We start from the raw sequence: 43,013 nt of genomic DNA, 5'->3' as shown, positions 1-43,013 counted from the left end.
TGGAGTGTTGGTTGCCGTTGGCAACGGTGTGCTGGTTGCGGTTGGCTCGGTGGTTGGCGTGCTGCGGCGAATGCTGAAATTGACTGCCACAGGCTCACAGCGAATCGCTAATGATTCACCAAACAAACCAACATAGGTTGCGCTCAAGCGATAATCGCCTTCGGGCTTGGTGCTTGAATCCCAACCATTGGGCTGACTACCATTGTTGCCCATGAAATAGTAGGGCGAGTTGACATCGGTATAGTTGGTGGTTTGGGCACCAGTCAAAGCAAATTCAACTTTTTGGGGCAAAGCGCCAGTAACTTCAGCTTGAATATTCAAAACTCCAGTTACCAATTGATTGTTGCTCACGCCACTCAAGCGGCTGATTTGGCCTTGGCTACACACTTCTTCAACTGGTGGAGCACAAAGGGTTGTGTTGGGGAAGCGCGTTGAAAGCAAGCGTTCGCCATAGCGCTGACCAACCAACGAGTGCAAGACTGGCCCACGGAAGATATCCAGTTGGGCTTTGCAATCAGGAATTTTTACATTCAAGTTAATGGTTTGACGGGGAGCCACGGTATACATGGTGTAGTCAAACAATTGTTGGTTGCCAATTCGATCATCAAACATGCTGTATGCGGCAATCCCTACCTCAAATGCACATGTGTATGAGCTATTGTAAACCGAGCCAGTCGTGTTCGAGGTGAACCAGCCATATAACGAGCGGGTGGTCAGCGGATCGCAGGTAACCGCAGTTGCCGTTACTGCCACCGCCGGAGCCACCACGGGAACCGATTCCACAACTCGCACAGTAGCTTGAACGGCCAGCGGTGCTTTGGTCGGAGTTTGACGCGGGGTTGCAGCCCAAACGCTAAAAGGCACGCCAAGCACGGCCACCAGCAACACAGCGAACCAAACAACACGTTGCTTCATAAAAGCATCCTCAATAATAGATACAAGTACTACAAAAACAATGACCTATGTATCATAATATAGCCGTATCGTTAATCAAGGTGGAGATTTGTTTTTATTATGTGTGAATATCGCAACATCTTTTTTAGTGTGGTACTAGGACTTTCAGTTCAGGCTATTTTTATGCTGTCATGCAGTAATTCATTAAAATTTTAGATCCTACAGATCACAGTAATCTAAATATTTATTAAAATAGACATTATTTTACGTCAACTAGCAGTTTCTTTTTCCATTGACAAAAGAAAAACCCGCCATTGGCGGGTTTGGAATGGTTGGCCGTGGGAGTTATTGCGCAGCTAAGCTAGCCTGAGCCGCTTGCAAAGCAGCGGTTAAATCCAAAGCTATGGTTGGTACAAGCCGAGCTACATTGGTTTGGGCCAGCCATTGTTGCTCAGCAACACTTTGGTGCAAGTTACGTTCAACCCGAAGCTGCTCGGCGGTTGCTAAAAGTTGAGCCGCCAGTGTTGGTTGGGTTGCGACTAGGACTGCCGCACTATGCTGCAACATCGTCAGATCAAACCGGCGTAGCTCGCTGGCCAAAGCAGTTGCGAGCATTCGTTGAGCTTGGTGTTGCATCGCAGCCTGATCATCGATTGCGATTGCTAAACGAGTTGCCAAAATGATATGGCGTAATTGTAATTCTTGGCTTAGTGCCTCAATTGGCTCAACCTTATGCAAATATTCAGCAGCTTGGGCATAATTGGCAGTGGCAATTAAAAGTGCTGCTTGCTCAAGCCAACTACGCTGAACTCCTTCCAGATTGCCAACGGTATGCCACCCTCGCTCTGACTCGCGAAAATGCAACTCAGCTTGGACATAATCAGCTTGCTCAGCTGCGGATATCCCGCGTGCATAACGAATATAGGCCAAACTATCGTGATCACCGATTGCATAGGCATTGATAAACGCTTGCTCAAACCATTGCTCAGCTTCAGCATAACGCCCTTGATCAACCGCTACTAAGCCGAGATTAATTTGGGTTAGAAACATATCCCAGGTTTGATTAACCTGTTGTTTGAGCGCTAAAGCTTGCTCAAAATAGGCTTGGGCGGTCGCTAATTGATTCCGTTCTTGGGCTACTGTGCCAAGATTATGCAGCATCAAAATTTCGCGCTGTTGATTACCTACCTTGCGGGCTAAAGCCAAGGCTGCTTCAAACGCCAATTGCGAATCATGCAAACGGCCAAGCGTGCCATACAATACTGCTAAATTACCAATTGCGCTAATTTCATCGTGCGGTAAGCCAAGCTCTTGCCACAAACGACGAGCTTCAATTAAATAGCGTTCAGCTTCGGCAAAACGGAGCAAACTAATTAATAAACCACCTAATCCTGTTGCAATTCGGGCAATTGCACTTAAATCGCTGCGATTGGAATGTTGATAGGTTTGTTCGAGCCATGCCACAGCCTCGCGATAAGCACTCGTGCGATACCAATAAAAATAGAGATTGCCAGCAATTCGCTGAGCGACCAAACCATCGCTACTATCAAGCGACCAAATCATCGCTTGGCGAATATTATGAATCTCACCACGCAATTGTTCGATCCATTTAGCACCATCAGCCCCCCGGATATTCTGATGCACTGTTTCGCTCAATATTTGATAATAGATGGCATGACGTTCTTGCAAATAATATAGGCGGCCCGTTTTTTGCAATTGCTCTAAAGCATATTCATGCACCGCATCAATCATAATAAAACGGGCTTTTTGGCCTGGCAATTGTTCAGTTTGCAATAAATGGCGATCAATCAAGGCATTTAGGCTGGATTCAAAGGGCATGGTTTCAACCAAACCAACCTGTTTAATTGTTTCGACGGTTGCACCACCAGCAAAAACACCTAATTGAGCAAAAATATCTTTGGCATCAGCTGGCAGCATGCTCACACTCCAAGCCAGCACTGGCTTGATAATCGCTTGCCGCGCCGATTGTTTCGGATTCAAAGCCGCCATGGAAAGATGATTACGCACGAAAAACAGCAAATCTTGGGGGGTCAACGAAGCACTATGGGCCGCGATTAACTCAATCGCCAAGGGCAAGCCCTGCACCAAACGACAAATATCGACCAAAGCTCCAGCATTATCAGCGCTCAAGCGAAACCGTGGCTGACGTGTGCGCATGCGATCAACAAATAAGCCAATTGCGCTATGTTGCTCTAAATCTTCAAGCTGATAGTCTTCACCAAGCTCAGGATATTGCAAGGCTGGAACCATAATCGCGGTTTCGCCAGCAACTTCGAGCGCTTGACGACTCGTGATTAAACATGTTAGGTTCGGTGCACGTCGGATTAACTCCAATAGTTCGCTGGCGGCTCCAGCAACTTGCTCAAAATTATCAAGAATTAATAAAATTTGCTTATCGGCCAAGGCCAATATTAACGAATCTAAAATTGCTTCGTGCTGAGATTCTTCAACGCCTAACGTTGCGGCAATTGTTGGCAGCACAAACTGGGCTTGCGAAACAGGAGCGAGCGCTACAAAATAGCGGCCATCACGAAAAATTTCGCCCACCTGCTCGGCAACTTCCAAACTTAGGCGCGTTTTGCCAGCACCACTTTGGCCATATAATGTTACCAACCGCGCTTGAGCATCAAGCAACAGGTCGATTACCAACGTGCGGGCACGGGTGCGACCAATCAGGCGCGTGGCATATTGGGGGAGTTGTGATGGTAATAATGGCATAACAAAACCTCATCACCGCGAAAAGTGCAGTAAAGCTTTACTGTAATGATTCATTCGCGTGTTAGCAAGGTTGATTCATGTCCCTCAATCGGGCTATTTTTTAAATGGTGTGCTTTGCCAAATCACCCATGAAATTCCCCCAAATGGAGCAGCAAATATGCTATGCTAGGGTGGGATAGGGTAAAATAGGTTAGCCTATGTCAGTGATAACAAAGACCATGGTACTTATACCACATTCATACACAACCCGCAGTTCAATTATCACCCTTGAGGGTGATGGGATCATTGTGATCAAAATTCGGCCTGGCATTCAAGAAACAGTTGAAGATGCCGAGGAGAATCTAGCGGCAGTCGATATGTTGGCGAACGGCATTCGGCGGCCCCGCTTGCTCGATTTACGCGAAGCCTTGCCAATCTCGCGTGAGGTGCGGCGCTTTTATATGCAACCAGCCACGCGCAACAGCGCCACAATTGTAGCGCTGTTGGTCGATTCAACCTTAAGTCGAGTGATTGCCAATTTGATTATTGGCTTAACTGGGAATAGCCAAGCAGTCCAAGTCTTCAGCGATGAGCAAGCCGCTCGTCAATGGCTGCGCCAAGCCAATGCTAATTAATCTTGGCTGCGTTCGAGTTTGGCCACAAAATCCTCAAACGAATCGCGGCCAGAAATCGTGATCCGATTCCAAATCAAGGGATCATCGTTGGCAGTATCGGTAGTTTGGCGGGTAGTCGTAGCACTACGATAGCCCGCCTCGCGCACTAGCTCCATGGTCAGGGCATTGTAGCGGCCATAGGGGTAGCAAAAATGCTCAATCGCAATCCCCAAATGTGCTTCCAACTCACGTTTACTATCAGCAATTTCAATCCACTGCGACTCACGATCAAGCGTGCCCAAATCGGCGTGTATGCGGGTATGCGAGCCAATTGTGACTAACGGCGATTGGCTTAGCTCTTGCAATTGCTGCCAACTAACATAGGCTGGCTCACCCACCAAGGCCGACGGAATATAAGCAGTGATCGGTAGATTCAGGCTTTGGGCAATCGGAAAAGCCTGCTCGTACAAATCGCGATAGCCATCATCAAGCGTTATGACAACTGGATGTTCGGGCAAACTCAACTCACCGCGTTGCGCCGCCAACACCTGATCCAAACTTACCACATGAAAATTATGGTTTTGTAGATATTCGAGCTGGCGTTTAAATTCGGCTGGTGCTACCGATAAACTTTCGCGCAAGCGATCAGCCGGATTGGGATTTGCCGAAATGTAGTGGTAGGTCAACATGGTCACATGCAATGGTTGATAATCCCATGGTCGCAAGTCATAGCGCCATTCCAAGGCATGTTGGCCAACATTACCCATCTCAACTTGCCAGCCAAGCGGATTACTCGGCGTGTAGGTCAAGGTGCGACGCTCAAACAATTGCACCAGCACTTCGCGCTCAATCCCATCAACCAAGGTTTGGGTCCAAAACGCTGGGCTGATAGGCCGCCCAAAGACATATAACGCTTCGCGGGCTTGGGCTTGCACATACTCCCACAACACGGCTGGCACAGTTTGACCAGTCACTTCATCGCGATGATTGCCACTGGTTTCGGGGTAGCGCTCAGCCAAACTTGGATCAGACCAAACTTGCAGGCCTTCAGCTTCGTGAGTTAGCCAATTGGTTACGGGCTGACCACGCAAATCGGCTCCAGTTTGGCCATTCAAGGTCAAAAATTCAGCCCAATCGCGGTAGCGTGGCGCACGATTAGCCGCCACTGCATCGCCTGCCACTGCTTGCTCCGAGCCGCAAATGCCATCTGTGCATTGCTCACGCCAAGCCGCATTGCCAATTTGCAAGCGACCAGTCACCAACTCAACCACCAACAAACCATTGGTAATGTACCACGGCGATTTGGCTGAAAGCTTGGGATCACTAATTTCCATGCGAGCTTTGGCATAGTAGCGCACCCAACGCAATTCACGCGGGCTTTCCGCATAGCGCTCTTGGGTTTGCCACAAACGCTGCGGCCCCCACAGCCACGATTGCTCATCGCCACGCTGACCATCGGTATTTTGCCAAAGCTGATCAAAGGCCCGATCTTCGGCTAAAATAATCCGTGCCGCTGTGCTTTGAGGCAGCAACAACGGCACAAAAACCATCAACAAACCCAACAAAACTCTTAGGGTTTTTGCCAATCTAAAGCCCATGCAACCTCTCGATCAATGTGGTCGCGCCAAAAGGCCCAAGCATGGCCTTGCGGATATTCAGCATAGTTGAGTTGCACTCCAGCCCCAACCAGAATATCGCGCAAAGTTCGATTGCCCTCAAGGAAATTGCATTCATCGCCAGTCACTGGCCCGCCAATACATGTCTCATATGTGCCGACCACGGTCACAATCCGCGCATTAACTGGCGGCTGAATTGACATGAGCGTCAGCAGACGGCCATTTTGGCGTGAAACAAAGCCCGATTGATTGACCACACCGCCAAATACCTCAGGATATTGTAAGGCCAAATAGAGCGAAATCAAGCCACCATATGAATCGCCAACCACCACCCGTTGCTTAGGATCGTTGATCGTGCTGTATTTGCTGTCGATCAGGCTGACCAATTCGGTGGCGAAAAATTCGCTATAGGCATCGTTGAGATCATAATCGCGTTGGCGGCCTTGCTCACGGCTGGGCTTGACGAAAATCGCAATCAACGGCGGCAAAATCTGATCAGCAATCGCATTATCTAAAATTGTTGGCGTAAAAGCATAGTTTTGGTAATCATCGCCATCTTGAAAATAAACACTCGGATATTGCTTTGCTGGATCGTAATTGGCCGGCAGATAGACATGCAAGCGGTGGGTGGTTTTGCTAATGTCAGTGTAGTAATCACCCAAATCTTCTAGCGTACCCTTGGGCACGTCGCTACGCGAAATAATTTCGGTTGGCGTGAGATATTCGGGCATGCGCAACTCTGAATTCATGCCCATGCTGCTTGGCACCAAGGTTGGATTACGCGGGTCATTCATCAGACCGCCACCACCGCCAACCCCAAAGCGATAATCGATTCGTGCGGTTGAGCTGATCGTTTGTACCAAGCCCCACCAGTTGGTTGAGCCAAGTCGTTGCATCGAAGTCGTCTGAAACCAATTAGTCAGATCACTGGATAATTCCATACGTGGAGCATCTTTTTCGACCATAAACAAGGCCTGATCGCCTTGGGTCAAGGGGCTGGTTGGAAACACCGCATTAAAATCGTTGATTAATTTGAGTTGCTCGGCTTGATCATTGGTTTTCGCCAATTGCTCGCGCAACAAATTAAAACTAGTGATCGGCTGGGTTGGATCATAGCTGACCGCCGCCCCACCGCAACTTGCCAAAAGCGCACAAATCAAGAATAAACTCATAAATCGCTGCATACATTTAATCCTTTGGTTGATTGGAAGATTGGATGAGTTGGCGAACTTTAGCCCAAGCCCAAGTGCGCCGACGTAATTCAGTTTGATCGATCGTCTGTTTTTGCCATTGCCAAACTGCTGCCAAGCTGCGTTGCAGGCCCGCAAAAACCATTAAGCGTCGATGCCAACGATTGAAACGCTGACTATAGGCCAAGCCAAAAAATTGTGATCGGGCTTGTTGCAAAGCCAAAAACGAGCGTACTCGAAATTGGCTGGAACTAGCCCCACCATGATGAATGACGGTTGCCTGTGGTTCTTGCCAAATCGCCCAGCCTGCTTGGCGAATGCGCCAACATAGCTCAACTTCTTCGGCATACAGCCAAAAATCCTCATTCAAAAGTCCAACTTCGGCCAAGGTTTCGACTCGCAGCAACATTGCCGCCCCCAAGGGATGGTCAATTGCAAACGCTTCGTGGCCGCCATCTTGTGGATAACGCCCGTTGAGCGGGTGATTATAGAGCCGCCCAAAACCCCGCCCACGCGGCGGATACAGATCAAACAGATTCATCAGCAAGGTTGGGAAGCGAAAGGCCGCCGCTTGAAACGAGCCATCGGGGTACAACAAGCGTGGCGCAACCATGCCCACTCGCGAATGTTGCTCCAAGAAGGCGACAAGTATTTCCAAGGCTCCACTGGTGAGTTGGGCATCGGGGTTGAGCAACAACAAATAGCGTGGTTGCTCAAGCAAGGCCTGGCGAATACCAAGATTATTGGCCTTAGCAAAGCCCAAATTGGCCCCAGCCTCGATCACATGGGCTTGAGGAAACTCGGTTTGAATCATGGCAACGCTGCCATCATGCGAAGCGTTATCAACCACAATCGCTTGGGTTGGCAGGCTACTCAAGGCCAAGCTTGCCAAACATTCGCGCAACAAATCGCGGGTATTGTAAGAAACAATAATGACTGGAATTGAATGCATGGCCTACTCCCGCCCAGCCCTGAGCAAGGCCAAAATGCCTGCCAAATCATCAGCCACCAAATCGATTGCTGGTTGCCAGGCTTGGGCTTGTTGCATGCTATGTACGCCGCTGCCCACAAAGGCCGTGGCAATGCCAACCCGCTGCGCTCCTGCAATATCGGTATCCAACCGATCGCCGACCATCAAGGTTTGTTCGGCGGTTACTCCAAACAACTGCAAGGCCGCTTCGAACATGGCTGGTTCAGGTTTGCCAATCACTTCGGGCGTGCAATCGCTAGCGGCTGCCAAGGCTGCTACAATCGAGCCAGCCCCAGGAATCAAGCCTTCAGGTGCAGGAAATGTACGGTCGCTGTTGGTAGCAATAAACGCTGCGCCTGCGCGTAACGCCAAGGTTGCAGTTTTCAAGCGGGCATAGGTCAGGTTAAAATCAACCCCAACCACCACTGCTGCTACATCGGTTTCGGCTGATACAAAATAGCGATCAGCAAATAACGACGACTGAATCCCATCCATGCCGATTGCCAGCAAGCGCGTGCCTTGCGGGTAGCGCGTGCGCAACAGCGTAGCCGTAGCAGTTGACGAGGTAATCACATGCTCAGGCGCAATCGCAACCCCTAAATCTTGCAGATGACGGGCGAAGGTGGCAGGCAATTGCGATGAATTATTGGTCAAACAGGCATAGCCTAAGCCTAAGCGATCAAGCACAGTCGTCAACTCTGCCGCACCTGGTAAAATCTCCCCGCCGCGATGCAGCACCCCATCCATATCGAGCAAAACAAGCTTGAGCTGCTTGAGATTGAGCATGCCGAAAAATCCCCATAAAAAACAACTTCTCCCGATTGTACCACTGCCACGGATTGCCAACACGTTCATACTGCGATCTAAAGATTATGAAATATGACATGGAACCAATTTGATCGGAGCGGTGTAGAACCTAGTGAAGCCACTCAATCAGGAGCTGCCGTGGAGCAAGCGCCGCACGCTGATCTCGCCCAAGCATGGGCAACCCACATTCTCGCCCATCAAACGGCGATCTTTCGCTTGGCCTATCTTATGGTCGGCGATGCGATGATTGCCGAAGATTTAGCGCAGGAAACGCTTATGCGAGCACTCCGCATGCAGCATCGATTTGATCAAGCGCGACCGTTGAAGCCATGGCTGTTACAAATTACCGCCAATTTGGCCCGCAATTATCGGCGTTCGCTGCGCCGCTATCTGCGAGCTTTGCAACGGTTCGCCACCCAGCAGCCAGAATTCAGCGAATTCAGCGAAACCAGCGGCCCAGCCTGGGAAGCAACCCAACTTTGGCAGGCGATCAGTCGGCTAGCCCAACGCGAACAAGAGGTGATTTACTTACGCTATTTTTTGGAATTAAGCGAGCAAGAAACCGCCCAAGCGCTTGGTATTGCCCAAGGCACAGTCAAATCGCGATTGCACCGAGCATTGGTGCGGCTACGCGGTGTTATTGATGGCGAATTTCCTGAGTTGCGGACGGAGCGTTGCGCATGAACCAGCCACCAGAGCCATATCCAGCAGAAACCTTGCGCGAACAAGCTCAGGCCTTTCCCTATCCGCCAACGCCCAATTTGCAAATCAAGCAGGTGCGGCGAACGGTTTGGTCCAAACAGCTGGGCTGGGCACTAGCCCTAGGCATTATGTTAAGTCTCAGTATTCCGGCGGTGCGGGCACAGGTTGGGCGTTGGCTGCAAGTTGGCACAATCTTGATCGGCGTAGATTCGCCAAGCACCAACGTGCCTTTGCCAACGCCAGCCCAAACTGCCAGCCCGCCAATCAAGCCAAGCACATTACCAAGCAGTTCATTGCTCGGCCCGCCCGATCAAATCCTGCAATTGGAGCCATATCCGCATGTTCAGCGCTTAATTTGGTTCAGCCAAGGCCAAACGATCACGCTTGATCTATTGGATTCACAGGCATGGGCCAGCAAAACGATTCTTGCGCTGGCTAACGTCAGGCATACCCAAGTCCATGAGCAGGCAGCGATTTGGCTGCAAGGCCAGCGCGAATTAACCTTCTTCAACCCAAGCACAGGCCAAAGCTACAAAACCAGCAACTTGAGCAACACCGCTAGCCTAATTTGGGCCGATCACAATCGTACTTATCGCCTCGAAACCGCCAGCGACTTAGCCACAATGCGCGATTTAGCCGAATCGTTTAGCCAAGGAGAATAACCATGCGCCGTTTATTAATGTTCGTATGTCTGATCGGGTTGCAATTTGGGTTGATGAGCATCAGCAAAGCTGGCGGTTGGGCCACCACCCCAATCACCAAACTACCCGATACAATTATTGCAGGCCAGCCATTTCAACTCGAATTTAGCGTGTTACAACATGGCAACAAACCAACCAATGGCATCGGCGACCAGCCGATTCAGCCCTTGCTGACCGCAGAGCATGCAACAAGCAAAGAGTTTCAGCAGGTTTGGGGTCAACAAGTTGGCGATGTTGGTCATTTTCAAGCCACCTTGCAATTACCAAGTGCAGGCGAGTGGGAAATTTCAATTAAGCCAATGCCATTTGGCACAATCGAGGGCGAAATCTATCGCATCACCGTCCAACCTACTCCACCGCCTACCAACAATTGGTGGTATATGGGCGTGGCTGCGGGTGGCTTGAGCGTTGCTTTTGGCATGGGTTTATTGATCAAACGGATTAATCGCTAAATGGCAGAAGTTTGAGGCTGGCCAGCACCAGCCTCAGATTAGCGTTGTTCAGGTAAGGTAGTTTGTTCGCTTTGGAGCGCTTCCAGTGCTGCCCGCGCCGCCGCCTGTGAAGCCATAGTTTTTGAAGTTCCGACCCCAACTCCCAACAGTGCATCACCCGCCCAAACCTCAATCGTCCACGTTCGTTCATGGTCGGGGCCAGTCACATTAACTTCGCGGTAACTAGGAGTTAGGTTGATTCGGCCTTGGACATATTGTTGTAAATCGGTCTTGTAATCTTGGTTTTGCACGCCGCTGGCCTTGACCGACTTCAGCAACGGCAAGACAAAATTACGGGCAGCTTCCCAACCACCATCAAGCGCGATTGCCGCCAACAAGGCCTCAAAGGCATCGGCCAGCAAATTGTCGCGTTCGCGAGCTTTGGCACGTTCCTCGCCACGACTAATTTGCACATAACTGCCCAAATTGAAACGGCGTGCCAAACCTGCCAAGGTTCGGGTTTGCACCAACATCGCGCGAGTTTTAGTCAAATCGCCTTCACCAAGCTCAGGAAACTCGTGAAATAAGAAAGAACCACAAATAAAATTTAAAAGTGCATCGCCCAAAAATTCTAGGCGTTCGTTCGATTCTGAGCCAGCTTCAGGGTGTTCGTGCACATACGAGCGATGCAGCATTGCCGCCCGCAAAAAATTCAAGTCGTTGAATGTGTAACCAAGTTCAGCTTGTAGTTTGTTTAGATCCATAGCAGCAATGTTAAGCTAAGCAAGCTAGGCAGATCCCAAGAATCTACCTAGCTTGCGCGGTTTTTTAGGCTTCAAAAGCCTTGAACAACAGACTAACGTTATGGCCACCAAAGCCAAATGAATTGCTCATAAAGCTGGAGAATTGGGCTGGCCGTGGTGTATTCGGCACACAATCGATCTCACACTCAGGGTCGGGAGTATGATAGTTGATCGTGGCAGGGAGCAGGCCTTCGCGCATCGCGCAAATGCCGATCACGGCTTCGATTGCGCCGCCAGCCCCGAGGGTATGGCCAATTTGCGATTTGTTCGAACTAATTGGCAATTTGGCAGTGTAATCGCCGAACACTTTTTTAACCGCCAAGGTTTCAGTTCGATCATTGACTGGCGTTGAAGTGCCATGGGCATTCAAATAGCCCAATTCGTGTGGCTCTAAGCCTGCTTGGCGCAAGGCCATACGCATAGCCTTGACCGCGCCCGAACCATCTTCGGCAGGCATGGTAATGTGATAGGCATCGGTGCTAACTCCATAGCCAACCAATTCAGCCAAAATGGTTGCGCCACGGCTGACCGCATGCTCATAGTCTTCAAGCACTAAAACCCCTGAACCTTCGCCCATCACAAAGCCATCACGATCTTTATCGAAGGGACGTGAGGCGGTGGCTGGGTCATCGTTGCGGGTCGAGAGCGCTCGGGCACTCGCAAAGGCACCAATCCCAATTTCGGTAATTGATGCTTCTGTACCACCCGCTAAAATAACTTTGGCCTCGCCACGTCGAATCACATGCCAAGCTTCGCCGATAGCATTGCCCGAAGTTGCACAGGCTGAAACTGGACAAAAATTCGGGCCGCGTGCGCCAATTTCAATCGCCACAACCCCGCCTGCCATATCCACAATCATCATTGGAATCAAAAATGGTGTGATTCGGTCAGGACCCTTGGCATCCATCACCCGCAGATAGGTTGTAAAATTATCGAGACCACCAACGCCACAGCCAATAATGACCCCTACATCATCAGCATTTTCGTCGGTAATCGTAAAATCGGCGCTGCGTAAGGCTTCTTTGGCTGCTGCTACCGCAAAATGCACAAACCGCGAGTTGCGCCGTGCCTCTTTTTTATCCATATAGTTGGCAGCATCAAAGCCATGGACTTCTGCGGCAATCTGAGCACTAAACTTCGTTGGATCGAATTGGGTAATTCGTCCAACCGCCGAACGTGCTTGGACAATGCCCTCCCACAAAGATGGCACGTCGAGGCCCAATGGGCTAATCGCGCCCAATCCTGTGACGACGACACGTCGATTCATAGCAAAACCTCCTAGTGCATAGCAAAGTGCCGCACCATTATAGCAGCAACTACCTAAACATACCGAGAGGCCAACCAGCAAATTTGGTTGACCTCTCGCGTCAGTTTCAAAACCCCATGTTCAAACTAGAGTTGTTTGAGCAAATTGGCCATTTCAATCGCCGCAACTGCACACTCTGAGCCTTTGTTACCAGCTTTCGTGCCAGCTCGCTCAATCGCTTGTTCAATCGTATCAGTGGTCAGCACGCCCAACAATACTGGAATTCCGGTATCGTGCATAACTTTGGTCACGCCACTGGAAACGGCATTGACCACAACTTCATAATGCGAGGTTGCGCCACGAATAACTGCGCCAAGCGTGATAATTGCATCGTGTTGGCCACGTTCAGCAATTTTCTTGACCACCAGCGGAATCTCATACGAGCCAGGACACCATGCCACGCTAATATCATCGTCGTTAACCCCATGGCGTTTGAGTGTATTGACCGCGCCTTCGAGCAAATTTCCGCCGATAAAATCATTCCAGCGGGCAATCACAATTGCCACTCGTAGGCCTGTGCCGATCAAATTTCCTTCAATCACATTCATGCCCATTCCTCAAAACCAAATTAGCCGTTGATCTCCAGCAGGGTTTCGCCATCGAGCACCTCGACGTTTGGTCGCGATTTAGCCGATTTGCGAGCGCCATCTTGCACCTTCAACGAGGTAACGATTACGCCTTTGTGCCACTCTGGGTTATCACGCAAATCTTGATACAACTCTTGAACTTGGCCAGGTTTAAGCGATTCGCTGATGGTACAGCGCACCAACCAAAGCTCAGCGGTTTCGTTGCGTTCAAGATAGAGATCAATCACATCTTTATTGAATTTATAGTTTTTGAGTTTGAAGTTATTGTTGCGAAACAATTGGGCGACCCATGAGCCAAATTTTGGCAATGGCAACGATTCAAGGTCTTCGATACTAACAACGCGGCCTGGGCGTTCGAGTTGACCACCGCGAGCACTCATTTCATCGCGCATGGCTTGGGTACGTTCTTGGCCACGCCGCGCCATCACCGTGCCATAGGCTGGGAAGGGCAGCAAAGTCATACCAACCATCATGGCCAAGGTCAAAAAGTTGCCTTGAGCGGTTGGTACAGGCTGGTTAGGGTCATTCAAAGCTGGTTTGGCGCTTAGAGTAAAGACTAAAATCGAGCCAATTAGCAAGGCTGTAGCACTAGCAATCAGCGAAAAAATCACCCCATGCACCAACGCACGGCCCTGAATCTTACGACCCAAATAAATCCCACCGCCAATTGGAATCACCCCAGCCAAATAAATCATGTAGGAGAATGGGGCGAAAATTACCAAACACCAGACCAAGCCAGTTAGCAAGCCAGCGATCCACAACTGCCGCCAGAGCAACGGAACTGCCGGAGCTTGAGGCTTCACGTCTTTCAAATCAGTTTTGGTTTCTTGAGATACGGGAGTTGCCATTGCAGCTACTTATTCCTTTTCCATAAGTTCTTCGACAGCTTCACGCAGCTTGCCAAGATCGCTAAATGAACGATAAACCGAGGCAAAGCGGATGTAGGCTACCTCATCGAGTGAGCGTAAGCGTTCCATCACCTGTTCGCCAATCACCGAGCTAGGAACTTCCAAGGCATCGTAGGCGATCAGAGCAGCCTCGACTTCAGTGACCAACGTGTCAATTACATCGGCTGAGATAGGCCGTTTATAGGCCGCAACCCGTAAACCGCGCAATAATTTCTCGCGGTCATATGGCTCACGATCGCCATTTTTCTTAACGACCATGACATTAACAGATTCAACCCGTTCATAGGTTGTGAAGCGGCGATCACAGTGTTTGCAGCGACGGCGACGACGGATGGTTTCACCATTATCAAGTTCGCGAGTATCAATCACTGCACTTTCGCCAGTGCAATACGGGCAGCGCATAGTTCCTCTTCGGCCTAGCTTAGTAGATTCATTATACCATGGCCCCATGACGCACAGTATTGGCGCTTAGTTAATCGGCTCAACCAAATGCTGGCGATTGGCTGGGGCTGGGTAGGGTTCTGGCCAATATTCAACTTGATTAATAATTAGCCCATCACGAATCGTAAAAAAGCTAATCACCCGCGCCTCAACCTGACCATCAGTAACCGACACATCACTACACGCTTGAGTCTCGCTGGCAATTAAACGATTGATCGTAAATTGCCAAGCGCCAGCAGCAGGATATTCCTGATTCATTTGGGCAAAGGCCGCTCTACCTCGAATCCGCTCATTTGATTGTGGCCAATCTAAAATATACTCATCGTGCAATACGCTGCCAACCGCCACAAAATCATTGGTTTGCATCAATTGCCAAAATTGGGTCACAAGTGCATGGGCATTGCTCATCATTTAATCTCCGCAATTAAAGTGCCGCCAAGGTACGCTGGGCAACTTCATTCCAACGGCACTCGCGGAGCACAAACTCGCGGCCAGCAGCACCCATGGCGGCACTCAGCTCAGGCCGATCAAGCAAATAGCTCAAACTACTGGCCCACTCGCGATAGCCTTGGCATGGGATGCCACCGCCGCTGCGCAGCACAAAATCAGTCGTCACCGGACAATCGGCATTAACCAAGGCTGGGCGGCCTTGCAACCAGCTTTCCATCAACACAATCGAAAAGCTTTCAATCGTCGAAAGTTGGCAAAAAACATTGGCCGCTGCGTAGGCATCATACTTGGTTTGTGGCTCGACAAAGCCCAAATCGAGCACCCACGGCGCTAAAATACTTGGGGCATTCAATTCGCCAGCGCCGATTCGTACAAAGCGCAACGGGCGACCAGTTTCAGCCTTCCATTCGCGAAAATAGGCTAGCAGCTGGGGCACATGCTTACCCCAATCGGCCCGCCCAACATAGAGCAAGATTGGCTCAGCGCCAAGCCCATATTGTTGGCGAAACCGCGCCGCATCACCAACTCGATTCAGATCGATGCCCTCGCCCGCGACGCTGGTTTTAGCCGGATCAAGCTCATACAACCGCAAGGCTAAATCGCGCTCAGGCCGGCTATTGAAAATCGTGGCTTGCGCACGCCGCAACATTTCACGATAGGTCGAATAGTAGGCATATGGCTCATCATGCAAGCAGGGAATATGATAAGCTCGACCTTGGGCCAAAAAACTGCCCCAATACGATAAGCCCATCGGGTAGGGCATAAAAATGCAGCGCCGCTCGGGATGTGATAACAAATGTTCATATAAACCATCGCTATTCGGTAAGCTGCCCAATAAATTAATTTCATGAGCGGGATGCTCGGGCAAGCGCCGCCCTGAACGCGCCGCCAAACGCCGCACCACTGGCGGAATACCCATGGCTGGCGCGGCCATCGGCCAACGCCGAATTGGCAAACCCTTCCAATCGCTCAAGCCAGCGGGATAGTGCTCAGCCGTGCGTTCAGTAAATGAATCGCGGCCTGTCGTCGTCCAAACTTCAACATCCGCGCCTTGAGCATGGATGGCATGGGCCAAATCGCGGGCTTGATCTTCGGCTCCACCACGAGTATCGGGGCCAAACCATGGCGTTACCAGCGCTACAGGACGTTGCGATCTCATGCTTGGCGCTCACGTTCAAGTTCAACCACTCGTGCCCGTAGCAACGCAATCTCGGCCCGTTGCTCATCGATTGTGGTAACTAAGCCATGCAAAGTGCGCACAATTGCATCGTTGGCGGCATTTTGTTGCTCGGCAATCGGGTTGATGTACCAACGCAGATAGCGCCGCACAACTTTATTCAATGTCGCAATGACTTTTTGGGGCAAGGTTTCGCCATGCAACGGCCAATGCACGCTGACCACGCGAGTAGCCTCGACCTCGGCTAACAAGCGCTTGAGATCAACATCGCTTAATTGGGGTTCGTTAGCTTGGTCGATTAAACCATTTGCGCGACGTTGGCGAATTCCATCACGGATTTCGGCCAAAATCGCGCCAACATCGATTGGGGCTGGGTGCTCTGCCATTGGTCTGCCTCATGCGCTAATCATTTCTGCGGGCAGTATAGCAGCAAATTTAACCGAAGCTGGCATTATAAGGTTTCACCGCGTTCGAGCAAGGATACAAATTCTTGAATGCGTTTGCTGCGAGTTTCAGGCTTTTTGGCAGTTTGGATGCGGAACAAAAATGAGTAGCGTTGGGCTTGCTTGAGCGTGGCAAAAAAACTAGCAGCGGTTGGGCTAGCATCGAGGGCAGCTTGAAAATCCTCGGGAATCGTCGCATTCTTCTGTGAATCATAGGCAGCATCCCAACGACCATCGGCTTTGGCGCGTGCAACTTCGGCCTCGCCAGCGGATTGCATCAAGCCAGCAGCAGTTAAACGTTCGATATGGCCGCGATTAACGTTTGACCAAATGCTTTTTTTGCCACGCGGCGTAAATTTTTGCAACCAAGCTTGCTCATCAAAACTCTTTTTTTGGCCGTCGATCCAGCCATAGCACAAGGCCACATCGAGCGCTTCGGCATAATTAATTGAAGCAATGCCCGTGGCTTTTTTGGCCATTTTAAGCCAAATGCCCTTGCTGGTGGCATGTTCAGCATCGAGCCATTCGCGCCATGCCGCTTGATCAACAAAACTAAGCGTTGGTAATTCGGCTTTTGGTTGTTCGCTCATCACACACTCCGTTAAAAAAACTGACGTGTTCATGGAATCCCCAAAACCATGAACACGCCACCCAAGATACTATTAAATTTAGGGTGTAGCAATAAACCCATTCACAAACGACTCGCCCACTGCAACATCTTGTTTGAGAATATTTTGTTGGCGCAAGAAATCGTGAGTCGCTTGCCAAGTGGCCTGATCAGTAAACCCAAGGCCATATTTAGCAGTCGAATCGCTTTGCCAATAGCCAATTGTTTCAGCTAAAACTTTTTGTTGCAAGGCTTTGGTCGCATCATCAGCCGCTTGCAGCTCGGGAATTTCACGCAAACTACTATTAAAGGCCTGCGTCGGATCAGCAATCGTAGCGCTCATGCCTTTTAATGTGGCTTTGACAAAGCCCATAACCACCGTGGGTTGCTCTTTAATCAAGCTTTCACTGACAATAAGGCCATCAGAGGTCAAGGCAAACGAATCCGACACCCGAATAACATTTAATTTAACCCCAGCCTCGGCCAACTGAATTGGCTCGTTATTGCCATAGCCACTGGCAACCTGCACTTTATCTTCGCTCAGCGCTTGAACTTGGGCAAAGCCAATTTCTTGAATGTTCAAATCGCTCTCTTGCAAGGAATTTGAATACATCAACGCCAACAAACCAATATACGAAGCCCCAAAGCGGCCTGGAATCCCAACACTTTTGCCTTTGAGATCGGCTGGAGTTTTGATATTCAGCTCAGCTTTGCTATAAAAAACAATCGGCGAGCGTTGACTGATCGTTGCAACAGTCATAATAGGCAAGCCTTGCGCTCGTGCTAGCAGCACCGAATCGCCGCCAGCCATGCCAAATTGAACAGAACCATTAGCTACACGCTGCACCGAATCAGTTTCATATTGATAATCGAAGGTTACATCTAAGCCTTCAGCTTCGTAGTAGCCTTGGGTTTTGGCCAAATAAAACGGGGCAAATTGAATATTCGGCACATAGGGCATGGCAATCGTTACTTTGGTTAGCGGTTTCGCTTGATCATTGCCCGTAACGGCGGTTGGCGTAGCAGTTTGCCCACCACAAGCCGCCAAAAAGAATAACCCAACCACGGCTAAGATACGACGATAACGCATTGAAAACTCCATCCAAAAAAATTATTCCCAAGTGACCAAACGTCGTTCTAGCCACATTGCTAGCTGATAAAACCCAAATGTCAGCAAACCGAGGGTCAACAAAGCCGCAAAAATCAGCGGCGTATCAAATAAACCACGAGCAATATTAATCAACGCTCCCAGCCCTTCGCGACCACCAATAAACTCAGCGACAACCGCGCCAGTCGTAGCCAAGGCAAGGCCTGTTTTGATCCCGCCGAAAATCCCCGGTAAGGCCAAAGGCAATTCAATCTGCCACAAACTTTGCCAGCGATTGGCTCCACTGATCGCCGCCATTTCGCGAATATCGCGGGGCACGCTGCGCAAAGCCACAATCACACTGCTGAGCATCGGAAAGAAGGTAACCAAGGCGGCAACCAACAATTTAGCCCGCAAATCAGCGCCGACCCAAATCAGAATCAACGGTGCAACCGCGACGATTGGAATCGCCTGCACAATCGCCAGTTGCGGCGAGACAATTCGATCGAGCCAATGCCAATGGGCCAAGATATAGCCCAAAACCAAACTTGCACTGAAGGCCAAGCCAAAACCGCCCAGCGCTTCGATTAAGGTGCGAGAGGTGTGTTGCAGCAACGCACCTTGGGTTAATTCCTGCCACCAGCGGCTAGCAACCGCTTCAGGCGTTGGCAAAACAAAAGCTGGGTATTGTTGCCAAGCGACTAAACCGCGCCATGCCAACAGCAAGCCCAGCAACGAAAGCCCAACCCACAACCGACTCGAACCCAACCAAGCACGGCGTTGCTTGCGGCGCACTGTGGTTTGAGGATATTCAGCAACATAGGCCATGCGGCCATAATCTTGAAGCATAAGTGTGTACCTAAAAACAAAAAACCCCAAAAGAATCAATCATCTCAGGGTCAATCACGACGTAGCTGCAAGCAACCCAAGCGCCGTTGAAACCAAACAGCACGCCTGAATTACGCAAATAACCCACAGCATTGTAGGTACACATACGTTGATCGATCTTCTTCCATCCGGACTTTAACCGTCGGCTCTGGATTCGCACCAGCATCCTACCTTGCGGCTCGCGGGCTTATGTGGCTGAACCACCATCACCGCCGATAAGGAATTTCACCTAACCCTGAAGACCAAAGTATTTAGTTATCTCTACGATAGCACTGTGTTTTGTAGCTGTCAATACACTATCAGCCCGATTAGCCGAATGCGGGATCAGGGGGTTCGTGTCATTCGGGCAATTCGTGGCTAAAAAGTTCACGTTCTTCGCCAACAAAAAAGCAACTGCCACGATTGACAGTTGCTGTGCATCTAGCTGAAATCAGGCAAATCTAGAACTCGATTTTTTCTTCGATCTCGCTGAGCATAATTCGGGCAAGCGCCAAATTGGCAGTAGGTTTGTTGAGCGCTAAGTACAAGAAAATACTGGGTTTCTTTTGCAAAATCCGAATCAGGTGATACTGAGTACCCAAGGTAATCAGCATATCTTCAATCTGATCCTTCAAACCAAGCCGACTCATAACTTTCATTTTAGCACGTACTACTTCAGTGTTGCCCGCCGCAGCCAACTCTAAGTTCAAGGCGCTATTCCCGCCAGCAGTGCCAAGGGTCATACCGCTGGTGTAATCGACCAACGCAACGCCCAACGCACCATCGATGTTCATAGCCGCTTCGAGTGACTGTTTAATGTTATTCATACAACGTCCTTTTGTTCTACACTCCAGACACACATAGCTATCATAGAAGGATTAAACTGGCCCGTCAAGAGCTAGCAGCAAATTGGCTAGCTATTGATTTAGCTTGCTATTCAGATTGATCACGCAGCAGGTTGGTTAATGCTCGATATAGCCAAATCCTCATAATCCGAAAGCCCCCGGAAACTGCTTATCGTTCACCTTGGATCGAGCTGATCCACTGAGCGATAACCTGAGCAATCGCTGGTTCGCAGCCAGCATACCCATGATCAGCATGCGCAATAATCTGTGTATCGACGCGCGGGCTTGCACGACACCATTGTTTAAGCAAGGCTAATTCAGTGTCTGAGCCAGTGCCAGCTTGGGCTTCGCGTGCACCATAAAAAGCCAAAATTGGGCAAGCAAGTTGGCTAAGATACGACTGTTCATGCGCATCGCTGTAGATCAATGGCAATGTCGCATGTCTGTTTAATAGACTTGCCGCACTTAAACGATTCCAGATCGCAGCACCATGTGCTGGAGGAAGTAAATCGTCGCCCTGACCACGATCGACCATTGCTTGGGCTAGCTCAAGCTGTTCGCTTGAAACCTGAGAACGCACGCCTGGCGAGGCCAATACAAGCCCAACAACCCGTGGATCATGGCGTTGGGCTTGATAGTAGATCAGCTTGGCCGCACCCAAACTATGTCCAATCAAAACCACACGCTGAAAACCGTTTGCGCTGGCAAAATTAATCCAGCCGCCGATATCATATGGCGATTCGGTTAGCAATTCACGCGAACTACCACCAGCAACAGCTTTGCCGGCTTTCCAGATTAAATTGGTAATATCATGACCACGGGTATTGGCACTAATCATGGGATAATTAGCAAGGCCGAGATTACGCCCAATCGTAACACTAGCAATATTATAAAAACGCCCAAAGTTTCCGTGAATCCAAATACAAACCAGACCCTCGTGTGATCGTGAGCGCAGTTGAAAGATCACTCCGGCCAAGCCAACCCCATCTTCACTATGGGTAAAAATAAGTTCTTCACTCATACATTTATGCCCTTGCTCCTGACTGTTTTAGCCACATCGCCTTACTTGGCTGTTTGCGGTATCCCATGTTGCGGATTATTTGGATCAGGCTCGGGTGGATTATTTGGATCATGCTCGATCTGCAACAGCGTAGGGTTCATAAATTGGAAGAAACAATACACGCCCATTCCAACCCCTAAGAGTGCCATCATCATGCCTGGATTAAACAAGCCACCTAAAATTCCGGCTAACATCGTGCCAAGTGGCAACGTACATTGGGCAATCAACCGTCGGACTGCAAACACGCGACCCTGAATTTCCGATGGGGTTTGGGCTTGCCAAATCGACTGCGAATGGGCATTGAGAATAGGAATCGCGCCTGAGGAGATCAGGGCCGCAATCGCAGTTAGGTAAATCGAGGAAGCCAATCCAAACAAAATCTGTCCGAGACTAAAAACCACCATTGGCAACAACACCCCATAAACCCGTTTCGTTTTCAAGCCACCCCAAGAACTAATAAAAATGCCCCCAATAATTCCACCAACACTTGCCGATGTACTCAGCAACGCCAATGCGGTATCATACGAAAAACCATGCAGCGTCCAATCGGCAACCAAATTAAATTTGAGAATCAGCGGCTGAAAAATACTGCGGGTTGAAACGACAAAATTGGCAATCGTAAAGGCACTTAATAACCATAAGAACGCTGGTCGCTGCCAAATATAGGCAAACCCTTCCTTAATATCGAGCCAGAGACTTTTCTTTTTGCCTTGTGTGGTATTTAAATCAGCTCGTTGCGGTGATGGAATGGTTAGAAAACTGAGAATGATTGCAACAATTAAAAAACTCAGTGCATCAACCCCAATCGTCAAGGCTGTGCCATCTGCTAAGTTAGTAATAACGCTAGTCCAACCAGCTGATCCACCACTTTTCCGGAGCATATCCGGTAGGGCAATCAAGGCAGCAGCCACGGTCGGGGCTAAAATGGTCGAAAGCGACCACATTGTTTGCATCATGCCATTAGCCCGCGGCAGAAAACGCTTCGGAACCAGGGTCGAATAGGCGGTATCAAAGGCCGCAGCATGAAACGACCCTGATGCGGCAAGCCCAACTTGAAGCAGCATCAATGACCATAATTCGAGTGAATTAACCAGCATAAGCGCCATCAGGCCAAATGCTAACAAACTATTGATTATATTCGCAATAATCATGGTCTGCTTCCGATCATGGCGATCAACCCAAGCTCCAGCAATCGGAGCTAGCACGATTGTCGTTAGGGCACGCGCCAAGCCCAAGGTTGATAAGGCAAAAGCTAACAGTTGTTTTTGCGATTCATCGGGATATTGATGCTTGGTCAGCCAAATAATAATCGTAAAAAAGGTTAGCGAACTCCCCATCACAGAGATTGATTGGGTAAACCAAACAATCAGAAATGTACGAATGCCTTTTTTAGGGTGTTCCAAAATGCAACGCGCCTCCATACAACAACCAATCCCCTAAACATCGGCATATTCGCTTTTGTCAAGGCAATTGATGCTGCAAATTCAATCACAATATCGAGAGCAAAAAATCCTACCAGCAACGAACTTATTCAACAGATTCATCAAGGAATTGAGCCAGTAATTGATCAACCTCCTGCTCAGAAAGCTCATGAACGCGACTCAGCAGTGATCTATCGCTTTCCGGCAGCATGGCGCGATGATGGTCTGATTCATAAGCAGTGTAGCCATCGAGAACATGGGCCAGTTGCTTGATCGTGGGATATTGAAAAAAGAGGCTGACTGGAATTGTTTTATGCAATGTTTCTTGGAGCCGCGAGGCAACTCGGGTTGCCAATAATGAATGGCCGCCTAACTCAAAAAAGTTAGCATCAATGCTGATTGCTGGTTGGGCAAATAGCTCACTCCAAATACCAGCAAGGATCTGCTCAAGCGGGGTCGATGGAGCTTCCATGGGGCTTAATCGGGTTGCAGGAAATGGCGCAGGCAAAGCAGCCCAATCAAGTTTATCATTGGCCGTAAGCGGCAATCGATCAAGCAGCACAAACGCTTGTGGCTGCATCGCGAGCGGCAATTTCTGACCAATATATGTTCGTAGCGAAGCCTCAGTCAGCAACTGACCCTTGGTTGGAACAACATACGCAACGATTTGAGGATTATCAGGCTGATCATTATAAATATTAACGACCGCCTCATGCACCTGAGCATGCTGCAGCACGCATGTACGAATCTCATTAAGCTCAATCCGCATTCCTCGAATTTTGACTTGGCGATCACTCCGACCGACAAACATTAATGAACCATCAGCCAAGTACCGTCCACGATCACCACTCCGATACATACGCATCCCTGGCTCAGCACTTAATGGGTTAGGCAAAAATACCTCAGCCGTCAGATCTGGCTTGGCAATATAGCCTAGCGCCAACCCAATTCCAGCAATATAGATATCGCCAATAACTCCGGTTGGCATCGGCTGCAACTCCCGATCAAGCACATAGACTGCCATCTGCTGAATTGCCCGACCGATTGGCGTTACCCGAGCTGAATCGTTGAACGGTGGCACGCTATAGAACGTCGCACAGATTGTTGTTTCCGTTGGACCATACCCATTAATGATCGTTAATCCAGGGATCAGCTGCCCAATTATCGCTAAATTCTGCTCAGGAATTGGTTCAACCCCAACTAAAAGTCGTTTGAGCTGGAGTCGATTCCGATTCGCCATCAGCCAAAGCGCTAAATCATGGAGCATAAATGGTGGAATATAGGCACTTTCAATGGCATATTTGGCCAACCAAGCAAAAAACTGGTCGGCATCAAGCCGCATAGTCTGATCGATTAAGTATAGCGTGCCGCCTTGGGTAAGCGCACTAAATATCTCATAGACTGAAACATCAAAGCTGAGGCTTGTCCATAAACTATGGCGACATCCCTGCGGAAGTGGACGCATCTGCTGCATGGCATCCAAAAGATTGATCACTGCCTCATGACTACAGGCTACTCCTTTTGGTTGCCCAGTAGAACCCGAGGTAAATAAGCCATAGGCACACGCCTGAGCAGCTACAATCGGGTAATCTGTTACTGCTCCATGGTCGCTATCAAGCCGAATAATTGCCGCCGATGTGTTCGGCAGCAACTGTTCAAGCTGCGATTCAACCAAGATTGCTTGGAGTTGAGCTTCGTTGATGATCAAGTTGAGGCGTTGTTGAGGATGGCTCGGATCAAGTGGAACATAGGCTGCGCCCAATTTCAGCACTGCCAGAATTCCAGCAATTGTTGCAATTGAGGGCTCACTCACAATCCCCACCTCCATCCCTGGCCCAACCCCAGCTTGGCGAAGCGCACCCGCTAGCATGTCAGCCCGCTGATTCAAGCGGCTATAGCTGATAGATTCATGGTCTGTGACAATTGCAAGGGCATTTGGTTGCTCGCGAACATAATTGGCAAACAAACCATGCAGGGTCGTTGTTGGAGTTGGAACAAGCGGACCACGGGCCTGCTCAAGGCATTGGGCAGTTTCAGCACGACTGAGCATGGCTAGCTGATTAATCCGCTGATCAGGATTCTGGGTAACAGACCGCAACAGTGCTTGAAAATGCCCAATCATGGTTTGAATCGTCGCTTGGGTAAACAGATCAGTGCTATATTCCCAGATCATCGTAATCGCTTTTTGCTCAGCACTATGGCCCGCCGCCCCATGTTGTTCAGCATATGGAATCACAATCACGTTCAGGTCGGCCTTCGCCGAACCGTTATTGCGTTCGAGAATCTCGCCATGAAGCATTGGCAGATCAAGCGTTGGTACTGGCGAATCGTGAAAGCTAAACATCACTTGAAACAGTGGATTGCGGCTCAAATCGCGCGGTAAACGTAACCGTTCAACCACCTTTTCAATCAAAACATCAAGGTGTTCATACTGCTCCAGCATTAACGAACGCGTGCGAAGCAAAAGTTCTCGGAAGCTAGGATTCCCCTGGAGATCAGTGCGGAGTACGACCGTATTAACAAACATCCCCAACAATGGCTCAAGCTCACGTTGCCGCCGATTGGCAATTCCTGATCCAAGCAGAATATCGGTTTGCTCGGTATAACGGTAGAGCAACGTGCTAAATGTTGTGAGCAAGGTCATAAATAAGGTTGTCCCGACCCGACGGCTTAATTCACGGGCAGCATTTGCCAACTCAGCCGGAATTGCAATCCGCTCAGCTGAACCACGCATACTTTGCACAGGTGGTCGTTGATAATCGGTCGGAAGTTCAAGCACAACTGGACGATGCGCCAATTGCGCCTCCCAATAGCGCAAATCACGTTCGAGCAAGCCAGCGTTTAATTGCTGACGCTGCCAAACTGCAAAATCAGCATATTGAATTGGCAACGCAGGCAACGATGGGGCTAATCCAGCAAGATAATCAGTATAGAGTGTCTTTATTTCAGCCAACAGTCGCGCAATCGACCAACCATCGTGGATAAAATGATGCTCAATCTGCAATAACATCCATTGATCGTCGGCTAACCGAAAAACACTCCAGCGCACCAAGGGCAGTTGGGTAAGATCAAAGGCCTCACACATTGCAACAGCAATTGCTTGCTCAGCCAAATGACTTGCTTGCTCCAACGGATACTGTCGCAAATCGATGCTAGGAATTGTTACAGCCCACGGCGCATGAATCTGCTGATATGGCTGACCAGCTTCAGTCGGAAAGGTCGTTCGCAGAATTTCATGCCGCCGTACAATCTCACTACACGCTTGCTCAAGGATTGGCACATGCAATTGCCCAGTAAAATGAATTGTCATCTGAAAATGATAGGCACGGCTTTCAGGATTAAGTTGGGTAAGAAACCAAACGCGTTCCTGCATCGTGCTCAAGGGAATCCGTTGCTGACGATCAGCCACGGGAATCGTTGCGACGTGCTGATGATCAGGGGTTGACCGCAGTTGCGCCGCCAACTGCTCGATTGTTGGATAGTTGAAAATTGTTGCGACCGACCAATCGCGCTGGAACTGATCACGCATTCGGGCCACAAGCTGCGTTGCCAACAACGAGTGCCCGCCTAAATCGAAAAAATCATCATCAATACTAATCTGATCGAAACCAAGAAGCTCCTGCCATTGTTGCAACAAGTGCATTTCCTGGGGCGTGCGTGGCGGCACAATGACTGACGATTGGTAGGCTGATGGTGCTGGAAGCGGCAAGCTAGCCCGATCAAGTTTGCCATTGGCAAGCAGTGGCAACCGTTCCAAGATCACAAATGCGCTTGGCAGCATATAACGCGGCAGTTGGGCTTTCAAAAGCGCTCTTAATTGCTCAATTGGAATTCTAGCCTCGGGCATTGGTACCACATAGGCCACCAATTGAAGCGTCTTAGTCTGATCGAGCTGGCCTACAACAACCGATTGGCGAATCTGAGGGTGGCGTTCGAGACCGGCCTGAATCTCGCCCAACTCAATCCGATACCCACGGAGCTTAATTTGCTGATCAATCCGATCGAGAAAAAGCAGCGCACCATTGGCAAGCAAGCGAACGCGATCGCCAGTTTTATAAAGCCGCGTCCCAGGTTGTGTACTAAATGGATCGGGCACAAAGCGCTCAGCCGAGCGATCTGGTTGCCGTTGATAGCCTCGGGCTAAGCCCATTCCACCAATATAGAGTTCGCCAGATCTACCAACTGCAACTGGCTGCATCTGGGCATCGAGCACCCATGTCGTAAGATTATCAATCGGGTAGCCAATTGGGATGGTTGGATATTCGGTCGTTTGGTTGCATTCAGCCCATGTTGCATCAATGGTGGCTTCGGTTGGCCCATACAAATTAATCATCCTAGCTGGCAAAACGCGACGTACTTGGGCCACAAGCTCACTATGCAGTGGTTCACCACCAATAAACAAGTAGCGTAAGCTCCGACAATTGGCCAGCTGTGGTTCAGTTTGGAGCATGCGCAACAACGAAGGAACCACCTGAAGCACCGAAATCTGATAGCGCTGAATCATTTCCACCAGATAGTGGGCATCGTGATGACCATCAGGCTTGGCTAGAATCAACTGACCGCCACACAATAATGGGGCATAACATTCCCAAACCGACGCATCGAAACTCAATGGAGTCTTTTGCAAGAACCGATCATGGCGATTAAAGCCAAAGGTTGTTTGCATCCATTGCATATGATTGACCAACGCTCGATGCGTGATCATCACTCCTTTAGGCTGACCGCTTGAGCCTGAGGTATAGATAACATACGCCAATTGATCAGGATCAACTCGTTGATTAGGGGCACTCGTTGGTTTTTGAGCAGCAATTGCCATTAATAATTCAAGCTGGATTTCCACAGGCCTTGAAGCAAGCGCTCCTTCCAATGGAGCTGTGGTGATTACGAGCGGTGCTTGTGAGTGTTCGATCATAAAGCGTTGACGCTCATACGGGTAGTGAGGGTCTATCGGTAAATAGGCTGCACCGGCTTTTAGAATGCCAAACACGATAATCAGCATGTCGATTGAGCGCTCAAGGCAGAGAGCAACGAGGTGATCGGGCTTAATCCCCTGCTCAAGCAGGGCGTGGGCAACTTGGTTAGCCCGCTGGTCTAATTGGGCATAGGTTAATTGCGTGTCAGCGTGGATAACCGCCACAGCATCAGCCCAATAGCGTGATTGTTGGGCAACCAGCTCATGGATGCACCAGGGTTGATCGTCATCCGGGCTTGTATCGGTTGGATTGCTCTGGGTCGCTCCTTGAATACGCATCTCACAACCTCCCATGCATTCATTTGCATTCATTGCGCTCGATATCGTTCATGCGCGTAATCGAGTTCGTCTAGCTGATCCGTACAACCCTGAAGACACTCCCATAATGCGTGCCCCAACACCTCAACATAAGGACTATGAAAAATTGAGAGGTGATCACCAGGGATTTCCCACACCTTAACTCCCGTTAAAGCCAATTGATCCCAACCAAGCGTAACTTCGTCGTCGCTATAACCTGGATGTTGTTTGGTGCGGAAGAGGTTGATTGTCCCAGGGTAGGGCTGGGCGCTATAGTTGCGTCGTGCGGCTAAATTTGTGCGAATCAGCTCACCTTTACGCTTAATTTCGGCAAGCGTAATGTTTGCCGACCAAAAACCACCACTCACTGCTTGTTGCATAATATAAGGAAGCTGCTGATCTGCCGGAAGTGCTTGAATGAAGTCCAAATCGAGATTAATTCCAAAATGGCGTAAGCGTGGCACCAATAAAGAAAGATCATCAATGGCAGCTGGTTCAATTGGTAATCGCCCAGCCAAGGGCGCTCCCGTATCAACAATCGCCAGCAACGCCACTGTTTCACCAGCACGATATAATTGCTGAGCCATTTCAAAGGCAACTGGCCCACCTAATGACCATCCAGCAATACAATATGGTCCACTAGGTTGAATCAGCCGCATATGCTCAATATAATAGGCCGCCATGGCCTCAATCGAGCGATCAGGGGCTTGGTTAATATCGCGACCGCGCGATTCAATCCCATAAAATGGTTGGTCGGGTGAGATATGTTTGGGCAATACTGTGTAGGCAAAGGCGCTGCCACTAAGTGCATGGACACAAAATAGTGCAGGAAACCCCTTACGCCCTGCTTGCATCAAAACCATCGGCGACCATCGCGGCGCATAGCCCTCCTGCCGAAGCAAGCCGACCATTTGCTCGATCGTGGGGGCATCAAAGAGGATGGTAATTGGCAAGCGTTTACCAAGCCGTTCTTCGATCCGTGCCATCAATGCAATCGCAAGCAACGAATGCCCACCAAGCTCAAAAAAATTCGCTTGTGCCCCAATCGGTTCAATGCCAAGCGTCTCTTCCCAGATTGTGCGTATTTGAAACTCAAGTGGGTCAAATGAGCGAGCAGCGGGTTGGCGAGCCTCACCAGCATGAACATTCGCCGTGGGATGCGGCAACGCCTGCCGATCGATCTTGCCATTTGGGCTAAGCGGAAATGCCTCCAGTAGCACAATTTCAGCTGGAACGAGATAGGGTGGACTATGCTTTGCAAGATAGCGCCGCAACGCACCAACATCGGCTTGAGCCGGCTGGATCAGCACAACATATGCAACAAGATATTCGCCCCGCAGCGGATGCTCGTGCCGCATAACAAGCGCCTCGCGAACCGCCGGATGCTGCTGTAAGCGCTGTGCAATTTCGGTTAATTCAACCCGAAAGCCGCGAATTTTTACCTGATGATCAGTACGCCCGAGAAATTCGATTGCCCCATTCTGGTTACGCCGACCCAGATCACCGCTGCAATACATCCGCGAGCCAGGGATATAATCAAAGGGGTTAGGCCGAAAACGCTCAGCCGTCAACCCTGGCTGGCCAGTATAGCCATTGCCAACTCCAGCCCCACTAATCCAAATTTGGCCAATACATCCATCGGGAACTGGCTGTAGACCATCGTTCAGAATTAAGAGTTGGCTATTGTAAATCGGCATGCCAATTGGTATTGGCTTTTCAGCCAGTTGTGCAAGCGCATCAATCTAATAACTCGCTGCAATATCAGTACACTCAGTTGGCCCATAGGTATTAATAATGGTTGCCTGATAATGGCTCGATTGCATCCACCCATGGAATCGACTCAGATTGATCGGTTCACCGCCTAAAAAGAGCCATCTGAGCGATTTTAGCTGCACGATCGCCTGATCAGGCGTTGTTTCAACCAGCGGATAAAAAGCGCTTGGCGTACAATTAATGACGGTTATTGCATGCTGATCAATCAGTGATGTTATCGTATGCGGATCATACTGGGGCGCATCGTACAAATAGAGAGTTCCCCCGCTGATCAACGGCGCAAAAACATTTTTTTGGGTCAGATCAAAACTCAACGATGTCACTAACAAAAACCGATCGTCAGACCCTAAATTAAATTCCGTAATATACCAATTGAGCAGATTCACAAAGTTACGATGGGTTACTTCTGTGCCCTTCGGAACTCCAGTCGATCCCGATGTATAGATACTGTACAGAACCATATCAGCCGTGATGAGCGGCAGTTTGACGCGTGGGGCACAGGCAATTGCCGTCCAATCGGTATCAAGCGCAACAATTGCGAGCTTAGGCTGTTGGGCTTGCAGCGCACTTGCCAATTGATCTTGTGTTACAAGCGCAACCAAACCAGCATTCGCGACCATATAAGCTTGACGTTCAGGTGGATAGCTCGGATCAATCGGCACATAGATTGCCCCAAGCCTCAGAATACCCATCATCCCAACCACCATCATTAGAGTTCGCTCAATGCACAAACCCACCCCTGTCCCTGGTTTCACGCCGAGGGCCGCAAGATAATAGGCTAGCTGATTCGCTTGATGATCTAAAGCTTGATAGGTAAGGCTGGCGTGACCCTGAACAACAGCTAGCGCATGCGGTGTTCGCGCCACCTGCTGTTCAAATAAGGTCAGTACACAGCTTTCGCTTGGGAAGTTGCTCGCGATGCCACGAGATTGTGCAATATATCGCGCATACTCAGCAGTGGTCAACAGCGGCAAACGCGCAATTGACAGATCTGGCGCACTTAAACCAGCAAGCAATAAGCTGTTTAAATGCCCGATCATGCGCTCAATCGTTGCAGCATCAAACAGATCAGTGTTGTATTCAATGCCTCCCGCCAAGCCATTCATGGTCTCAGTAAACACAAAGCTTAAATCAAATTTAGCCGTTCCACGCTCAAATTCAATCGGCACAATCTTGGTATCAACCAGTTGGAGCGTGGCCTCAGGGCTATTTTGGATGGTAACCAGTACTTGAAACACTGGTAAATGGCTTTGGCTACGATTCGGGCCGAGCTGCTGAAGTAAGCGCTCGAAGGGCAGCGCTTGGTGCGCATATGCCGCAAGTGCAACCTCGCGAACCCGTTGCAGAAGTACACGAAAAGAAGGTTGGCCAGCAAGCGAGGTTCTTAATACAAGGGTATTAGCCAAAAATCCTACAATCGATTCTAAAGCTGTGGTTAAACGCCCCGCTACGGGCGTACCAATCAGCATATCGGTTTGATTACTATACCGATATAGCAGCAGCTTAATCGTTGTCGCTAAGATCATAAAAAGGCTAGCTTGCTCCTGATGAGCAAATGCTTTGAGGGCTTTGGTTAGCTCCTCATTAATTGAAAAATATGCAGTTTTGCCTTGAAACGTTTGCTGTACCGTCGATCGGGCGTGTGCTATTGGAAGCTGGAGGACTGGTAATGGGCCAGCTAATTGCTTCGCCCAATAGGCTAATTGAGCTTCTTGAAAGGAGTAGCTTTTTTTAATGAAAGGGCAGTACCCGAGCCAGGATTATCATCAAACGCCACAGTTGCCGTAGGGTAAGCTTGATTAATAAACGCATTAAAATCTTGAAAGCGTTGTGACGTGATAATCGTCACTGCTGATTCAGGAAAAACCTCAAGAATTGATTCCATGGTATAGGAGAACGCTGGTCGTCCCGCTATATCAAACATAAATTTGCTATCTTCGTAAGCATATGATTTTTGAAGTCCAGCGCATAAGATAATTGCCTGGGTTGCATCCATTGATTTAATCTCCTCGTGTGCAAAACGTTGCGCATTGCTAGCGCTACCAGCGTATTCACAAAATCGTCTGGTATCACGAGCCGTTAAGCTTGAACGATACTCAAATAGGCTGCATCAGCAGCTTGTTTTAAAATAACCTGTGGCACTATTTCAAAGGCATCAGGGTGATTAAGCACAAAATCCACATCACAAGCTCGACCGAGGCTTAATAGCTTAATCGTACTCGGTGATTGGCTAATATGTTCATAGCTATTGGAACCAAACTCATCAATAAATGCTTGGGTTGCAGAATCGGTCGTTTCACCTGTTACTTGCAGAAAGTATTGAGCAATCACGGCACAGCCAACTTTATCCTCTGGACGAAACTCACCGCGTGTCCCTGCGCCAATGATCGCCCATTGGTTGCCAAGTTGGGCCATTTTGTTGGCAACTGCGCGGGCATTGATCGTCGTCCCAATCAGAATATGCGCTGCGCCCATAGATTCAGCAATCAAGCGTGTCCCGGTAGAGGTCGTAATCACCATAATCCGCCCAGTTAAATCAGTTTGCTCAAGATCATAGGGCGAATTGGTATAATCAAACCCTGCTACGATCACGGCATTTCTTTCACCAACCAAAATAGCATCATGCCGTTGCTTGAGGGCAAAGGCTTCATCAACAGTCACACAGGGGATAATCTCGGCGGCCCCACGGGCTAGGCCAACAGTAATCGTTGACGAAGCCCGTAATACATCAACCGTTACAATATTAAAGCCTTGATTAACATATCGTTGAGCACTGCTTGGATCAAAATCAATAACGACCATATGCAAAACTCCTATCTCTAACTCGTTGTTTATTTGAAGGCAAGCCAAGTACCGACATTTTTTGAGATCTGAAACTCACCCTTCGCATGCAACTGTGCCTCAACCAATTGCCGAGCCTTGGTCACCACCTGCTCAGCCAACGCTTGATTGGCACGATAAATCTGCTGATAGTAATCCATGCTGGTGTAATACTTCAAAACTGCCGCAACTTCGGTGAAATACAAGGCGGCATAGCGTGGGTAAAGCGTCACCTGAGAAAAGTAGGGGCGAATAAATTGTTCGCCATTTGCCGTGTTAAAGCGGGCCGACGGCAGCTTTTCAATTTGCCATTCGGAGGCATGAGCTTCAGCACATGCAGCATTATGCAAACGCAGTGATTCTTGGCCTGCATCGTCAGCAACGGTACTAATAACCGCCCAGCCTCCCTTTTGCGTTACCCGTGCCAACTCACTCACCGCTTGATGAATATCAGGAACATGATATAAAACGTGCAAACATGTCGTTCCCGCAAAATGGTGATCCTCCCACGCCAACTGCGTAATAGTTCCACCCACGACCTCGGCTTCAGGGCAGCGTTCGCGGGTAGCAGCAACCATGGCTTCAGAGGTATCCATGGCCACAAATCGCGCTTGCGGGTAGCGATCAATCAAGGTTCTGAGGTGAACACCAGTGCCACACCCAGCATCGAGTACCAATGTATCGGGCTTGAGCGCTGGAACCAGATCAGGGCCGAATGGGCCATCAACCGCTGCATTGTGTTTCCAAACATCATGGCGAGCATCCAAAGCCTTGATCGTCGTATAATTTTCCGTCCAATCCATATCTTTAGCTACCATCGTTGTGCTTAACTCCTCATGCTTAATTCGGCTACAGCGGCTTGTTTAAGGCCACTGCCAGTCAACGGAATAACAATATCGTCGGGCGCAAGCTCGGTTAATTGGCAAATTTGGGATAATCCAGCGACCGCAGCAGCACTGGTGGCCTCGACTAATAAACCTTGGTGGGCCAACATCGCTTGAGCAGCGAGAATTTCGTGTTCCTCTACCCGAATAGCCGCACCTGCTGATTCGTAGATCGCGCGGAGAATATCGCGGCCACGAACTGGTTGGGCAATCCGAATTCCTTCGGCCAAGGTTGTCTGTTCAACACAAGCCTGGGGAAACTCCTTTCTTTCCTCCCAAGCTCGCACAATTGGGTCACAGGCACGCGCCTGAACTGCATATAATCGCGGTAGGTGTGGAATCAGCTTGGCTTTTAGCAAGGCCTTAAATCCCTGCAATAAGCCAATTAAGAGGCCACCTTGACCGGCAACACAAACAATGGCAGCGGGTACTCGCCTCCCAAGTTGTTCCCACATCTCCCAAGCACAGGTCATTTGGCCCGCCAGAAAAAAAGGACTCCAAGCATGGCTGGCATAGGTTGTATGCTGAGCTTCCTTCCAACAGGCGGTGGTCGTCGCGCTCCGTAACCCTTCAACTTCAACTAAAGTGGCATTAAACCGTTGAATTTGCTGTTTTTTATAACTACTAGCATGGGCCGGCACAAAAATCCGTGCTTGGATACCGGCATGAGCCGCATAGGCCGAGATAGAAGCACCAGCATTGCCAGAAGAGTCGTCAATCACTTGCCGAACCTGATGACTCAAGATATGACTCATCATTACCGACACACCACGATCTTTATACGAACCAGTTGGATTAAGAAATTCAAGTTTCGCAAGAAAGCTATGCCGACCAACCTTGACCTTGGTCAGTGGAGTACAACCTTCGCCTAATGAGATAATGCTTGAGACGGCTGGTAAATTTATAACGCCACAGTGACCACGTGGTCTGATCAATCAGGCTAGGGTCAAAACTAGGCATAGTATCGATCCCTAAAGTGCCTCCACACTGTTGACAACGCCAACTTAAACAATTGGCGGCGGTATAGCACACTTGGCAAGATAGGGTGGGAGCCAAATCGCTCATCGTTTCTCCTTGGAGTCAAGCCTAGAACTCTTGAAAACTGCACGATTAGCCTGCTCACCAATTACCGATACTTGGATGCCAAAAAGGTATCTGCATGCAGCCCACGCCGAATCGTCTCAATTCGGGGAATTTCATCGAATGGAATATTCGCCATATGCACATTTGGCCCAAGGAGCTGAACCATTTGAATTTGGCTGTTACGGGTGGGAGCTTCAAAAATAAGTTTGTCAAGATCATAGGATTTAAGTAGTTGGGTTACCAGATCGGCGTTTTTTGCCTGATTTGTTTTGAAAACTGAATAGCCTTCGCCAGCCTCACGTGCTTCGAGAATAACTGCATCTGCGCCTGCACGAAATGCAGAATCAATATGCCCGATACGCTCAGGGACACTCAAACTATCATCCATTTCCTGATTTTTATAGCCAATCTCCACAAGCACCCGAAGGCCGCGATCAGTCGCTTGCTTGATCAGCGTAGGCAGCTCGTGATATTCAACCGCAAAGCCTGAAGCTAATTCAATATTGATCAATTCTTTTTCAACAATATAGTCGAGCAGTTGCTGGTAATAGCCCTCAGTCGCACAGATTTCGAAGAGAGTTCCGCCTAAACAAAGGGGAATATGATAGTGTTTGGCTAGCGCAATTTTAGCATCAAGCTCGTGTTGATCGAAAAGCGCCCAGGTAGTCCAGCCTAACTTAATCATGCCAATATAGGGTGCAAAACTTTTAATATAGGCCCCAAACATTAATAACGGCATGCCTTTATCAAGAATATAGTTCTTGCCCGTATGGGTTACTCCAATCTGTGTGGTAATAATCTGCGGAAATGTTGTCGGCATTGGAACAATCCTCTCAAGTTGATGTGGAAATATTGTCTAGTCGCTTTGTGTTTTCTCGTGGCCGCAACGATCAATGAGGCCATGGTAGATGAAACGCCCAACAAGCTCCTGCTTTTATGCACACACCAAATAGTATTCACTTGCCATGCATATTAATGGTATACATAGTAGCAAATTAGCAGTGGCTTAAGATATTAAATCCAGTTAGGAAATCAGGGGATGTAGATATAGAGGTATGTAGATTTCCAGTCCATCGATCATACTATTAAGGCAGACTATACAACAAGCCAATCCTTTTTGCAAGAGGTAATTACAACAACTTATTGCTAGGCAGAAAAATCATCTAATTATCGCACTGTAAAGCTTAATTATCGGTATTATAGATATCAAACAGCCAATAATTAATAACCCCAGCAACACAAAGCCAATGACAACTTTCGACGATGAACTTGGATTTCATATCAATAAACCGATTGTTGATTAAGCCTCAAGTGTAATGATTTTTCAGGGCCAGAACAATCAGCTTACTTGTATTAATTGATGACAATATAATACAGCCAACTAACACCACTAGCAGCGATTCGCTCGAATGCACCAAACCAAATCCTACGCAAGTTGTATAGCTAGGTTAGCGACCATTCGTTAAGTGAAATTGGACATAACAGCGATTGATCTTGCATTATTTAAGCTACACCTTTGGACTAGCACACCAAAACCTACATTATGCTATCCTCAAACCCTAAGTCGTTTAAAGTTGGGAGTTGCATTAATGAGAAGTTTTATATTGAAGCTGCTTGGAAAGAAAAATAACCCAAGCAGTCCTGTTCTGCCCAAACCAATTCCAATCCCGATGCCGCCAACTCCAGCAGTCCTCGGCAAATGGCCAGTAACTTCTAATGGTGTTTTGCCAACTGATCATCGCTTTCGTTGGGATGAAACGTGGCGCTGGATTAATAGCTTGCCCAAACCGCGCCAACATATGCTCATGCAGTTAGGTGTAGGCCTGATTTTCCCAAGCTTTATGTTGCGACATGTTGCCTATACCACTCATTGGTATGAATCTCCGATGGATTGGCTGATTTATGGGCGGGGGTTGTACGCTTTTTTTCAGCAGCCTGATCGTTTGCGCAGCTATCTGTATGGAGCCACTATCAGCCCAGTTGAGCGTACCCAACTTATCGAGTTACGTTCCAGCAAGCTGTTTATTGGCCAACAAGCTGCTTGGAAGTACATCGATTCGCTCGAATGCCCAATTACCCGTGAATTGTTAGCTGCAACTCTAAGCTATGCCCTGCCATTCCTGCGCGATGACCCAGATTATCAAACTCGCTATCCAACCAACCCGCTTGATCTTTACTTATTCGTGGTCGCAGCTAGCGATGTGTTGTGGCGCATCGACAAAATTCAGCAGATTATCGATGGCGAAGTCAATTCGCTTGAAGAGTTTGATTTTTTCTAAATTCTTAACCAACGCTTAAAACCACCTCGATAAACTCGAACAAGCGTGCTTTGACAAGAGCCTAAACCATCGGCTAAACTGCACCAACGAGCTACAACGAGGCAGATCATGGATGAGTTAGAGTTAATTCCACATGTGAGCAACAATCCACTTGCGCCCGATTTTACGACGGTGATGAAGCAACGCAGCGCCGTGGCTGATCAGATTTCGGCCCAACATAGCTTTATCGAATATCGCTTGCGTCAACGCCCCCAAACGATTCGCCGCCATAACACCGATTTGAAAATTTTTGCCGATTTTTTGGCCTCAATTGGCATTGTGATTCCGGTTGATGAACAAGAAGTGCCAATTCTGGCCACTGAGCCAAATGCTTGGGCCGAGATGAGCGTCGGCATCGTCACGACGTTTCGCACTTGGATGTTGAATGAAGGCTATGCGCTTGGCTCAATTAATATTCGGCTTGGCACGGTGCGCTTGTATTGTCGCTTGGCACATCAAGCTGGCGTGTTGAGCCTTGAGGCATGGAGCCGAATTCACACGGTTGAAGGCTATCGCCGCCGCGAAGGCGATGGCATCGATGCCCAACGTGAAGCGACCGAAACGCCCACCCGCCTCTCGACCAAAAAAGCCGCACCGCATATTTTGGATCAAAGCCAAATTCGCGAGCTTAAACGGGCCGCCCGCAATAATCCGATCAACCGAACACCTGAGGTTGGTTGGCGCGATTACCTGATCGTCTGTTTGTTGGTTGATTTGGGCATGCGTTGTGGCGAGGTGGTGGTGCTCAAGTGGGAGCATATCCAAGGCAAAATTTTGCTAGTAGATCGCCCAAAAGTTGATAAAGTGCAAAAACATCGCTTGATTGGCGATACAGCCAAGGCCTTGCGTGAATACCAAAAAGTTATTGCCCAACCGCTTGAGCTTAAAACACCGTTGTTGGCAGCCTTTGATCACAAGGGCAATCATGTTGGCTTTGGTATTTCCGAGCGGGCAATTCACAAACGGATTGTGCAGCTTGGCAAATTAATTGGCATCAACAATCTTGCGCCGCATGATTTGCGCCATTCGTGGGCCACCCGCGTTGCCCAAACCAATATTCCGGTGCAAGCCCTGCGCGATGCTGGCGGCTGGACCAACCTCAACACCCCCAATCGCTACATTGCCCAACAAGCGGTTGCCAATGATGGTGTAACGCTGCACAGCGATGATCGGCTGCTTGAGGATGATGACGAAGCCTAATTGCTACTTGCAGCTTTGCCTGTTTGCGTTATGATGAACAACAATTGAGTTTGGCTTGTGGAGTACCATGCAGCGTGGATAGCTTAATTCTGGCCTCGGCCTCACCCCGACGGCATGATTTGTTAAGTAGTTTGGGGCTGTCGTTTATAATTGAGGCTAATGATGGGGAAGAGCGCCAAGATCAAGTACCCTCAGCGATTGTGGAGTTGCTCCCAGCTTTCGATTTAGGCCTTGCCAATCACCCAACTTTATTAGCGTGGCGTAAAGCGCAAGCAGCCCGCGAAACAGGTAGTTCAGCAGCGATTTTGGCCGCTGATACGATTGTGGTGATTGATTCGTTGATCTTGGGCAAGCCACGTGATCCGGCTCATGCCTATGAATTGCTGCGCCGCCTCGCCGGACGTTGGCATACTGTTTATACCGGAGTTGTGGTGCTGCCCGCCGCCTCAGACCAACCGTTATGCGAGTTGGCTGCTGCCCAAGTGCGTTTAAGTCCGCTCAGCGATGCTGAAATTTGGGACTACATTGCAACTGGCGAGCCAATGGATAAAGCCGGAGCCTATGGCGTACAAGGCATCGGCGGACGCTTGGTCGAAGAGGTTCAAGGCAGTTTTACAACCGTTGTTGGGCTACCGCTTCCAACGACTGCTAGCTTATTGACCCAAGCAGGAATCTATGTTCCCTACTCGGTCGAGCAAGCTTGGCAGCGCTGGCGTGCTACATTAGCAAAGGAACCACTATGTATGCAACAGTCAAAGTGCTGATGGTCGATGATCACCCATTGTTTCGGCAAGGGGTTCGTTGGGCGCTTTCGAGCGAACGCGATATCAAGATCATTGGAGAAGGTTCTAGTGCCGAAGAAGGCTTAGTCTTAATTTCTGAGCATGAGCCAGATGTAGTCCTCACCGATTTGAATTTACCCAACATGGATGGCTTGGAGTTTACTCGCACAATTCGCCGCCAATATCCCAACATCGGCGTGGTGATGTTGAGCGTTTACGAAAGCGATGAGCATGCCTTCAACGCCTTACGCGCTGGAGCCGCCGCCTATTATTCCAAGGAAATTAGCCCCAAAACCTTGGCAACTGTCTTGCGGCGCGTCGCTCGTGGCGAATATGTGATCAACGATGTAATGTTTGAAGATCCACGGGTCGCTGATCGGATTTTGACCCAGTTTCGTGGTTTGCAAACTGGCATCGTAGCCGAGCCAGACCTCGATATTAGTTTGTTCTCGCCGTTGAGCGACCGTGAAATTGAGGTGCTAGAGCATATTGCCAGCGGTGCAACCAACAAAGATATCGCCGATGCGCTCAAAATTAGCACCCAAACCGTCAAAAACCATATTTCATCGATTTTGCGCAAGCTTTCGCTGAATGATCGAACCCAAGCGGTGCTATACGCCCTGCGTCGTGGCTGGATCGAAACGCCAGCAACCTTGCTTGAAAGTATCGAACGTCGCGGAGCACAGGCAGCACTGAATTTTAATAATGATGATGATAACGACGACGAATGAAACGTGTAACAGTCATTCTTAATCCAAATGCCGGCAATGCCCACCAACGCCGCGCCATCGCCCAAGGCATCACTGAATGGCGCAGCAACCAAGGCTGGCAAGTGCGGTTACGCGAAACTCGCAAGGCTGGCGATGCTACCAGTTTTGCCCGCGAAGAAGCCAAACGCAACGATTTAATTGTGGCGGCTGGCGGCGATGGCACGATCAACGAGGTCATGAATGGCCTCGTTGGCACTGATACCGCGCTGGGAGCCTTGCCAGTTGGCACAGGCAATGTGTGGGTTCGCGAACTACAACAATCGCTCAATCCATTGCATGCAGCTCGCCAATTGGCTGATGGCCATGTTGAGTTGGTTGATGTTGGCCAAGCTAATGAGCGCTATTTTTTGCTGATGGCAGGCGTTGGCTTAGATGCAGCAATTACCCGCGAAGTCCATTCGGCTGATAAAAAACGCTTAGGCCGCTTGGCCTATGTGATCAAAAGCTTGCCTGTGCTTTGGCGCTTGCGAGGCACGCGCACCCGCATTAGCCTTGATGGCCAGCCGCTCAAGGGCAATGCCCTGTTTGTGTTAATTAGCAACTCACGGCTGTATGGTGGTGTGTTGAATATTGCCTATCGGGCAGCCATGCGCGATGGTATGCTCGATGTTTGTACCATGATGGGCGATAGTGCCCTTGATGCCCCTAAATTGCTAGCTGGAATTTTGTTCCGTGGCTATGGCGTGATCCAAGGCTTAGAGTATGTGCAAGCTCGTGAGATCGAGATTGCCTGCTCCAAGCCTTTGCCAATTCAAGTCGATGGCGATGCGATTGGCACAACACCCATGACCTTTCGGGTGGTTCCGCAAACGCTGCGCGTACTCTTACCGCGTACCACTGAAATCAACTAACCCTATAGCCAGATTGAGGTTCTGTGTGAGACGTTCGTTCTATTTGTTGATCCTACTGTGTTTGTTAGCCGCCTGTAGCGAAGCAGGCTCAGCCCTGCCAACCATGCAGCCACTCCCCACGAATCAAGCCCAACCAGCGGTCGATGAAACCCAAGCCACCCAAATTGTGGTCGAAAATCAAAGCAATGTGCCAGGCAAATTGCTGTTCGTGCGGGTCGAAAACGGCTCGGGTGATATTTGGGTTCACGAAGGCACTGAGGCTCGACGCATCACCACATCGCACAAAAAATACCAGCCCAGTTGGTCGCCCGATGGGAGCAAAATCGCCTATATTCAGCGCGAAGAGAGTTTCGCCGATATTTGGGTGATGAATGCCAATGGCTCCAACAAACAGCAGGTCACGAATAACGAACCAACCAATATCGCTGCCCGCTCGGAAGATCATATTCAAACCCTGCGTTGGGCGTTTTATCCGCGTTGGTCGCCTGATGGGCAGTTTCTCAGTTATGTTTCGCAAGCCCAAACACCACGCGATGTTGGCGGCGGCTACCAAGAATATCCGCTTTCGCTATACATCTATGGCACTCGCCGCATCGGCACAGGCCAATTTCCTGAGGCTAGTTTCCAACGCTTTGTCCAAGCAGATACCGATTTGAGCCACCCAACCTGGTCTGATGATGGCACGATGATTGTCTATAGCCAAGCCGAACGCTGCTTTGGCTGCGAGGCTGCTGAGATCCAGCTGGGCTACGCGGTGCTTGATCTACCTGGTGGCAACGATGAGTATGGGGTGCTGCAAGGGCCAAGCGAAGATACCTTTAAAGGTGCGATTGATCCGTCCTTCTCGCCTGATGGCAAATGGCTGACCTTCACCAAAAGCGAAAATGGCTATAGTGATGTGTTTATCGTGCCCGCCCCCGATACCAACGGCAAAGTACGCAGTGCTCCCATTAAGCTCACCAGCACCGGACGTTCGCGCCAAGCCACATGGTCGCCTGATGGCACAAAACTAGCCTTTTTCACGATTAGCGATCAAGTCACGCTCTCGATTGCCGATCTCACGATTGAGGGCAGCACGCCCAGCCTCAGCCAACCAGTCGATATTCGGCGCGACTTGTTTGATGTCGATTCAGGGATGTCGTGGGCCAAATAAGGCCCACCCCACCAAGGAGCAACGAAGCCCATGGATTTTGCAATTCCCAGTCATATTGCGGCAATGCGCGAACAAATTAGCCAATTTTTGCGCGAAAAGGTCTATCCCAACGAGCAAGCATGGTTCGATTACGACGAAAAAGCCTATCCTGCTTGCTCCGAGGATCACCCTGAGATCAAGCAGTTACAAGCTGAAGTTAAGGAATTGGGTTTGTGGGCGGGCCATTTGCCACGCGAGGCTGGCGGCATGGGCCTCTCAATTATGGAATATGGGCTGCTCAACGAAATTATTGGGCGCTCGTATTTTGCCCCGCGCATTTTTGGCTCGAATGCGCCTGATAGTGGCAATGCCGAAATTCTCTGGCACTACGGCACAGCGGCTCAGCACGAGCACTTTTTTTGGCCCTTGCAACAAGGCGCTGTACGCTCATTTTTCAGCATGACCGAGCCAGATGTCAGCGGAGCCGACCCAACCTTGCTCCAGACAACTGCCGAATTAGTTGATGATCAGTGGGTGATCAACGGGCGCAAGTGGTATAGCACTAATGCCAATGGCGCAGGCTTTGGCATCGTTATGGCCATGACCGACCCTGATGCTCCGACCCATTTGCGCTATAGCCAAATTATTGTGCCAGCCGAAACCCCTGGCTTAACCCTAGTGCGGCCAATTTCGGTGATGGGCCATACCACAGGCGGCGGCCACTGGGAAATTGAATATACCGATGTACACGTGCCCGCCGAAAATCTGCTTGGCAAGCGTGGACAAGGCTTTGCTATCGCCCAAACTCGACTTGGCCCAGGCCGCATTCACCATTGTATGCGCTGGCTTGGGCAGGCTCAACGAGCGTTCGATTTAATGTGCGAGTATAGCACCAAGCGCGTGGCATTTGGCGGGCCGTTGGCCGATAAGCAAGTGGTGCAACATTGGATCGCCGAAAGTGCTGCTGAAATTCAAGCTGCTCGCTTGAGTGTGTTGCATGCTGCTTGGCAAATTGATCAAGCTGGAGCTAAATCAGCTCGCATCGATATCTCATTAATTAAATTTAGCGTTGCCGCCATGCTGATGAACGTGCTTGATCGGGCAATTCAAGTTCATGGCGGTTTGGGCGTTTCTGATGATACGCCGCTGGCCTTTATGTGGCGGCAAGGGCGGGCATCACGCATTTACGATGGGCCAGATGAAGTGCATAAAATGGTCGTAGCCCGTGAAATCTTGAAGCGTTACGGTTATCCTGAGCGCAAAGTCTAGTTTGCGTGTAGTGTCCCGAGGTACAACCCATGGATACGATTCAAGTTCGGCCTGATGAACAGTTGAATGAATCAGCTTTAGCCGATTATTTATACGATAAGTTGCCTGGTGCTAGCCAGCCCTTGACTGTACGCCAGTTTGGTGGTGGCGCTGCCAACTTGACCTATCTGCTTGATTATGGTCATTATGAATATGTGCTGCGTCGCCCGCCACTTGG

At 49.5% G+C, this 43,013-nt stretch carries 39 protein-coding genes, 1 pseudogene and 1 riboswitch; of the genes and pseudogenes, 12 read left to right on the top strand and 28 right to left on the bottom strand.

What is annotated here, in order from left to right; all coding sequences use genetic code 11:
* A pseudogene (locus tag DEF47_RS16015) lies at positions 1–915 on the bottom strand (hypothetical protein); the annotation flags it as partial.
* A 324-nt stretch (positions 916–1,239) separates the two neighbouring features.
* Entirely contained in the window at positions 1,240–3,633 is a 2,394-nt protein-coding gene (locus DEF47_RS16010) for an ATP-binding protein (protein WP_012189146.1), read from the bottom strand.
* A gap of 197 nt (positions 3,634–3,830) precedes the next feature.
* Between DEF47_RS16010 and DEF47_RS16005 the strand changes: the two genes are divergently transcribed.
* A complete protein-coding gene (locus DEF47_RS16005) occupies positions 3,831–4,247 on the top strand; it encodes a SpoIIAA family protein (RefSeq protein ID WP_012189145.1) in 417 nt (138 codons plus the stop codon).
* Here the strand turns inward: DEF47_RS16005 and DEF47_RS16000 are convergent.
* The 4 genes from DEF47_RS16000 to DEF47_RS15985 are packed head-to-tail and all read right to left on the bottom strand — an operon-like array spanning position 4,244 to position 8,857.
* Positions 4,244–5,824, bottom strand: coding sequence for a polysaccharide deacetylase family protein (locus tag DEF47_RS16000; RefSeq protein WP_287045229.1), 1,581 nt, complete (start codon positions 5,822–5,824; stop codon positions 4,244–4,246). The genes DEF47_RS16005 and DEF47_RS16000 overlap by 4 nt on opposite strands.
* The gene (locus tag DEF47_RS15995; protein WP_012189143.1) at positions 5,797–7,026 is read right to left on the bottom strand and encodes an alpha/beta hydrolase; all 1,230 of its coding nucleotides are present in this window, start codon (positions 7,024–7,026) and stop codon (positions 5,797–5,799) included. The genes DEF47_RS16000 and DEF47_RS15995 overlap by 28 nt, the downstream gene beginning before the upstream one ends.
* 4 nt (positions 7,027–7,030) lie before the next feature.
* Positions 7,031–7,984, bottom strand: coding sequence for a glycosyltransferase family 2 protein (locus DEF47_RS15990; RefSeq protein WP_012189142.1), 954 nt, complete (start codon positions 7,982–7,984; stop codon positions 7,031–7,033).
* A gap of 3 nt (positions 7,985–7,987) precedes the next feature.
* Positions 7,988–8,857, bottom strand: coding sequence for an HAD-IIA family hydrolase (locus tag DEF47_RS15985; protein ID WP_287045228.1), 870 nt, complete (start codon positions 8,855–8,857; stop codon positions 7,988–7,990).
* A gap of 24 nt (positions 8,858–8,881) precedes the next feature.
* Here DEF47_RS15985 and DEF47_RS15980 point away from each other — a divergent pair, with 24 nt between their 5' ends.
* From DEF47_RS15980 to DEF47_RS15970, 3 genes are read left to right on the top strand one after another with little or no spacing between them, the layout of a single operon-like run.
* Positions 8,882–9,493 carry an RNA polymerase sigma factor gene (locus tag DEF47_RS15980; protein ID WP_012189140.1) on the top strand — a complete coding sequence of 204 codons (612 nt, stop codon included), beginning with the start codon at positions 8,882–8,884 and terminating at the stop codon, positions 9,491–9,493.
* A complete protein-coding gene (locus DEF47_RS15975; protein ID WP_012189139.1) occupies positions 9,490–10,173 on the top strand; it encodes a hypothetical protein in 684 nt (227 codons plus the stop codon). Before DEF47_RS15980 ends, DEF47_RS15975 begins: the two co-directional genes overlap by 4 nt.
* A 2-nt stretch (positions 10,174–10,175) precedes the next feature.
* On the top strand, positions 10,176–10,664 hold the full coding sequence (locus DEF47_RS15970) for a hypothetical protein (protein WP_012189138.1): 489 nt from the start codon (positions 10,176–10,178) through the stop codon (positions 10,662–10,664).
* Between the two features lie 38 nt (positions 10,665–10,702).
* On the opposite strand, the gene rnc is transcribed toward DEF47_RS15970, so the two are convergent.
* The 22 genes from rnc to DEF47_RS15860 all read right to left on the bottom strand — a co-directional run bounded on the left by rnc (position 10,703) and on the right by DEF47_RS15860 (position 35,294).
* The gene (rnc, locus tag DEF47_RS15965) at positions 10,703–11,407 is read right to left on the bottom strand and encodes a ribonuclease III (protein ID WP_012189137.1); all 705 of its coding nucleotides are present in this window, start codon (positions 11,405–11,407) and stop codon (positions 10,703–10,705) included.
* A gap of 64 nt (positions 11,408–11,471) precedes the next feature.
* Positions 11,472–12,713 carry a beta-ketoacyl-ACP synthase II gene (gene fabF / locus DEF47_RS15960; protein WP_012189136.1) on the bottom strand — a complete coding sequence of 414 codons (1,242 nt, stop codon included), beginning with the start codon at positions 12,711–12,713 and terminating at the stop codon, positions 11,472–11,474.
* 125 nt (positions 12,714–12,838) lie between these two features.
* Positions 12,839–13,300: a 6,7-dimethyl-8-ribityllumazine synthase gene (gene ribH / locus DEF47_RS15955; protein ID WP_012189135.1), complete on the bottom strand. Its 462-nt coding sequence runs from the start codon at positions 13,298–13,300 to the stop codon at positions 12,839–12,841.
* Positions 13,301–13,320: 20 nt separating this feature from the next.
* On the bottom strand, positions 13,321–14,187 hold the full coding sequence (locus DEF47_RS15950; RefSeq protein ID WP_012189134.1) for a restriction endonuclease: 867 nt from the start codon (positions 14,185–14,187) through the stop codon (positions 13,321–13,323).
* 9 nt (positions 14,188–14,196) lie between these two features.
* Positions 14,197–14,649 carry a transcriptional regulator NrdR gene (gene nrdR, locus DEF47_RS15945; RefSeq protein ID WP_012189133.1) on the bottom strand — a complete coding sequence of 151 codons (453 nt, stop codon included), beginning with the start codon at positions 14,647–14,649 and terminating at the stop codon, positions 14,197–14,199.
* A 66-nt stretch (positions 14,650–14,715) separates the two neighbouring features.
* Positions 14,716–15,099, bottom strand: coding sequence for a nuclear transport factor 2 family protein (locus tag DEF47_RS15940; protein WP_012189132.1), 384 nt, complete (start codon positions 15,097–15,099; stop codon positions 14,716–14,718).
* 13 nt (positions 15,100–15,112) lie between these two features.
* On the bottom strand, positions 15,113–16,297 hold the full coding sequence (locus tag DEF47_RS15935; RefSeq protein ID WP_012189131.1) for a glycosyltransferase family 4 protein: 1,185 nt from the start codon (positions 16,295–16,297) through the stop codon (positions 15,113–15,115).
* On the bottom strand, positions 16,294–16,701 hold the full coding sequence (locus DEF47_RS15930) for a hypothetical protein (RefSeq protein WP_012189130.1): 408 nt from the start codon (positions 16,699–16,701) through the stop codon (positions 16,294–16,296). Before DEF47_RS15930 ends, DEF47_RS15935 begins: the two co-directional genes overlap by 4 nt.
* A gap of 65 nt (positions 16,702–16,766) precedes the next feature.
* Entirely contained in the window at positions 16,767–17,348 is a 582-nt protein-coding gene (locus DEF47_RS15925) for a YdeI/OmpD-associated family protein (RefSeq protein ID WP_041304294.1), read from the bottom strand.
* A gap of 78 nt (positions 17,349–17,426) precedes the next feature.
* The gene (locus tag DEF47_RS15920; protein WP_012189128.1) at positions 17,427–18,455 is read right to left on the bottom strand and encodes an ABC transporter substrate-binding protein; all 1,029 of its coding nucleotides are present in this window, start codon (positions 18,453–18,455) and stop codon (positions 17,427–17,429) included.
* A gap of 21 nt (positions 18,456–18,476) precedes the next feature.
* Positions 18,477–19,301: an ABC transporter permease gene (locus DEF47_RS15915; protein WP_012189127.1), complete on the bottom strand. Its 825-nt coding sequence runs from the start codon at positions 19,299–19,301 to the stop codon at positions 18,477–18,479.
* Between the two features lie 151 nt (positions 19,302–19,452).
* Positions 19,453–19,587: riboswitch (FMN riboswitch) on the bottom strand.
* A gap of 193 nt (positions 19,588–19,780) precedes the next feature.
* Positions 19,781–20,146 carry a hypothetical protein gene (locus DEF47_RS15910; protein WP_012189126.1) on the bottom strand — a complete coding sequence of 122 codons (366 nt, stop codon included), beginning with the start codon at positions 20,144–20,146 and terminating at the stop codon, positions 19,781–19,783.
* A gap of 187 nt (positions 20,147–20,333) precedes the next feature.
* Positions 20,334–21,185: an alpha/beta hydrolase gene (locus DEF47_RS15905; protein ID WP_012189125.1), complete on the bottom strand. Its 852-nt coding sequence runs from the start codon at positions 21,183–21,185 to the stop codon at positions 20,334–20,336.
* Between the two features lie 41 nt (positions 21,186–21,226).
* Positions 21,227–22,645, bottom strand: coding sequence for an MFS transporter (locus DEF47_RS15900; protein ID WP_012189124.1), 1,419 nt, complete (start codon positions 22,643–22,645; stop codon positions 21,227–21,229).
* 106 nt (positions 22,646–22,751) lie between these two features.
* A complete protein-coding gene (locus tag DEF47_RS15895) occupies positions 22,752–27,896 on the bottom strand; it encodes a non-ribosomal peptide synthetase (protein ID WP_012189123.1) in 5,145 nt (1,714 codons plus the stop codon).
* A 29-nt stretch (positions 27,897–27,925) separates the two neighbouring features.
* Positions 27,926–29,611: a thioesterase domain-containing protein gene (locus DEF47_RS25200; RefSeq protein WP_012189122.1), complete on the bottom strand. Its 1,686-nt coding sequence runs from the start codon at positions 29,609–29,611 to the stop codon at positions 27,926–27,928.
* Positions 29,612–29,656: 45 nt separating this feature from the next.
* A complete protein-coding gene (locus tag DEF47_RS15885) occupies positions 29,657–31,423 on the bottom strand; it encodes a non-ribosomal peptide synthetase (protein ID WP_353845075.1) in 1,767 nt (588 codons plus the stop codon).
* Complete coding sequence (locus DEF47_RS15880; protein WP_012189120.1) at positions 31,387–31,683, bottom strand: glycosyltransferase family protein; 297 nt, start codon at positions 31,681–31,683, stop codon at positions 31,387–31,389. The genes DEF47_RS15885 and DEF47_RS15880 overlap by 37 nt, the downstream gene beginning before the upstream one ends.
* Before the next feature lie 83 nt (positions 31,684–31,766).
* A complete protein-coding gene (locus DEF47_RS15875) occupies positions 31,767–32,489 on the bottom strand; it encodes a 2-phosphosulfolactate phosphatase (RefSeq protein ID WP_012189119.1) in 723 nt (240 codons plus the stop codon).
* A gap of 29 nt (positions 32,490–32,518) precedes the next feature.
* Positions 32,519–33,325, bottom strand: a complete 807-nt coding sequence (locus DEF47_RS15870) for a methyltransferase domain-containing protein (RefSeq protein WP_012189118.1) — start codon at positions 33,323–33,325, stop codon at positions 32,519–32,521.
* An 8-nt stretch (positions 33,326–33,333) separates the two neighbouring features.
* A complete protein-coding gene (locus DEF47_RS15865; protein WP_012189117.1) occupies positions 33,334–34,326 on the bottom strand; it encodes a pyridoxal-phosphate dependent enzyme in 993 nt (330 codons plus the stop codon).
* A gap of 191 nt (positions 34,327–34,517) precedes the next feature.
* A complete protein-coding gene (locus DEF47_RS15860) occupies positions 34,518–35,294 on the bottom strand; it encodes a phosphosulfolactate synthase (protein WP_012189116.1) in 777 nt (258 codons plus the stop codon).
* A 769-nt stretch (positions 35,295–36,063) separates the two neighbouring features.
* On the opposite strand from DEF47_RS15860, the gene DEF47_RS15855 reads away from it, so the two are divergent.
* The 8 genes from DEF47_RS15855 to DEF47_RS15820 all read left to right on the top strand — a co-directional run.
* The gene (locus DEF47_RS15855; protein ID WP_012189115.1) at positions 36,064–36,753 is read left to right on the top strand and encodes a hypothetical protein; all 690 of its coding nucleotides are present in this window, start codon (positions 36,064–36,066) and stop codon (positions 36,751–36,753) included.
* A gap of 108 nt (positions 36,754–36,861) precedes the next feature.
* On the top strand, positions 36,862–37,992 hold the full coding sequence (locus DEF47_RS15850) for a tyrosine-type recombinase/integrase (protein WP_012189114.1): 1,131 nt from the start codon (positions 36,862–36,864) through the stop codon (positions 37,990–37,992).
* Positions 37,993–38,066: 74 nt separating this feature from the next.
* Positions 38,067–38,756, top strand: coding sequence for a Maf family protein (locus DEF47_RS15845; RefSeq protein WP_012189113.1), 690 nt, complete (start codon positions 38,067–38,069; stop codon positions 38,754–38,756).
* A complete protein-coding gene (locus tag DEF47_RS15840; RefSeq protein ID WP_012189112.1) occupies positions 38,732–39,505 on the top strand; it encodes a response regulator in 774 nt (257 codons plus the stop codon). Before DEF47_RS15845 ends, DEF47_RS15840 begins: the two co-directional genes overlap by 25 nt.
* Entirely contained in the window at positions 39,502–40,395 is an 894-nt protein-coding gene (locus DEF47_RS15835) for a diacylglycerol/lipid kinase family protein (RefSeq protein WP_012189111.1), read from the top strand. Before DEF47_RS15840 ends, DEF47_RS15835 begins: the two co-directional genes overlap by 4 nt.
* Before the next feature lie 25 nt (positions 40,396–40,420).
* Positions 40,421–41,548: a TolB family protein gene (locus DEF47_RS15830; RefSeq protein ID WP_012189110.1), complete on the top strand. Its 1,128-nt coding sequence runs from the start codon at positions 40,421–40,423 to the stop codon at positions 41,546–41,548.
* A 30-nt stretch (positions 41,549–41,578) separates the two neighbouring features.
* Entirely contained in the window at positions 41,579–42,796 is a 1,218-nt protein-coding gene (locus DEF47_RS15825; protein ID WP_012189109.1) for an acyl-CoA dehydrogenase family protein, read from the top strand.
* Positions 42,797–42,825: 29 nt separating this feature from the next.
* The coding region (locus DEF47_RS15820; protein ID WP_502697255.1) for a phosphotransferase family protein at positions 42,826–43,013 on the top strand (188 nt) is incomplete at its 3' end.

Source organism: Herpetosiphon sp., assembly GCF_003512625.1.
Classification (GTDB): Bacteria; Chloroflexota; Chloroflexia; order Chloroflexales; family Herpetosiphonaceae; genus Herpetosiphon; species Herpetosiphon aurantiacus.
The sequence above is the reverse complement of the archived record's forward strand: the minus strand, read 5'-3'. Positions and strand labels throughout refer to the sequence as shown.

Excerpts from the sequence above, each read along its gene's own strand:
- DEF47_RS16010 (WP_012189146.1), bottom strand. The coding sequence starts at position 3,633 with ATGCCATTATTACCATCACAACTCCCCCAATATGCCACGCGCCTGATT.
- DEF47_RS16005 (WP_012189145.1), top strand. The coding sequence starts at position 3,831 with ATGTCAGTGATAACAAAGACCATGGTACTTATACCACATTCATACACA.
- DEF47_RS16000 (WP_287045229.1), bottom strand. The coding sequence starts at position 5,824 with ATGGGCTTTAGATTGGCAAAAACCCTAAGAGTTTTGTTGGGTTTGTTG.
- DEF47_RS15995 (WP_012189143.1), bottom strand. The coding sequence starts at position 7,026 with ATGCAGCGATTTATGAGTTTATTCTTGATTTGTGCGCTTTTGGCAAGT.
- DEF47_RS15990 (WP_012189142.1), bottom strand. The coding sequence starts at position 7,984 with ATGCATTCAATTCCAGTCATTATTGTTTCTTACAATACCCGCGATTTG.
- DEF47_RS15985 (WP_287045228.1), bottom strand. The coding sequence starts at position 8,857 with ATGAACGTGTTGGCAATCCGTGGCAGTGGTACAATCGGGAGAAGTTGT.
- DEF47_RS15980 (WP_012189140.1), top strand. The coding sequence starts at position 8,882 with ATGACATGGAACCAATTTGATCGGAGCGGTGTAGAACCTAGTGAAGCC.
- DEF47_RS15975 (WP_012189139.1), top strand. The coding sequence starts at position 9,490 with ATGAACCAGCCACCAGAGCCATATCCAGCAGAAACCTTGCGCGAACAA.
- DEF47_RS15970 (WP_012189138.1), top strand. The coding sequence starts at position 10,176 with ATGCGCCGTTTATTAATGTTCGTATGTCTGATCGGGTTGCAATTTGGG.
- rnc (WP_012189137.1), bottom strand. The coding sequence starts at position 11,407 with ATGGATCTAAACAAACTACAAGCTGAACTTGGTTACACATTCAACGAC.
- fabF (WP_012189136.1), bottom strand. The coding sequence starts at position 12,713 with ATGAATCGACGTGTCGTCGTCACAGGATTGGGCGCGATTAGCCCATTG.
- ribH (WP_012189135.1), bottom strand. The coding sequence starts at position 13,300 with ATGAATGTGATTGAAGGAAATTTGATCGGCACAGGCCTACGAGTGGCA.
- DEF47_RS15950 (WP_012189134.1), bottom strand. The coding sequence starts at position 14,187 with ATGGCAACTCCCGTATCTCAAGAAACCAAAACTGATTTGAAAGACGTG.
- nrdR (WP_012189133.1), bottom strand. The coding sequence starts at position 14,649 with ATGCGCTGCCCGTATTGCACTGGCGAAAGTGCAGTGATTGATACTCGC.
- DEF47_RS15940 (WP_012189132.1), bottom strand. The coding sequence starts at position 15,099 with ATGATGAGCAATGCCCATGCACTTGTGACCCAATTTTGGCAATTGATG.
- DEF47_RS15935 (WP_012189131.1), bottom strand. The coding sequence starts at position 16,297 with ATGAGATCGCAACGTCCTGTAGCGCTGGTAACGCCATGGTTTGGCCCC.
- DEF47_RS15930 (WP_012189130.1), bottom strand. The coding sequence starts at position 16,701 with ATGGCAGAGCACCCAGCCCCAATCGATGTTGGCGCGATTTTGGCCGAA.
- DEF47_RS15925 (WP_041304294.1), bottom strand. The coding sequence starts at position 17,348 with ATGAGCGAACAACCAAAAGCCGAATTACCAACGCTTAGTTTTGTTGAT.
- DEF47_RS15920 (WP_012189128.1), bottom strand. The coding sequence starts at position 18,455 with ATGCGTTATCGTCGTATCTTAGCCGTGGTTGGGTTATTCTTTTTGGCG.
- DEF47_RS15915 (WP_012189127.1), bottom strand. The coding sequence starts at position 19,301 with ATGCTTCAAGATTATGGCCGCATGGCCTATGTTGCTGAATATCCTCAA.
- DEF47_RS15910 (WP_012189126.1), bottom strand. The coding sequence starts at position 20,146 with ATGAATAACATTAAACAGTCACTCGAAGCGGCTATGAACATCGATGGT.
- DEF47_RS15905 (WP_012189125.1), bottom strand. The coding sequence starts at position 21,185 with ATGAGTGAAGAACTTATTTTTACCCATAGTGAAGATGGGGTTGGCTTG.
- DEF47_RS15900 (WP_012189124.1), bottom strand. The coding sequence starts at position 22,645 with ATGGAGGCGCGTTGCATTTTGGAACACCCTAAAAAAGGCATTCGTACA.
- DEF47_RS15895 (WP_012189123.1), bottom strand. The coding sequence starts at position 27,896 with ATGCGTATTCAAGGAGCGACCCAGAGCAATCCAACCGATACAAGCCCG.
- DEF47_RS25200 (WP_012189122.1), bottom strand. The coding sequence starts at position 29,611 with ATGCCGATTTACAATAGCCAACTCTTAATTCTGAACGATGGTCTACAG.
- DEF47_RS15880 (WP_012189120.1), bottom strand. The coding sequence starts at position 31,683 with ATGGATGCAACCCAGGCAATTATCTTATGCGCTGGACTTCAAAAATCA.
- DEF47_RS15875 (WP_012189119.1), bottom strand. The coding sequence starts at position 32,489 with ATGGTCGTTATTGATTTTGATCCAAGCAGTGCTCAACGATATGTTAAT.
- DEF47_RS15870 (WP_012189118.1), bottom strand. The coding sequence starts at position 33,325 with ATGGTAGCTAAAGATATGGATTGGACGGAAAATTATACGACGATCAAG.
- DEF47_RS15860 (WP_012189116.1), bottom strand. The coding sequence starts at position 35,294 with ATGCCGACAACATTTCCGCAGATTATTACCACACAGATTGGAGTAACC.
- DEF47_RS15855 (WP_012189115.1), top strand. The coding sequence starts at position 36,064 with ATGAGAAGTTTTATATTGAAGCTGCTTGGAAAGAAAAATAACCCAAGC.
- DEF47_RS15850 (WP_012189114.1), top strand. The coding sequence starts at position 36,862 with ATGGATGAGTTAGAGTTAATTCCACATGTGAGCAACAATCCACTTGCG.
- DEF47_RS15840 (WP_012189112.1), top strand. The coding sequence starts at position 38,732 with ATGTATGCAACAGTCAAAGTGCTGATGGTCGATGATCACCCATTGTTT.
- DEF47_RS15835 (WP_012189111.1), top strand. The coding sequence starts at position 39,502 with ATGAAACGTGTAACAGTCATTCTTAATCCAAATGCCGGCAATGCCCAC.
- DEF47_RS15825 (WP_012189109.1), top strand. The coding sequence starts at position 41,579 with ATGGATTTTGCAATTCCCAGTCATATTGCGGCAATGCGCGAACAAATT.